This window comes from Streptomyces sp. NPDC090499, from assembly GCF_044769305.1.
Lineage (GTDB): Bacteria > Actinomycetota > Actinomycetes > Streptomycetales > Streptomycetaceae > Streptomyces.
In genome coordinates, this window is record NZ_JBIVXP010000012.1 from 1 (window position 1) to 56,143 (window position 56,143).

Genomic DNA, 56,143 nt, shown 5'->3' on the forward strand with positions numbered 1-56,143 from the left:
CCCACCCTGCGGGCAGGGAACGAAAGCCCATCGGCGCACGCCCCCCGGCGCACTCCCTGACCTTGATCGGCTACACCACGACAAGGGACGCCATCCGACCGCGCTGCCTTGACCAGCAGTGCCGCACCCCCGACACTTGATGTATGACACCTGTACTACAGGGCTAGGAAGGAGGAATGATGACCCCTGAAACCCGAGGTAAGAAAGCCAAGCCGGCCGCAGCCCACACGAAGCGAGGCGAGGCAAGCGTTACGCGGGGCAAGACCACCAAGGCCCCTGCGATCACCAAGGTTGCGAAGATCACGAAGTCTGCTCCCAAAACTGATCAGTACCGTGGCGTACTCCAGCAAGGCAGCTATTCACGTTCTACTGAAGTGGCTCAAGTCAGGCTGAGGCCTGACGAAATGGCAGACCTGCGCCTGGTCATGCAGGCCCTTAGTCTGCCGTCGGTCTCCGATGCGCTTCGAGAAGGACTCCGCTTGCTCTCGCGTGAGGCAGCTGAGGTAGCAGCTGCTGAACAGATTCGATCCTTCTACCAAGGGGAGCATGCTCCTACTCCGGCGGGTGTGCTGCCTGCCACCGCAGAAGAGTTGTCAGCAGGGGACGAAATCGAATGGTAAACCCCGGCTCTGCGTTGCGCGGTGAGGTCTGGGGGTGCATGCTTCCAAATCCTATTGGCGCGCATCCCGTAGTCATCCTCACGGTCAATCGCATTGCCGAGCCACTATCGGCGGTGACCGTTGCTGTGGTCACAGGGACGTCTGGCCCCGACGCCACTCATATCCCTATCGGTCCTGAATGCGGTGTTACCAAGTACGACGAGTCTTACGTCAACTGTTCCGACCTGCACACGGTCGATAAGTCCAGGCTCCGTAGGCGTCTCGGATTGCTCGGCCCAGCCGAGATGCGGCAAGTCGAGGACCGCGTCCGCGTGATCCTGGGGCTGTCCTAGTGCGGCCTGATCAGTCAGCCTTAATGCTGGAGGGCGGTCCGAAGAATCGGACCGCCCTCCAGCATGTGCGGCGTCGCTACATGGAGTCGCCTTCCTCCTCCAATGCCTTTGCAATCTTCGCGTTGGCCGCTTCCTCGTGACCGTCGATACACCCGTGATAGCGGCGGTGGATCACCTCGGGAGAGTTGCCAACCCGCCGGGCAACCTCAGCGATCGGTACCCCAGCGTTCAGCCACCGCGTGATGCAGGCGTGCCGCAGGTCGTACGGGCGTCCGGCCAAGGGCGAGTCGACGCGCTCAGGTGGGAGCGCGTACTCCCGCGCTTCCTCCCACACCCGCCAATAGGTGGATGAGCCGACCACGCCCCCACGTTCGTTGCCGAACACTCGCCCTTCCTTGGCCGTGCCGAACGCGTCCAGGTGCGCCCGCAGGATCGCCACCAGGACAGGCGGGATAGGCACCGGCCGGTCGCTCTTGGCCTCCCTGGCCTTCAGGCCGCGGCGGTCGTGCCGCTCGCCGGAGTCGGTCCACTGCTTACCGGAGACGGGACGTGTCTCCCGGAGCGTCAGCGTGCCCCACTCTGTGTCCGGGAGGTGGCAGTCAGACCGTCTCAGTCCGACCGCCTCAGCCGGACGCAGGCCCGCGTAGTACAGCACCGCGTAGAAGGCCATCAGGCGCCTCCCACGGCACCGATCCCACGAACCGACGTAGGAGATTGCCGCGAGCAACTGCCGGGCCTGTAGGGCGTTCACGAGGACTCGCCAGTCCACCGCGTCATTGGCGCCGACGTGCTTCCGGCGGGCGCGCTGAAGCGGGTTCTCCGAGAGGTCTCCCGCGAGCACCGCGTGTTCTAGGGCGGTGTTGAGGGCTCGCCGGCGGCGCCTGTACGTGTCGCCCGCAGCCGGGGTGCCGTCCAGCTTGTACCCGAGGCGATAGAGCACGTCTTCGAACACCGCAGCGTCTGCCACATCGGCCACCGGACGGTCCGTCGTCGTGAGCCAGTCATACGCGGCCTTGAGGTCGGGAGGCGGATCCTCGCCCGCATTCGCGGGCACGATCCCCCACCGGAAGGCCAACCGCAGTTGCTCATCCGAGGGAGCACCGTCCCCGCGCTTGACCATGGCGAGCGTCACGGCTGCAAGACCGTCTGCCATGCCCTCTCGGGTCTTGGCCGCGCTCATACGCCACCGCTCGGCGACGTACTTGCGGCAGAACTCGAACCACCGCAACAGCGGTTCTTCTTCTGAGGCTTTCGCCGCTTCCGCTGCCCCACGGACTTCGGACTCAGGCTGTCCGCTTGCGATCTCGAAAGCCTCGCCGCGGCGCATTGCCTGCCGCAGTTCCGAGCTTCGGTTTTCGGCGAGTGCCGACGTGGCGAACGTCGCGCTACTCACCTTCCCTCCTACGACCCAGCGCAGTTGATAGGGGCGCGCTTTCCGGTTGACCTTCGTGACTTTCCACAGCCGGATATCGAGGGAATACCCCGGCTTCGCCTCCCCGTGCGGCCGGAGGACAGGAGCGTTGTCATCCGTGCTCACGCAGCGTCCTCCCGCTCTGCAAGCCAACTTCGTACTCCGACCGCCGGATCCGTACGTCGCCGTTGGGGAGTTTGATGGCACAGGGTCCTTTGCCGAGTTGGCGCCACCGGTAGAACGTCGACGGCGCGACCTTCAGATCCGTGATGACCTCTTGGACGGTCATCTTTTCGTCCTGCGTACGGGCGCTCATTCCGCCTCCCCCTCGGCTTCATCCGATCCGGACAGGCCGGACAGCTCCAATTCCGACTGTCCTGGGTGTTCGTGCTACTGGCGCAGAGCACTTGTTCCGTGGGTGCGCTATTCCTGGCTGTCCTGGGCACGCGTGCACGGCTCTCGACGACTGCTTCGTGAGGGATTCACCGGCTGGGTCGACGCGGAATGTGCGAGGGCTGTGACAGCGACCAGCTCGTTTCACGGCCTTGTCACTGGCAGCAGGCAGACTGTGCGGCATGACTTCGGTGACCGCACATGACTATGCCTGGATGCGTTCCTCTCCGTTGTTCCGCTATGCGCTGGAGACCGGGTACACCCTGACCCTCGTGCGGGGCGTTGCCCCAAGGGAGGTGTTGCAGGTGATGGAGGCGGAACCCCAGGGCACGTGCACAGGGGCGGACGCGTTGATCAAGCGGCAGGACGAACTGGGCGACCCGACGGACTACTGGGACGAGTCCTTCATCGCGGGAGCATTCACCGTCCCAGGCGAAGGTGGTGACTGGACGCTCGTCCTGCACGTCGCAGACGGGGGCATGGGGATGCAGTCGCGCTTTCTGGAGGTCTTGTCGGATGGCGGGTGCGTTGTAGTGCACTCCAGCAATGGAGGTAAGCCCATGCACTTCTTCCATTGGTATGAGGACGGGGAACTCCGGACCACCTTCGAGTGGCCCACGGCCAGGGCCGGCAGCACTCCCGATGCCCTCAACTCGGTGATGCGTGAGGTTGGCTTCGCGCTGTCGGACGACGAGGGCGAGAAGGGCGAGCGTGTCGACACCAAGGCCGCGGTCTTCGCCCTCGCCGAGCGGCTGACCGGGGTTCGGGTGACGGAGGAAGTGCTCCGGGATGCCGAATACCAACTCGGGCTTGTGCCCGAGGAGCCCGCAGAGGAGTGGACCGGCATCGTCATCGACATCACCGACGCTCACGGGGAACGTCTCTACAAGGAAGTCACCCGCGACGAGGTCGAGGGCGCTTTTGTCCGCGCTCGAGACGAGGCCACAGGACCGGCTATCAACCGCGGGCCTTCATCACCCACTCCCTGACCTGCAGCAGTGCGCTATGCCTGAGCCGAGAGCGTGAGCTGGATGATTAGCCGCCGTTTCGGCGGCGCCGTGGGTGCCGGTTCGGGGTCGCTGGGCACGGAGTACAGGTGCAGGGGCGGGATCGGGTTGGCGCTCATGCCGCGACCGTCCTCGGGCGCCGTGCTCCGGCCCGCAAGCCGGAAGCGATGGTGCGCCGCGCCTCACGCTCGCCCTGCCCGACTTGGAGCGCGGCCGTGAGGAGCCAGCCGATGACGTCGGCCTCGCCCAGCTCGCCCCCGGACACGAGCTGCCCCAGGGCAACCGCGGCGACGTAGAGCGCGTTGTTGTGCTCGTGCGGGCCGGAGCCGGTGACCCTCTCCACTTCCCCGTTGATCGCGGAGCGGAGGAAGGCCGTGCGCCGACCGTGACCGGTGAGAGCGACCGTGATGGGCGTCTGCGGGGGCAGCGGCGCAGGGCGCAGAAGGTCGGCGAGCCAGCCCGGCAGGGGCGCCACGGGACGGTGGTGGGTCACCGTGTACGAGTGTCCGGCGACGGTGCTGTCGGCGCCGACCACGAGTCCGCCCCAGGCGCGGGTGTCGACCTTCCGCCCAAGGCCGCGGGCGCTGTCTCCGGCGGTGTTGCGCAGGGGCTCGCCCTCGGGTGCGAGGAAGTACAGGTGGGTGCCGCCGCTCCAGGTGCGGACGGTGTAGGTGTCGCCGGGGAAGGGCCGGCCGTGGCGCGTGCAGAGCACGGCGAGCACGTCGGCGCCGTCGGTGACTCCGTGCTGGGCCCATGCGGCCAGCGGGGTGTCGCCGGGGTGCTTGGGCTTGTCCAGGTCGATGACGATCAGGCCGGAAGGGCCGGTGGCGATACCGACGTTGAAGGCGCCGACGGACCACGCGCGGGTGATGCGCTCCGGGTCCGTGGTGGCGCGGGTCTCCCAGTCGGAGACGGCCGGGCGCTTGTCGCCGGGGATGAGGGGGAAGACGCGCCAGTCACGCGACGCTGCGTCAAGCGCGGCGGTGAGCTGGGCAGAGCCGTCCAGGTGGCAGCGTCGTGCCGGTCGGTGGCATCATCCCGCCCCATCGATCGGAGCCCCCTCAATCACGGAGAGGCCGAAGGTGTCCGCGGCCCGGTAGCGCTCGCCGTACCGGTCCACCCGAGCCAACAACTCGGCGGAGGCGACGAGCATGGTTGCCAGGGCCACCGGACGGAGCGGGTTGGCCATCGGCCGCCGGGTCGGGGCGCGCAGCCACTCGTAACGGTCGCCGCGCGGGAATGGGGCCGGGAACGACGACCGCGGAGCCGCGGCTCAGGTAGCGGTGGGCGGGTGCAGTGCCCTCTTCCTGTGCGAGGTAGCCGGGAAAGACCAGGTCACCCGCAGACAGGTAGGTCATGACGCTTCTCGCCTCTTCCTTGGCAATGGCCGTCAGGGCATCGGCGATGTCAGCCGGGCGGGTCGGTCCCCGAGAACCGTCGATCGCATAGGGCGCCCAGGCCTTCTGGGCATCAAGGACCAAGCCGTACACGTGCTCTTCAACGGAGCCCGCATCCCCGCTCTCTACCCGGCCGAAGCTGGGCGTCGAGGTCGGCACCGGCCGACGTCGACAGGCGCTCCGCCATGTGGATCTGGGTCATGGACCGTGTTCCTTGTCGTTGAGGTTCTCGGTGGGCGCCGGTCCGGGATTCCCGCCCCGTTCCGACACTGCTAATTCGATCAAGTTTTACGGCGCGGATCAAGCTATATGCGCAGGTCAGAGGTGCTTTTTACCCGGCTTCGCGACGCCGGGCAACCGGCCGGTCGGGGGGCTCCCTCCTCGGTCGGGCAGGCGCCAGCCGACCGCGGGCCGTGCCGGGGTGCCGGGCTCGCGCTTGCGCGACCGCCGCAGGCGGCTTGGCCTGGCGGCCCGGTGCGGGCTGTGGTCCCCTCCGGGGGCCCGGCCGGGGAGGGAACCCCCCCGACCCCCACCACCTGCCCCCACCCGCCCACGTCAAGATCGAAAACGGCCCCCCGCCCCCTTCGAGGGAGGGCCGGGGGGTGTGGAGGGCCCCCCGCATCACCACCGGCGGCGGGCACCTGGCCCGCACGGAGCGCCACCGCCGGCGCCGGGGCAGTGCTGCGACATCTACGTCCATCACCGGCCTTGGAACCTACGTTCCCCGCCGCGGACGACTGCGTCCCGCTGCCCGACGGCAGCGGGACGCGACCAAGGGCCTCATGTGCCGCTGGTGTCCTGAGGAGACGGCCCCGATGCTCGGACGTCAGCGCGTCATGGTGACGGGCTCACCGGCGTGGCACCGGTTGTCGCTCGTGAAGCGTCGTCCGTCGGCGATCCGCCCGGGTGTACGGGGGGCCGCGCCACGTTCTTCGGGTCCCAGGGGCCGGTTGTCGGCACCGATTCGCTCAGACCGCCCGCCGGAGTCAGTGCCAGGGCACGTCCGTATGAGGTCCCCATGCAGGGCGTGTCGGCTCTCTCGAGTGTGATCGTCGTCCTTTCGTCGACGCTGGGCGCATGTGCTCCCGGTGCGGTGATGCGCAGCCGGACGGTGACCTTGCGGGTACTCCAGTCCTTCCGGGTGCTCCAGTCGTCGGGAAGGGTGTCGTTCGCGCTCAGCAGCGAGGCGGGGTGGAAGCTGCCCTGTCGGCACTGGTCCTCGACGCAGAGCTGGTAGCGGCCCTTCGCGAGATCCGGGTAGTCGGACGCGAGCAGGAGCACGGACACGGCGGAGCCGGCCCGGGACATCGTGCAGGGAGCCTGCTGCGGCGCGCAAGCCGAGACCAGCGTGAGAACTCCGCATGCCGCCAGCAGCACACCGGTCCTGTTCGGTGCGGTCACCACTTCTTCACTCCTCCTGGAAGGGCCTTCTCGGCAAGTGCGATGTCCGTGAAATCAACCGTGCAGGGAGCGTCCCAGAGGTCACTGCAGTCGTGGTCGCTGTTGTTGCTGCTGCCGACGCTGGAGCAGTTCCCTCCTGAGATGACTCCCTTCGCGTAGACGTAGCCTGCCTGGTTCCCGGACTGCAGAACCGTGTAGACCGGCCCGCCGGAATCGCCGCTGATGACACACTTTCCGGAGTTCTTGGACCCCTCGGTGACGTTGTGGGCGACCGAACCGTTCTTGTATTTGACCCGGAGCCTGGTCTTGGTGACTTTCCAGCCGCATACCTCACCGCTCTGCCGACCGCCGGTGCAGAATTGCTCGCCGACCTGGGATCGCGTGGTCCACCGGTTCGCCACCCGGCGCAGGCCGGAGCTGGTGGAGCCGCCCTTGTAGATGCGGGCGGAAGTGGTGCCGGCGTACAGCTTGATGAGCGACAGGTCGCCCGACCAGTAGTCCTGTCCGTGGAATTTGATCGAGCCGGACGAGTTGTAGTTGTCGTAGACGGCGTACCCCACGTCGGTGGTGGTGGGGAAGTAGACGAAGTCCTTGCTCTGATCGAGGCAGTGGCCGGCACTGAGTATGTAGGGGCTGCTTCCGTTGGACCAGGCGAATCCTGTGGTGCAAACGCTGTACTTCGTGGCCCCGGAAGCCTGGGCGTAGTACTCCGCGCCACCCTTGAAGGGGCTGGCGTCGTGTGCGCGGTCCGCGGTGTTGTCCGCCGTTCCGGACCCGGGGTTGACCTCCACGGCGACGGTTTCGGTGCCGTAGCGTTCGCCGAGTTGGTCCGCCAGGGCGTCGTCCTTGGCCGGGACGGTGACGACCACACGGTTGCGCTGGGCGTCGACCCAGGCCGTGTCCATGGCTGTCGCGCCGGAGACGTCGTCCAGGGTGAGGATTTCGTCGGCGACGGAGTCGAGTTCCGACTGGCTGTGGGTGACGATCTCCGAGTCGGGGGTGACGGTCGCGTCGGTGGTCGTCACGGCATCGGCGATCCCGTCTTCGGTGGTGGTGCTGCCGTCGGCGTCCTCGGCCGAGTCGGGGACGCTGTCATCGTCGGTGCCCAGGTCGGCGGGGATGTCGGTGATCTCGATCGGGGCGACGGCGGTGCTCATGGCGCCGGCAGTCGTGACGGGGGCGACGATGTCGCCGGTGTCCTGGTCGAGGTAGGGCGGTGCGAGGGTGTCGGGCGATGCGTCGGCCCGGTCCTGGGCGCTGTCCAGCGCGGCGGACTGGACCACGGTCGGCGCGAGGAGGGCGCCGGTGTCGCCCGGATCGAGGGTTGCCACACGCCGGAGATCGACCGTCACCGCTTCCGAGGGGGCCGGCGAGTCGGGCCCGGTGAACACGGCTCTGATCTGGAGGTCGCCCTCCGCGGTGAGGGCGTCTGTGTTCCAGTTCAGCGCCGATGTCTGGCCGGCGGTCATGCCGACGGGCCAGGTGACGGGAGTCCCGTCGAAGGCGTACGTGACCGTGCTCGCGTCGATGGTGGTCCAGGCGTCCCCATCGGCACGGCGGTACTGGAAGGTCGTACCGGTCAGGTCAGCGGGGCCGGCGGCGACCAGGGTGACGATGTGGCCTTCCTCCTCGCCGCTCAGGGGGCTGGTAAGTCCGGCGGTGCCGACGTGGAAGGTGTAGGTGGTGGCTGCGGAGACGTTGCCCGCGGTGTCGGTCGCGGTCACGGAGAGGTGGTGGCTGCCGGTGGTGGCCGGCGTGAGGGTGACCGCTGTGGTGGCGCCGCTCGTGTTCCGCACGGTGGTGGTGCCGTTGTCGAGGGTGTAGCTCACCTTCGCCAGCCGTGCGTCCTTGGAGGTGATGGTGAAGGTGCCCGGCAGGTCGGAGTCTCCGGTCCAGGCGTCTGTCGGGTAGTCCGTGGACCCGACGGTCGGGGCGGCGGGGGCGGTGGTGTCGACGGTGAAGCGGTAGTGGGCGGCGGGTCCCCACACCCCGGACGCGTCCACCGCCCGCACATGCAGGTACCAGGTGCCCTCGGGTTCCGTCACGCTGCAGTTGGGGGTGGTGGTGTCCACCGTGGTGTCGGGGACGGTCTCCGTGGTGGAGTCCACCTGGTAGCTGTATCCGGCCGCGGTGCCGACGGTGCTCCAGGTGGCATTCAGGGCGCCTGCCGGGTAGGCGGCGGACTGGTCGGGGTGGGTGGTGGAGCCGATGGTGGGCAGCAGGACCGCCGAGGCGTTCACGGTGAAGGCGAAGTGGGCGGCACCGGCAGACCAGTTGCCCGCCTTGTCCTTGGTGCGGACGTGCAGGTACCAGGTGCCGTCGGCGGTGACGGTCGTGCTGTAGGAGGTGCCGGTCTGCGTGGTGGTGGTGCCGGGGATCGTGGTGCTGGACTGATCGACCGTCAGGGCGTAGGCGGCGATGCCGGAGCTGTCGTCGGGAGCGGTCCAGGTGAAGGAGGCGAGGCGGCTGGGGTAGGTGGTTCCCGGTACCGGGTGGGTGGAGGAGCTCACGGTGGGTGTGCCGGGGGCCGTGGTGTCCACGTGGAACGCGAAGGTCCTGGTGGCGGACCACAGTCCGGCCTTGTTCTTCACCGCGGCGTGGACGTACCAGGTGCCGTCTGCCCTGCCGGTCGTGGACAGGGCGGTGGAGGTCTGTGTCACCGCGGTGCCGGGGGAACCGGTCGGGCTCTGGTCGTAGCTCACCGCGTAGCCCGCGATGCCGCTGGTGTCGGTGGCGGACAGGGTGCCGGTGAAGGACCCGGTCGGGTACCAGCTCGACGGGGAGGCGTGGCTCGTGGAGGTGATGGTCGGCGCCGCGGGGGCGGAGGAGTCGACGACCAGGGTGTTCCAGACCGACCAGGCGGTGGAGGTGTCCGTGCCATCGTCGGCCTTGGCCCGCCACTTGTATGTGCCGGTAGGCAGGATCGCCGAGGTCCATGAGCCCGTGGCACCGGACAGTCCGACGCCGGAGCTGCCGCTCGACTGCAGGTTCGTCTGGGAGTTGTCCCAGACCTCGAAGGTGTAGCGGAGCTGGTCGGTGTCGGCGTCGGTCGCCTTGGCCGACAGCGTCGGCGTGGTGTCGCTGGTGGCGGTGCCGGACGCGGGCGCCACCAGGGTGGCCGTGCCCGGGTAGGAGTTGTAGTTGACCACGAGTTTCGGCGCGTATCCGCTGGTCGCATAGTTCGCGGAGCGGAATCGCCGCCAGGTCGTGGAGTTGGCCTCGTCGGCGCTGCGTACCTGGATGCCGTTGTTCGCGGCGCCGTCGGCCCAGTCCTGGACCATCCCGGTCAGTGACCAGTTCGACCAGTTGGCGGGGCAGGACGAGTCATAGCCCCAGTGGCCGGTGTTGGTGGCCATGTTGCTCGTGGTGGTCGACGGCTGGCTGCCCCAGGTGATCGTCGCCGTGTCGAGCGCGGACGTGATGCGGCGGGCCTGGGTCGGCGGCCCGGAGGTCGCGCAGGTGGAGGAGTAGTAGGAGTACAGCGACATCGTCGCGGACGTGATGTGCTTGCCCGCGAACGGTGCGACGTTGAACTTGACGTACGAGCGGGCCACATCACTGCCCGCGTCGTACGTTCCCGACTTCAGTTCCTGCGAACCCTGCTGGGAATCGGGATAGTCGGGGTTCTGCACCCAGGTGTCGGTGGTGACGGCGAGGGTCGACGAAGGGTCGATGGTGACCGGGTAGGTCAGATCCTGGGTGAAGAAGCCGGGATCAGGGGTGATCACCAGGGTGGTGCCGTCGTCGCCGGTCTCGATGCTGGTGTCGACCTCGGCCTGGTGCGCCGGATCACCGGACGCCCGGTCGAAGGAGGAGTCCCACATGCGTGGAGCCGGCGCCTCGGCGACCAGTTTCCCCGCGGTGTCCTTGAGCAGGAGATGCCGGGTCGCCTGATCCTTGGTCAGTGCCAGACCGGTGAGCGTGAGCGGGATCCGGTACGAGAGCGGGCCGGTGGGCGCCCGGTCGAGTACCACCGACTGTTCGAAGCCCTGCGCCAGGGCCTCCACCGTCAGGGATACGCCACTGCCGAGGTCGTAGGTGGCGACGTTGCCGTCGACCGTCGGTTCCGGCAGCGCGCTCTTCCATCCGATTCCGAAGGTCTTGGACCCTTCGGACACTGCCGCGAGGTGTTTGTCCCCGCCGTCGGAGACAGCTATCTCGCCCGTGGACGCTTCCGGTTGCAGACGGTCACCGACGTCGGTGAGGTCGGTGCTGATGTCCGCCCATGAACCGTCGTCCTGCTTCACCCGGACCGGTCCGGCGTAGGTCTCCGTGGTCAGCGAGCCGTCCGGATTCGCGTACGTACTCGTGTCATCCGTGCGTTCGGAGAGCGCCTCGATCCGCCGGTTCTGCGACCAGGCCATCATCCGCGCCGACGCGAGAGTCTGCGCTTCCGCGGGACCGTAGTCCGGCGTGGACATCTGGCCGGGGTCGGACGCGGCGGGTTCGTCCGCCAGGGCCCGGCCGGCCGGGCCGGCGAGGGTGACGCTCTCCACGACCAGGGCCAGCACGGCTATGGCGGCGATACGGCGAGCTCGGGTGGAACGCGCTGCGCGCCCCGGGCCCGGTCTCCGTCTTTCCTTGAACGGTCTCACGTACACCTTCTCCATCTGCACAGGGACTTCACAATCCCAAGATCGGCGAACGTACCTCTGCCCGGTGAGTGCGTCAGCTGCGATCAAGTGAATTTCCGGCCAACTAGGATGGCTAGATATCGCCCTGCGAGGGGTTAACGAGCTCCAGGCGGGCCAGTCGCTCGGGGTCGGCGAGGATGTACATCTCGGTGATCCGGCCTTCGGCAACGGTGACCGCCATGACCGACAGCGGGCGTCCCTCCTGGACCGCGTCGTCGGCCTCGGCGAGCGAGCCGAGCATCCGGTAGGCCACCGCGCGCAGTTGGCCGCGGTGCTCCTCGAAGCGCCGGGCCAGCAGTTCCGTGTTCTCGGTCATGGGGGCGCCCTACCGGGAGAGGAGTTCGAAGGCGACCGCCGGCTTGCCGCCGAAGCGGTCGCGGTCCGCGGCGGTGTGTTCGGTCAGGAAGTCGCGGATGTGCGTCTCGGGGTCCTCGTCGGTCAACACCTCGATATAGGTACGGTGTTCGAGGAGTGAGCGCACCGCCCGGTCCAGGCCGGGCGAGGCGTCGACGGCGTGCGTGGCGGCGGGTGACGCGGCCACAGCGACCCAGCGGACACCGTCCCAGGGCTCCAGGCCCTCCCAAGCTGATGTCCTGTCATCCAGGTCAGCTACGAGCTTCCCACAGCCAGCACCCGAGCGGTTTGGACTGCCGTTCGCCCGGGCTGCGGCGCTGGGGCGCCGGTCCCGGCCGAGCGGCAGACCGACGGCGAAGTGGCATAGCGCGTAGCAAGCGGCCCCGCACGTCATCCGCCGGTGGAAACAGCGACGTACGGGGCCAGCCGACCGGTCGCAGGAGCACTCTCGGACCGCAACCAGCCGGAGTTTCGGAGTCGAAGTGATCAGGCAGCGGACGGGCTTCGACGGGCTGCCATCGCCCCCTCCGCCGTCGTATCAACGTGGCTGGCCGTCTCCGCCGTGAGGCCCGACGTGATCAGGGTTGGGACGCTCCCTCGACGCCCGCCGCGGACCGGGCAAAGGCGGTTAATGACATCCGCACCACGTTGCTGCAGGGCCTGGCGGGCCTAGCTCTGCTGATCGGCGCGTTCTTCACCTGGCGCCAGCTTGACGTCAGCCGCCAAGGTCAGTTCACCCAGCGCTTCACGGCAGCAGTGGAACAGCTGGGCAGCAACAGCCCGGAGGTACGGATCGGCGCGGTCTACGCCCTCGAACGCATCGCCTGGGACTCGCCGGGCGACCGCGGGCCGATCGCGGAGGTGCTGTGCTCCTTCGTGAAACGCAATGGCCCGGCCGCGCCCCTCGGCGACCGTCCTACTCCCCACGATGTGGCGCATAAAGGCGAATTGGCCCGTACGCACGGCGGGGGCACGTCCACGACGACACGGACGAGTTCTTCCTGGTGCTCGACGGGGAGCTGCACATCTCCTTGCGCGAGCCCGAGGGTGAACGCACGGTCCTGCTGCGGCAGGGGGCGGTTCTCACCGTCCCCGCAGGTACGGAGCACAAGCCGTACGCGCCGTCCGGAGCCGCGATCCTCATGTTCGAGCCGACCGGGACACCGACCGTGGGCGACCGCCACGACGAGATCCCCGCTCACGTGGACGCGACGACCGGACACATCCTCAACGCGTGAGCGGACAGAACAGAAGTCGGGACCACCAACGGTGATCTTGCCGCAACCCAGGCATGAAGGCGGGGATTGGGACTCCTGACCAGCTCCGGATTGTCGAACTCCCAACGGGCTGATCAGGAGGCCCTTGTGACGCGTCTTGCCGTTCCGAGCCGATGCAGTCCAACCCGGCTGCACGGTCGTGTGATTGCCTTGCTCACCGGTTCGGGAATGCGGGCGACCATCCGGATCGGGAGTCGCGGCACTCCTCGGACATGAGCGACGCGAAGTGGGCAGTCGTACGGGACGCGATGCCGGTCCCACCCTGGCTGGAGGACCGGGACGGGCACCGCCAGGTCGTCGAGTCCGTCTTGTCCGCGCTGCGGATCTGCAGGCCGTAGTTGGTGGAGCCGTCCGCCCACGCCTGAGTGGTCGCCTGCAGTTTCCTGTTCGACCGGGCGGCCGGGCAGGACGACGAGTAGCCCCAGTGCCCGGTGTTGGTCGCAACCCCGTCGTGATCGTCGAGTGCTGTGCACCCCACGTGATCGACGACGAGGACCACGTCGACGTGATCCGGCGGGCCCGGGTGGCGACGCCGGAGGTGGAGCAGGTCGCCGAGTAGAAGGTCTACAGCGACATCGTCGCCGACGTGATGTGCTTACCAGCGAACTTCGACATATCGAACTTCAGGTACGAACGTGCCGTGTCCGTACCGGAGTCGTAGGTGCCCGACTTCAGCTCCTGCGAGGAGACCTGCGAGTCGGGGTAGTCCGGGTTCTGCACCCGGGTGTCCGTGGTCACCGTGAGGGTGGGGGTCGGGTCGACCGTCACCGGGTACGTCGCGGTGGCCAGGGACTCCTAGTCCGGCGTCAGCACGAGGGTCTGGAACCGTCGTCGGCGGTCTCGATCTTCGTGGAGACCTGCTCCTAGCACGCGGACTCACCCGAAGCCGGGTCCTTGGACACATTCCGCATCATCGGGGCCGGCGCCTCGGCGACCAGCTTCCCGTCGGAGTCCTTCGGCAGCCGGTGGCCCGAGTCGGCCTGCGACAACTTGAACCGTCCAGATCCAGACGGCAAAACTCCGGGCGGACAGGTTGGTCTTGGTCGACAACTCGTCTACCAGGAGCTTCACTTCGTCACGTACGGGGTGCCCCGCTGCCGTGCGACCTGACCTGGGCCGGGGGGCTTCGCATCGGTCTTCAGAGCGCAGGCTGCGCAAGCGCCACCCGCCGTCCCAGACCGAACTCCTCGGCCTCGTCGTTACTGACGATCGCAACTGCTCCTGCAGGGACCCCGGGCAGCGTGGCCACGCGGGATGCCACTGCCAGCAGATCTCTCTCACCGGCTCCGGTGACGAAGAAGACGTAGACGTCCCCGTCCTCCTCTCCCTCATCGAATACTTCCACGTCACCCTGGTCTTCGAGATCGGACAGGAAGTCCTCGACCTCCTCGATCCAGGGAAACGGGTAGGAACCGTCCGGTAGGTCGGGCGCCGGAAGCAACGGGACGTGGATCTCAACAACCGTGTTGGGCACGAAGGCATCCTGCCCTCAGAGCCTCCACCAGGCTCAACCGGGGGGGCGAGCCGCGTCAGCAGCCCTGCTGAGCTTGAAAAGGGCCCACGCTCCACCAGCGGTTGTCCCGGCAGATCCGCCACGCGGTGCGGTCGGCCATCCCGGCCCCGGCATCACGCGCTTCATCGCCCAGGAACCGGTAGCCGAACTCCGGGTAGTCGCGGTGCGCGTCGAACAGCGCGTTCGCGTGATATGCCTCCGCCAACACGGCGTCGGCAACCGGCTTGCCCAGCCCGCGGCAGTAGGGCTGTCCGGCGAGCTTCAGTACCCGGCACGCAACCCTGACGGGCACCCCGTCCCCGGCCTCGCCGCGGCCGTCCTCGCCCTGGAGCGGCAACGCTGAATGACCTCAGTGCGTGAGCGTCCGCGTCTTTCTCCCTCGTGAGCATCCAGGCCCCCGACCAGGGCGAACTTGTGCACGCAGGCTCTCCACGACACTCCGATCCCAGTTCGCCATACCGGGCGATATCGCACGATGAGTAGGGAGACCGCCTGAGCAGGTTGGGCTGATCCAGGAGCGACGGATCGGAATCGCGCGGTTCCCATCGCACCCCGTGCTGAGCCCTTCGCTATGTTCTTCCGGGCTCGTGCCAGCGGGTCCCACGCATATTCGAGGGGGAAACGTGCCTGGTGAGCGGCTTGACGCGGAGTGGGTCCGGTCTTGGTGGGAGCAGGCCGACGCGGCGCTGACGGAGCTGATGCAGTCCTTCCTCCCGACGCATGGCTTCCCGCCCGGCAACAACGCCGTGATACTCGCAACTGACGACAGCCACCAGGCGACGGACGCGCTCGTGGAGCTGACGCCGATTCCCTCCGACCTGACCACCCTCTACTGGGTGATCAGCGAGGCTTCGCTGCCCGACGTCGACAGCGGTTACTTCATCCACTCACCTGCGACGGCGGCGGAGCACTTCCGCGAGTACGGCCCTGCCCCCATTGAGGACGAATGGATCGCGGTGGTCTTCTCCAGCGACGGAGGAGGCCATCTGTTCGCGATCGGAGACAGCGGACAAGTCTGGAAGTCCACCACGGCTTCCTGGTTTGCCGACTTCAAGGTTGCCGCGTCCAGCTTGCAGGAGTTCCTCGAACAGCTTGGCCGGCGGATCGCGAACCAGCCCTGATCATCGGCCGAAGCAAACCGGCCCCCTGACCCATGGAGACCGTCTCACTCCAGGCTGGGGAATCGCCAGCAGATGTGGGGTTGCCCATGAGAAGGGGGTGGCCGATTTCAAGGTTCTGTCCGCAGTTCCGAGTTCCGTGAGCCCTGTTCAGAAGGACCGGTAGATCCCCTCGGGATCATCGTGAGCCCATGCGGCGTACTCCTCGAAGCCCAGGTTGCCGATGCTCAGGTTGGCGTGGATGTCGTGGACCCCTGCGGGGACGGTGCGGAACTCACGGCCGAACTCGGTCAGCTGCTCGTAGTCCTCGTCGTCCACGCACTCCTCCCGCGTCAGCGTGGTGACCGCCGGCAGTGTGTGGCTCTCGGCCTGCATGGTTGTCCGGTCGGCGGAGAAGACAACGGCCAGGTTCTCGTCGGCGCAGACCGCACTCAGCGCCTCGTCAACAGTCACTCCTGCCCAGGCCGGGTCGTCTATGAAGTGGACGTGCGCCTCGTACTGCCTGTCTCCCCAGGGTTCCATCAGCGCCGCTGTCACGTCCTGCCACGCCTGATCGTCGTGGTAGTCGGTCCTGACGACCAGGACGTCCAACTCATCACGGCCGGTGGCGGCGGGCAACGCTGTCATGGATCCTTCTCCTCGGTGACGATCGGTGAGCCGTGCCCGACTGCCCCACGGGCCGTCAGTTCACACGCCCGTTTGACGCTGCGTACTTCACTGCGGTGCGACGAATCGGTCGCCACCTCGGTCCACCGAGCACGGATCGCCTCGCTCAGGGCATCCCGATCGACGTGCCATCCGCCCGTATCTGCCTCGACCATGGGTTTCCGGACCTCGCTGTCGTGCTGCAGTGCCCGGCAGGCACAACCTCCGACCTTCGGCGGCTGACTGCGGAGCGGGGTGGGGTGGTGCAGCTGCCGGCCGACGGCGACGGGGACATGTCCGTGGCTGCGGCGCCGCCCTCCGTCGTGGCGCGTCCGCGGTGTCCGGGCGTGGCGATCAAGTGGTGAAGGCTTGGGAGGTGGGTCTGGGATGGGGTCTATGTCGTAGATGCGATGTATGAGAAAATGTGTGATGTGTGGCATTTGGTGCTGAAGACAGGCGAGAGGAGCGCATCATGATCGCCAAGCTGCTGGGGAAGCTGTCCTTCACCCGCCACTACGGTGCGTACGGCTCCCACGAATGGGATGCGTACGCCGGCGACGAATAGGACCGAGCGCGCGCTGCCGGCGGGTGCCCAGGGGCGCCCGCCGGGTCGCGGTCACGTGGTCGAGGGCCAGGGACGTTCTCATGGGCGGAAGGAACGAGCCGCCGCGGTTGCCCGGAGGGGGTTTCGCGGCCTGGAGTCGCGACCGGCTGGGGGTGGCGCGTCGTGGCGCCGAGGAGTGCGGGGACGTCTGGCAGCTGGAGCCGGGGGTCTACGTGGCGGCTGCGGCCGAGCCGTGTGAGGCGGTCCTGCGCCGGGCGCAGGACTTTCCCAAGGCCTCCTCGCCTCTCTTCCCGCCGCCGAAGCGGTCGAGCGGAGCACCGACACCCGAGGAGCGCGGGTACGCTCACGCCGCGCGCATGCGCGGACTGCGTGCGCAGGCCGTTGCGGCCCGGATCGGGGAGATCGCGCCCCGGACCGCCCGGTTCGCCGACCAGCTGCCCACGGACCGGGACGTCGAGATCCTGCCCCCGGTCCGGCACACCTTGGCGGAGATCGGCGTGCACTATCTCTTCGGCGAGGATGCTCCCACCCTGCTGCCCTACGCCTCCCAGCTCTTCCTGGCGCGGGAGGTGCTCGTACGCCCCTCGCGCTGGGTATGGCCACGCTGGGTTCCCACACCGGCCCGGCGGTTCCGCACCCGGCAGCAAGCCGCCTTCACCGACGCTCTGCGGCCTGTCGTCCGCCGGCGTCGTTCGTCGGGCCGGCTCGGTGACGACATGCTGGGACAGATGCTCCGGTCCTCCCCCCACTACGGCCTGCTGCCGGAAGAGGCTGTCCTCGACACTCTCCCCGGGATCACCGTCGCCACCTTCGAGACCCCTTCCCGGGCAGCCGGATGGATCCTGCTGCACCTGGCCCTGCATCCCGGGGCGGCGGACCGTGTCGCGGCCGAAGCCACCCTGCTGCCCGAGGACCCGGCCGCGACGGACAGCACCCACCTCGGCAGCCTGCGGTACACCCAGGCGCTGGTCAGCGAGGTGCTCCGGCTGTACCCGCCGAGCTGGCTGCTGACCCGGCGCACCCCGCGGCAGACTCAGCTCGCCGATTACACCATCGACGCCGGATCCACCGTTCTCGTCTGCCCGTACACCGCCCACCGCGACGCACGCGAATTCGCCGAGCCGGACGAGTTCCGGCCCGAGCGGTGGCTCGACGATTCGGGCTCGCGGGCGAAGCCCGGGGTCTTCCTCTCCTTCGGTACCGGGCCGCACGGCTGCGAGGGAACCTCCCTGGCCATGGCGATGCTGACGCTCCTGACCGCACAGACCGCCCGCTGCCACCACCTGAGTGTGCCGTCCGGACCGGAGCCCGGCTATCAGGTCACCACCCTCGAAGGTCTCGCAACTGTCGGCCTGCGCCTGCGTGCCACCTTGCGCGGCTGAGGGCAGCCCGGAAACCGGTGGACGACCGGCTCGACCGGCTCGACCGGCTCATGAGCGGCTCATGACCGGCTCGTCGTGTGCCGCCGGTCGAACTCGTCGGCGAGCATGCCCATCATGACGAGGTCCTGGTGCCGGCCGGAGAGGAAGACGTGTTCCCGCAAGCGGCCCTCCTCGGTGAAACCGAGCCGACGGAAAAGTGCCAGCGACGCCTCGTTGTGGGCGAGGACCGCTGCCAGGCACTTGTGATAGCGCCGCTCGGCGAACATGAAACGCAGCAGCAGGACTACGGCCTCTGTCGCGTAGCCCCTGCGCCGGTGGTCGGCGCCGATCGTGACCTCACACTCGAACCAGCCCGAACGGCGGCCGCTCCGCTGCGAGCCGACCGTGCCGACCAGCTCACCCGTGGCCGTCGCTTCGACCGCCAGGAGGAAACGGTCGTCATCGCACTCGGCTACGGCCTGTTCCTTCGCCCAGGCACGGTATTTCTCCGCGGACCGCGGCAGATCCAGCCGGCTCGCCGGCCGCCCGTCATCGTCGGCGAAGCGCATGAACGCGGTCCAGTCGTCGGGCTCGACGGCCCGTAGGCGGACCCGATCACCAGTCCAGGACGATGCCATGCCCTATTTGATCACGCTGCCGTGTCCGCGGGGCCGAGGCGCACACGGGTCACCGGGGCGGAAGGAATTGCCTGTCGTCCCTCTCCGTGGGGTCGCGCAGCAGCGCATGCGCTGAACTCGCGGGTATCGGTGCCGCTGTTAGGCTGATTTTCTGACCGTCCGCAGTGTGCCTCCTCCTACTTCCTTCGCCGATGTGGGCAGCGCCCCGGTCCGCCCCGGTCCTCCCGTGTTGCGCGCCGGAGTGGCGCCACACGTTCCCGGCTCCGGAGGCGCTTCGGATGCACGGTGAGGAACTGCTGATGTACGACCCGGTTCCCGACGGCGAACGACACGACCCGCACGACCCGCGCGAGCCGCACGCACCGGCGGAGGCGTCGCCGTCATGAGCGGTTGCCACAGCCCGCGTGCGTTCAGGCGTGACGGGCGCATTGTGATCGTCGGTGCGTCGCTGGCGGGGCTGCGGGCTGCGGAGTCCCTGCGTGCGGAGGGGTTCACCGGGTCGCTGACGATGATCGGCGACGAGCTGGGCGAGCCCTACGACCGTCCGCCCTTGTCCAAGCAGGTCCTGACGGGGTGGGTGCCGGCCGACGGCACCAGGCTGCCGCGGCGGCGGGACGTCGATGCGGAGTGGCTGCTGGGGGTGCCCGCGAGCGGTCTGGATCTGGCCACCGACCATGTGCGGCTGGCGGACGGGCGGGAGGTTCCCTTCGACCGGGTGCTGATCGCCACCGGGGTGCGGGCCCGGCCGTGGTTCGTGGAGGCCGAGGCGGCGCTGGAGGGGGTGTTCGTCGTCCGCACCCGTGAGCACGCCGAGGGGCTGCAGCGGGCGCTGGCCGCCGGGCCCTCCCGGGTGCTGGTCATCGGCGCGGGGTTCACCGGTTCCGAGATCGCCTCCGTCTGCCGGGAACGGGACATCCCGGTGACCGTCGCCGAACTCGCGCCGTACCCGCTGGTCGGGGCGCTCGGCGCGATGGTCGGCGAGGTGGCGGCGGAGATGCAGCGCGCCCACGGCGTCGACCTGCGGTGCGGGGTCAAGGTCACCCGGCTGGAGGGCGACGCGCAGGGGCGGCTGCGCCGCGCCCACTTCGACGACGGCAGCACGATCGACGCCGACGTGGCGGTCGTCGCACTCGGGAGCATCCGCAACACCGAGTGGCTGCAGGGGTCGGGGCTGGCGGCGGGCAGGTGGGGGATCACCTGTGACCCGGGGTGCCGCGCCCTCGACGTCAACGGCCGCGTCACCGACGACGTCTTCGTCGCGGGAGACGTGGCGCGCTGCCCGCACCCCGTCTACGAGTACCGGCTCATCGCGATGGAGCACTGGGCCAACGCCGTGGAGCAGGCCGAGATCGCCGCCCACAACATGGTCAACGGCCAGGCGGAGCAACGAACCCACCTGTCCGTCCCCCGGTTCTGGTCAATCCAGTTCGGCGTCAACATCAAGTCCGTGGGCGTGCCGACCTTCGCCGACGAGGTGATCGTCACCCAGGGATCGCTGGACGGCCTGCGTTTCGTCACCGCGTACGGCTGTCGGGGCCGCCTCACGGCCGCCGTGAGCATCGACAACGGCCAGTGGCTGGACCACTACCGGCGGTTGATCGAGGCGGGCGCCCCTTTCCCGCCGCCCTGCCCCACGCCGGACCAGCCTGCCGGCATGCGGCCGGTGCCGGTCGGCTTCCCCGGCCCCGCCCTGCTCGCCCAGGGCGCCACCGTGGTCGTCACCGGACACGACCCGGGCAGTCCAGGGGCCCCAGCCGACCCAGCCGACCCAGCCGAACGACGCGTCGCGGCCGCGCACCAGCACCAGCACCAGCACGGCGACCGGCACGGCGGCCCGTACGCAGACCGGCACCAGCACCGACAGGAAGAAGGCCGGACGGCCACGCCCGCCACACCCGTCGCACCCGCCACGCCCACCACACCCGGCACACTGCAACGGATCTTCGACTACGCCTCCCGCGCCGACCCCTACCCGCTCTACGCCGAACTGCGCGAGACACCGGTGGCCCGGCAGCACGACGGCAGCTACGTCATCAGCACGCATCGTGAGATCACGGATGTACTGAACGACCCGCGTCTGAGTTCCGACGTGCGCAATCTGTCGCGGGCGATGCCCTCCCCCGAGGCAGGGGCCACGTCGTCGTTCATCCACCGGGACTCGCCCGAGCACGACCGGCTGCGGCGGATGGCGATGCGTCAGTTCGGTCCCCCGCACACCCCGGGTCTGGTGACCGGCCTGGAACCCGCTCTGGCCGACACCGTCGGCGGGCTGCTGGACGGCGTCACGGACAAGGAGCGGATCGACATCGTCGACGACTTCGCCTTGCCGCTCCCGGTGACCGTGATCTGTCACCTGCTCGGCGTGCCGCGCGAGGACGAACCGCGGTTCCACCTCTGGGTGAACGACATCATGGACTCGGTCGACTACGAGGCCGGTGCCGATCCGAAGGAGAGACTTGACAAGGGTGTTCGGGCCCGGAACGACCTGCGCCAGAGCCTCGGCGAACTGGTGGAGCAGCGCCACGGCCGGCCGGGAGACGACCTGCTGTCCCGGCTGGCGAACGACGACGGGCCGGACGGCCGGATGACCGACGCCGACATCGTCGCCACCGCCAAAGTGCTGCTGATCGCCGGCCACGAGACCACCGTCAACCTCATCACCAACGGCATGCTGACCCTGCTGCGCCACCCGGACGTGCTGCAACGGCTGCGCGGCGAACCGGACCTGATCGTGCCCCTGGTCGAGGAACTCCTGCGCTACGAACCCCCCGTGCACATCATCCCCTGGCGGGCCGCGTACAGCGACATCACCGTCGCCGACACCGTCATCCCCCAGGGCTCGCAGATCATGCTCATGCTGGCCTCGGGCAGCCGCGACCCCCACCGCTTCCACGACCCCGACCGCTTCGACCCCGACCGGCACGACAACCAGCACCTCGGCTTCGGCAGCGGCATCCACCTCTGCTTCGGCGGCCCCCTGGCCAGACGCGAGGCCCAGATCGCCCTCACCGAACTCGTCCGCCGCCTCGACCGGCCCACCCTCGTCGCCGACCCACCGCCGTACCGGCGCAGCCCCGTACTCCGGGGTCCGATCCATCTGGACATCGAACAGGGTGGCGGTTGACGCGGCAGCCGAGGGCGGGTCCGGCTGAACCTCCGGAGCCGGCGTTGCGTATGAATTCCGCAGGGCCGGCTCCGGTCCGTGCCACGGGACGGAAGGAGGGCACCGTGTCCACACCGCCCGCGTCCGGCGCGCCGGACGACGGCACCGCGCTGGAACCCATCCGCGTGCTGCGTATGCGCAACACCGACGCACTGGCCCAGTTGCTCGACGACATACGCCAGGACAAGGACTACCGCGGCGGCACGACCGTGGCCGCCGCACCCGTGCCCCGGACGCCGACCGACGGCGAGACGGAGGAACTTCCGCCCGTCCCCGGCGGCAGGCCGCAGGAACTCCCCGCACCCTGGGGCGACACCCGCCCGCCGCGTCCCGCGGACCGTCCCCGCCTGGGGCCCGGACAGCGCCGGGCGGCCGCGGTGATCGCGGTCGCCGCGGCGGCCGTCGTCGGCTTCGGGTGCGCCCTCCTGGTGCCCGGCGCCACCGAGGCCGCCCCGACCGCTCCCTCGGCGGGCGCGTCGACGGCTCCGGCTCCGGCGACCCCCACATCGGCTGCTCCGAGTGCGACCGGGGTCGCCGGCGTCCTGGCCAACCCCGGCTTCGAGTCGGGCGGCCTCTCGCCGTGGAACTGCGCCGGGGACCCGGGCTCGATCGTCTCCTCCCCCGTCCACTCGGGGTCCAAAGCCCTCCAGGGGGCGGTGGGTTCGAGCGACACCGGGCAGTGCGAGCAGACCGTCGCGGTACGGCCGGACACGACCTACTCGCTCAGTGGCTGGGTCCGCGGCTCCAACGTCTACCTGGGCGTGAACGGCGGCGCCTCCACCTGGGCCACCTCCCCTGCCGGGTTCAGCCCGCTGACCGTCTCCTTCACCACGGGCGCCTCCCAGACCAGCGCGACGATCTACGTGCACGGCTGGTACGCGCAGGGCAACTACTACGCCGACGACATCACCCTGGACGGGCCCGGTGGCGGCGGTCACGCGTAGGGCCGTTTCGAGTACGGGGCGCTGTTCTGTACTAGACAGTAGGGGCGTACGGGTTCCCGTGGGACGCCGGGGGGGCCGCCCCACCACACCGGCGGCGGGACGGGGACCCAGTCCGGGCCGCGGTGCTGCAGCCACCACCTGCCGACGGTGTGGAACTTCTCCTCGAAGCTGCGGTCCCGGTTGAGGAACCCGGTCATCGGCGCCCGGAGACGGGTTTGGCGGCCGCCCGCCTCGTAGATCACGACGGTCCGGCTGCCGAGGACCGACTCGATCTGGATGGCCTGGACGTCGGCCCACGGGATGGTCCGGCGGCGGAAGCTGTGGACGACGGCCGTCGTCGGGGTGAGAGTGACCCCGAACCCCCGTGTGGCGATCTGCAGCAGAGGCACCAGGACGCCCCATGTCAACAGCGCCGGGAGGAGCGTGGAGTCAAACGTTCCGTCTTCCAGCCACATCAGGACCTGGAAGGGCACGACGACAACGAACCCGGGCAGCGCGGGCAGCAGCCGCTGGAACTTCGTCAACCGGTAGCGGACGTGTTCCGGCGACGTAGCCGCGACCTTCGATTCCTCCACCAGTCCCCCAGTCCCCCATTGCCCCGGTCGCCCGGTCCCCGTTGCCCCGGTCCCGGCCCGTCGCACAGTGCGGCGTGCGACCTGCACCGGCCCGTCAAACGCCAGGACAGCATGGCGGACCGGGGGAATGCTGTCCATGCAGACAACCGGAGCGCAGGGGACTGTCGGTGCCAGGGAGCCGAGTGCACGATGACGCGATGACTTCCTGGCTGAGCGCCCGGAGCACATGGCTGCTCGTACTGATCCTGTGGGCGATCACGCTGACCGCCGCCCTGCTCGGGATCGCCTTCGACCGAGCCTTACTTGAGCACCCTCCTCTCCAGCCCTTCGCCTCTCATCTCCCGATGGCAGCGGGCGGCTCCTTCTTCGTCGCCGCCGCCTGCGCCGGGAGGTTGCGTCACGGCCGACGCCGGCTGGACTGACGAGAGGCACAGCCGGGCGCCGCGGCCGGCCGGACAGGTCTCACGCCGGGGTCGGGGCCCTTGCGGTGGGGGGCTTGTGGGGGCGCCGCCCGCGGGCGCGGAGGGCCACCAGTGTGGCGAGGCCGGCTGCTGCCGCTCCGGCGAGCATGGCGGCGCGGACGCCGACCGCGGTGCTGGTGTGGCCGGTGCGGTCCACGGCGTCGGCGATGGCCGGGAGCAGCGCCGCCCCCAGGGCCGCGCCCAGTTGGCGGCTCATGTTGATCACGCCGCCGACCAGGCCCTGGTCGCGGTCCGCGACGCCGGAACTGGCGGTCACCATGCTGCCGAACGCCGTGCCGGCGGTGCCGAACCCGACCAGGACCACGGCCGCGAGCGGCGGACGGTAGCCCCCGGCCAGCGGGAGCTGGGTCAGGACCGCGAAGCCGGCGGTCGCCGCGAGGGCGGTCAGGACCAGCACGCGCTGGATCCCGAAGCGTCGCGCCAGCCGGGCACCGAGCAGCCCGGTCGCCAGGCCGACGATCCCCTGCGGGGCGATCACCAGGCCGGCCGCGAGCGGGGACAGGTGCAGGTCTTCCTGGAGGTACACGGAGAGCACCAGCATCTCCCCGCCGTTCCACAGGCCGAGCAGCAGCATCAGGGTGCCGGCGCTGCGCAGCCCGCGGGTGCGCAGCAGCGCGGGCCGGACGAGCGGATCGGCACGCCGTTGCTCGACTGCGAGGAACGCCGCGAACCCCAGGACCGACAGTCCGAGCGGAATCAGCACGTCGGCCGTGCCCACCCCGGTGGTCCCGGCCTGGGAGACGGCGTAGACCAGCGCCGCGACGGCCCCGGTGACAAGCACCGCGCCGGCCGTGTCCAGGTGCCGCCCGGCCCGGCTCAGCCTCGACTCCCGCAGGAGCCGCCGGGACAGCAGCAGGGCGGCGATCCCCACCGGGATGTTCACCAGGAACACCGAGCGCCAGCTGGAGAACTCCACCAGGATCCCGCCGAGCACCTGTCCGGCGACGAAGCCGACCGACGCCGTCGCGCCGTACAGGCCCAGCGCGCGGGTCCGCCTCGGGCCCTCGGGGAAGCCCGTGGTGATCAGGGAGAGCGCGGCGGGCGCGACCATCGCCGCGCCGCACCCCTGCACCATGCGCGACGCGATCAGGAGCAGCGGGTCCTGTGCGAGGCCGCCGGAGAGCGAGGCCGCGGTGAAGACGCCGATCCCGGCCATGAACATGCGCCGCCGCCCGTAGAGGTCGCCGGCCCGCCCGCCGAGGATCAGCAGCCCGCCGAAGGTGATCGCGTAGGCCGTGACCACCCACTGCACCGAGGCGGCCGAGATGCCGAGTTCGTGCTGGACCGACGACAGCGCGACGTTCACGATGCTGAAGTCGAGCACCACCATGAAGGCCGCGACGAGAATCAGCGCGAGTCCCAGCCGATGGTGTTCGGTGGCGGAGGCGGAGGCGTCCGCCACGGCCGTGTCCTCGTGCCGGGCCGGACCCGACACCGGGGGCGGTGGGAGCGATGGGACCGACGGGCTGGCTTGTGCGGTCATCACCGGGGTCCTCTCAGGTGCGGGGCCTGGTCAGGCGGTGGTGTGCACCGCGGCCAGATCGTCGTCGGCGTGCCGTCGGCGCGGCAGCTCGGCGGTGCGGCCGGCTCGGAACGGCGAGCGGTGCGGCCGGGGCGGTCGGCGTGGCGGGGCGCGGTGCCGTGACGCGGCGCGGTGCCGTGACGCGGCGCGGTGCCGTGACGCGGCGCGGTGCCGTGACGCGGCGCGGTGCCGTGACGCGGTGTCGCAACCGGGCGCGGTGTGCCGGCGTGCGGGCAGGTCGGTGCTCATGGCGTTGACGTTCCTTCCGGGATGGTCCCGGCGACCGTCACCGCGGTGGTCCGAGGATGCGGCCCGAAGAAACCGGATGCGGCCGGATGCGGTCCGATGCGGGTGGGCCTCGGTGACGGAGGCTCTTGATTCGACGGTCGCACCCGTGGAAAGCCGCTGGTAGTGGGCTCGGGGTTGCCGGGATACAAGCCGGGGTTGTGGCGCCGCGCTAGGACCCGCTGCCCGCCGTCGTCCCTCGCCGCCGGGTCCGTGCGCGGCGGCGTTGCCGGGTCTGGCGGCCGAGGATGTGGGCGATCAGGTCGCGTGCCGCGCCGCTGGGCGGGCTGGCGGCGCCGTCCCAGACGGCGCGCAGGGTGCGGCGCAGGTCGAGTTCCGGCGTCTGTACGGCGACGAGCCGGCCGTCCGCCAGGTCGTCGGCGACGGCGAGTTCGCTGATGACCGCGGGTGCCGCGCCGGCCAGTGCGGCGGCCCGGATCGCCGCGGTGGTGGACAGCGACAGCGCCGGCGGCGCCTGCTCGGCCCCGGGGCCGAGGACGGCGGTCAGCGCGGCCGCGAAGGTGTCCCGGGTCCCGGACCCGGCCTCCCGGCTCACCAGCGGGGTACGGGCCAGTTCGGCGGCGGCGACGGTCCGCGGGCGGCGCGCCCATGGGTGCCCCGGAGCGACGACGACGGCGAGGCGGTCGTGGCCGACGGCCCTGCCGTGCAGCCCGGGGGGCTGCTGCGGGCCCTCGGTGAAGCCGATGTCCGCGATGCCCTCGGTGACGTGCGTGATGACCGTGGCGCTGTTGGCGTAGGTCAGGACGGTCTCCGGGGCGTTGCCGCCCTCGGGGGCCTCCGCGCGGAAGGACGCCAGCCAGCCGGGCAGGAGCAGTTCGGAGATGGTCGAACTGGCGCTCACCCGCAGCCGGGTGTGCCGGCCGGTCCGCAGGGCCGCGATCCCGGCGTCCATGTCGGCCGCGACGTCCAGCAGCCGGACGGCCCACTCCGCGATCATGACGCCTTCGACGGTCAGGGTGGAGCCGTGCGGGGTCCGGTGCACGAGGGCGACCCCGGTCTGTCTCTCCATCGCGCGGATCCGCGCCGAGACGGCCTGCTGGCTCACCCCGGCCTTCCGGGCGACGCCGTTCAGGCTGCCTTCGCGGGCGACGCCGAGCAGCAGTTCCAGCGCGGCCAGGTCGGGAACATGCGTGCTGAGCACCATGCCGGCCCTCCCTGCTGCGAGCCAGGTCTGTACCCGTCCAGCGTACGACCGCCGCCATGGCCGCCCCGGCCGGTCGGCCGGCTCGCCGGTCACTTGCCGGGCGAGTCCCCGCGGGGGGCGACGATGTCCAGGACGGCCATCATGCCCATGTCCTCGTGGTTGAGGATGTGGCAGTGCAGCACGGTCCTGCCGGTGAAGTCGGTGTAGTGGATGCGGATGACCGCCTTGCCGCGCACGGGCACGTCGATGGTGTCGTACCAGCCGTGGGACGGGTCGTGGGCCTTTCCGTCGATGCTCATGAGCTGGAAGTCGTTGGTGTGGATGTGGAAGGAGTGGGTCTCGTCCGAGTCGTTGCGGACGGTCCACTCCTCGACGGTGTCGAGGGTGCCCGTGATGTCGGTCCGGTGCGGGTCGTACATCCGGCCGTTGATGTAGAACTTCGTGCCCGCCTTGTTCTCCGTGAGGACGACGGTCCTGCGGGTCGCGATCTTCGCCTGGCTCAGGTCCTCGTGCGGGGCGATGCCGGTGGGCAGGGTGGCGCGGTGCACGGGCGGGCCGCCGGTGACGACGGTGGCGAGGTCGGCCCGGGGAAACTTGTTCCCGGCCGGGCCGGTGTCGTACGGCAGGGTCTCCAGCCGTGTGACGCCGGGCGGGCCGCCCTGGACGAGGACGTCGAAGCGCGCTCCGGCCGCGATCACGATGGTGTCCTGGTCGTAGGCCTTGCGGACGGGGATGCCGTCCTGGGCGATCACGCGGAAGCGGGAGCCCTGGAGGTGGAGCTTGTAGTAGATGTTGGCGCCGATGTTCGCGAGCCGCCAGAGCTGGGTCTCCCCCGGCCGGATGCCGATCACCGGGTTCTGCTGGCCGTTGACCGTGCGGTTCGTGGGCGACCCGATCTTGAGCGGGTGCGTCTTGATCGAGTCGCCCTCGACCTGGAAGTCCTTGAACGCGATCGTGTGCTCGGTGATGCCGCGCAGGGCCGGGGGCAGGTGCTGCTGGAGGCCGTCGACGACGATGACGCCCGACTCGCCGCCGGCGACCTGCGCGGCGGACGTCATGTCCGCGTGCGAGTGGTACCAGAACGTGCCGGTCGGGTGGGTGAACGGCAGCTGGTACCGGTAGTGGTACGACTGGTTGTACTTGATGGCGATGAAGACGTCGTCGGAGGGGCTGTGCGGCGAGACGTGCAGGCCGTGCGTGTGCAGGTTGGTGTCGGCGTCGACGCGGTTGGTCATGGTGAGGTCGATGCGGTCGCCGGGCCGGACCCGCAGCGTGGGTGGCATGTACGCCCCGTTGTAGGTGGTGGCGTACAGCCGGCGGTCGCCGACCTGCACCTTCCGGCGTTCCACCACGATGGCCGCCTTCAGGAGGCCGTTACGGCTGACCAGTTCCGGCGGGTCCTGCAGCCGCGGCCCGGCCGGGGTGCTGTGGCCGGCCCGGGGTGCCGGCTGCCGGGTGCCGGAGGGGTCTGCGGCCGGTGCGAGGTTCCCGCAGCCGGCCAGCCAGCCGGCGGCGAGAAGCAGCCCGGCGAGCGGCAGGGCCGGCGCGGAACGGATGCGGGACCGGGTCACGTCTCTCCCAGGGAAACCGAGCTCAGCCGGAATGTAGGAGGAATGTAGGAGGCGGGACCCGGCCGCTCGGTGTGCCACGCGCACGGGGCGACGGCAGAACCACTCCGGGCAGCGGGGCTTCCACACGGATGGCGGCAGCGGCCGCGCGGCCCGGACATCCGGGCCGGGATGTCAGATGCTCAGCGCGATCGCGGCACCGATGCCGCCCACACCGAGCGCGACGGCGGCCGGGAGCCAGCCGCCCGAGCGCCAGGGGAAGAACCGGTCGAGGGAGAACCGGCCCGGGCCGATGGCGGTGAGGGCGAGGGCGACGACGCAGACGGAGACGCTGTACTCGACCCCGCCGTTCTGGATCCACAGGCCGTGCGCACCGCTCACGGTCACCATGGCGTTGATCATCACGCCGATGACGGCGGCGGCCGCCAGCGGGGTGAGCAGTCCGACCGCCAGGCCGAGGCCCCCGCAGATCTCGGAGAGGGCGCCGATCACGGCAAAGACCTTGCCCGGGTGGTAGCCGAGGGCGTCGAAGCTTCTGCCGGTGGCCGCCAGGCCCGGTCCCCCGAAGACGCCGAACAGCTTCTGCGCACCGTGGCCTGCCAGCAGCAGCCCGAAGGTCAGCCTGATCAGCAGCAGTCCGCCCTCAGCGGCGGACAGCCTGGGCACCGCACCGGCGGCACGCGTCCCGCCGGGCGGGCCCGAGGTGGTCCTGGCCGTCGTGTCGGCGGGCCTGCGGATCTCCGCCACGGGGGCGCGTACCTGGGTCAGTGACAGGGCGTGGGTTCGGCCGAGGGGGTGGAAATGCAGTGCACGCATGACAATGCCTTCACGAGTGGGGACAACCTGTCAGGCCGCCGTGCGGCGGGCCTCCCCCCGTCATCCAGCTTTGCGCCGCCTCGTCACCATATCCAGCGATATGCTGCAATATGCACTATTGCGAATGGCGATAACCAGGCAGGCCGCCGGGCGGGTCCGCTGCCGCACACCCGGCGGGCACGGGGTGGATCGGTGGCCGACGGGGCATGGCCGGGAGGTTCAAGTGGCTCCGGGTACCGGTGCGGTGACCACCCGTCAGCGGAGCCGAGGTCCGTGCCGGACGCGGGTCAGGCACTCCGCCGACGCGAGTACCGCGATGTCGCCGGTCGGCTGCAGGGCCTTCGTGGGCGGTCGCGCAGTTCCCCCGCACCCCTTCCGGGCGCTGCCGAACCGCGGCGGACGGACTGCGCCGGACCCGCCCGGTGACACGTGAAGCGGCACTCTCAGGCGGAGCGCCTGCGGGCCGCAGCCGTCTTCCTGGCAGTCGCCTTCTTCGCCGGCGTCTTCTTGGCCGCGGACTTCGCGGCCGAGGCGGTGGAGGCGGTGGAGGCGGTGGCCTTCGTGGCCGCCGCCGTCTCCGCCACCTTGGCCGTCCTGGCCTTCGCCGCCGTCTTGGTGGTCCCCGCCGCCCCCGCCGTCTTGGCCGTCTTGGCCGTCTTCGCCGCCCTGGCGGTCCTGGCCGTCCCCGCCGTCTTGGCCGTCGCCGTCTTCTTCGCCGTCGGCCGTTTCGCCGGCGTCCTGCCCGCCCCGGGTGCGGACTTCTTGCCCGACAGCGGCGTGACCTCCGCCGCCCCGGTTCCCGCCGCCTCCTCGACTTCCTCCCCTCTCGACTCCTTGGCCGCCCGCACGCTCTTCTCCAGGGCCGCCATCAGGTCGAGGACCTTGCCGCCCCTCGCCGGTTCGGGGGTCTCCGGCGGGGTCTCGCCGGCCGCCTTCGCGGCGAGGACCTCCTCCAGCGCCTCCCGGTACTCGTCGTGCAGGTCCTCCAGGTCGACCTCGCCGAGGGTGTCCATCAGGGCGTCCGCGAGGTCGAGTTCCTTGTCGCGGACGGTGACGTCGACGTCGGGGGCGACGCCCTCGGGCGCGCGGACCTCGTCCGGCCAGAGCAGGCCGTGCATGGCGATGGCGTCGCCGACCACCCGGAGCATGCCGAGGCGTTCGCGGCCGCGCAGGGCGTACTTCGCGATGGCCACCTTGTTGCTGCGCTTGAGCGCTTCGCGCAGGAGGGTGTACGGCTTCGCGGCCGGGGCCCCGGAGGCCGCCAGGTAGTACGCCGCGTCCATCTGGAGCGGGTCGATCCGGTCGGCCGGGACGAACGCGACGATCTCGATGGTGCGGGCGGTCGGGATGGGCAGGTGGGACAGGTCCTCGTCGGTGATCGGGACGATCGTGCCGTCGGCGTCCTCGTACCCCTTGCCGATCTCCGACTGGGTGACCTCGCGGTCCTCCAGCTCGCAGAACTTGCGGTAGCGGATGCGGCCGTTGTCCTCGGTGTGGACCTGGCGGAAGGAGATCGAGTGGCTCTCCGTGGCGTTCACCAGCTTGATCGGGATGCTGACGAGCCCGAAGGAGATCGCGCCGTTCCAGATGGATCGCACGTGCGGCTTCCCTCCGTCCGAATGCCAGGTTCTGTATGAGATTGTCATCGTATGACGCCGATCACAGAGGTGGACGGGCGAAGGGTCGCGCTCAGCAATCTGGAGAAGGTGCTGTATCCGGCGACCGGGTTCACCAAGGGCGAGCTGCTGCACTACTACGCGACGACGTCCGGGGTCCTGCTGCCGCACCTGCGGGACCGGCCGGTCTCGTTCCTCCGGTACCCGGACGGTCCTGACGGCCAGGTCTTCTTCACCAAGAACGTGCCGCCGGGTACGCCCGAGTGGGTCACGACCGCCGAGGTGCGCCGGTCGGAAGGGGCCGCCCGGATGGTGCTGGTGCAGGACCTCGCGAGCCTGATGTGGGCGGCGAACCTGGTCACCGAGTTCCACACGCACCAGTGGCTGGTGGGGACGCCGGACGAGGCCGACCGGATCGTCTTCGACCTGGACCCCGGCGCGCCGGCGACGGTGGTGCAGTGCTGCGAGGTCGCGCTGTGGCTGCGGGAGCGGCTGGCGGCGGACGGGATCGAGGCGTACGCCAAGACGGCCGGGTCGAAGGGGCTGCATCTGCTGGCGGCGGTGCGGGGGGCGTCCAGCGAGCGGGTCAGCGAGTACGCGAAGGCGCTGGCGGTGGAGGCCGAGCGGGCGCTGCCGCGGCTGGTGGTGCACCGGATGACGCGGAGCCTGCGGCCCGGGAAGGTGTTCGTGGACTGGAGCCAGAACGCGGGACGCAAGACGACGGCCACGCCGTACACCGTGCGGGCGCGGCGGGAGCCGACGGTGTCGGCGCCGGTCACGTGGGGGGAGGTCGCGGAGTGCCGGGCGGCGGGCCGGCTGGTGTTCCGGGCGGGGGACATCGCGCCGCGCGTCCAGGACCACGGGGACCTGCTGGCCCCGCTGCTGGACGCGGGGCGCGCGGCGACGCTGCCGTGAAGGCTCCTGGGGGCCTACACCCTCCCCCACGTGTTCCGGTCCCGCGCCATCGCGTGCAGGGCCTCCACGTCCGCCGGCTTGAGGACCCCGCCCAGGCGGGACAGGGTGTCCAGGTCCCGGTCGCGGAGGATGTGGACCTCGCGCGGCGGGGCGGTCAGCCTGACGTCCGCCGGTTCGGTCAGGGCCAGTACCGGGCGGACCTCGGCCGTCAGGGCGTACGAGGCCCGGTCGGCGTCCGCCCGCAGGCGGCGCAGCAGCGGCTGGGGGTCACGCCGGCCCAGTGTGATCATCGGGTCGGCGACCAGGACCTTCTGCTTGCGGGCGTACAGGGAGTGCACGCAGAACAGGCCGCCCGGCCCGATCAGCAGGTGGTGCAGGCGGTCGCCGCCGGGCAGCGGGACGGAGTGCAGGGCGTGCCAGCCGGCGCCGTCCAGGCGGTCCAGGGCGTCGCCGACGGCCTGTTCCGCGGTCAGGGCGCGGCGGCGCGGGTCGGGGCGCAGCCGGTGGGCCGGGCCGGGGTCCCGGTCGAGGGCGACCAGCAGTGCCTCGCCGGGGCGGTTGGGCGCCAGGTCGTCGTCGGGATGCAGGGTCAGCCGGGCCAGCTCGGCGGGGGTGGGCACGGGCGGCGGGCCGATCGTGACCGGGCCGGTCAGGAACGGCCGCAGGGTCTCCAGCACGTCGTCCCGCCGCTCCTCGCTGAGCAGGTTGACCCGGCCCGCCTCCCGGTCGTACCAGGCGATGTTCCTTCCGTCCGTGAGGCATACGTACAGTCGCTCCTGGCCGTGCCGCCAGGCCGGCACGACGCGCAGTCCGCTCATTGCGTCATCACCCCTCGACCATGGGAACAGGCGGGGTGCTCCAGGGGCAAGAACCCCGCTACCTTTGACAGGGGTTGGCGCGCGCAGCGGGGAGGCGCCGGGTGCGGATCCGTGGAGAGCAGTACGACGTGCCGGCTCCGGACAGTCCCTGGAGCGAGGTGCTGCCCGGGTTGTGGATGGGCGGTCACGAGTTCCGGGCGCGTTCGGGGCGGCTGGAGGCTGCCGTGGTGCGGGACGAGTTCGATCTGGTGCAGAGCCTGCTGCGGATGCCCGGTCACGGTCCGGCCGACGGGGTCGAGCACCATGTGTGGCCGATACCGGACGGGCCGCTGGACGGCACCCAGCTCGCCGGGGTGATGCGGCTCGCACGGGCGGCCAGCGAGGCGCTGGACGCGGGGCGGTCGGTGCTGGTGCGCTGCTACAGCGGGTACAACCGGTCGGGGCTGGTGGTCGCGCAGGCGCTGGTGCACCAGGGGCGCACGGCCGAGGAGGCGATCCGGCTGGTACGGGCCCGGCGCTCGCCCTGGGCGCTGCACAACGAGCTGTTCGTGGCCTACCTGCGGGCCGGCCTGTCCACCGCCCGCCTCCTGGAGGACCTCGCCGAGTAGCCTCTGCCGTGCACCGGCGGCCCCCGGGCACAAAAAGGACTTCCCTACAAATCTGCGAATAAGGTGTACGGGGCCTCCCCGCCCATGCACAAGGCCTTTCCGCCCATGGACCACCGACCCCGCCGAGCCAGGAGCAGCGTGCCAGCCCGTCGTCCCGTCCGTACCGCCGTGGCCGCGGCCGCCGTCGCCCTGCTGGCGGTGACCGCGGCCGGCTGCGGCGACTCCGGCGGGCTGCGCGGGGCCGGGGCGGCACCGACCGCGGTCAGCCCCGCGAAGCTCTGGCCCGACCTGCGGCCGGCGGCCAGCCCGGCCTGGCCCTACGACGAGGGCAGCACGGAGACCGTGAAGGGGATCACGGTGCCCGGCGACGACATCCGCCGGGTGGACCCGGTGGCGGTGGTACGGGCGGAGATCGCCGCGGACCCGGCGGACTACGGCGCCCAGGGGGCGTACCACGAGACCGCGGAGCGGATGAGGGAGTGCACGGCGGGCGGCGGCGGGGCGCGCTGCCCGCTGCTGAAGCCGTACTACCGGGACCTCACCGGGGACGGGCGGGACGAGCTGACGCTCGGCTTCCGGCTGTATCCGACCAACCAGACCGCGGTGCGCGTGTACACCGTCGAGAACCACCGGCTCCAGCAGATCCTCGACGACGACGACGCGATCACCGGCGTCGAACTGGCCGGGCGGACGGTGATCGTCCGGTCGCCGGCCGGGATCAGCGGGTACGAGTACCGGACGACCTGGGCGTGGGACCAGGAGCGGAAGGCGATGGTGTTCTCCCGGGACGAGTTCCTGCGCACCGGCAAGGGGCACCACACCCGCCGGCCGATGCCGTCGGCCTCGGCGGGCGTGCGATGAGGCTCCCGCGCTGGGCCGGGACCCTGGCGGCGAAGTCGGCCGCGTTCATCACGGTGATGTGCTGTGCGCTGGCCGCGCTGCTCGGCGTCCTGGTGCACGTGTCGGTCACCGACCAGACCGTCGCCCAGGCCCGCGACCAGGCACTGGACCGGCTCACGGAGGCGACGGGCGCGTACGAGGCGGGGGACGCGCTGCCGCGGGGCGCCCGCGTCGACCCGCGGGGGCTGCCCGCGCAGCTGCGGGCGCTGGCGCTTTCCGGGGACCGCGGCACGATGGTCGCCCGGGACGACGGCCGCCCCACGATGTGGGCGGCGGGCCCGGCCGACGGCCACCGGGCGCTCGCGGTGGCCGTCGACTACTCCCAGCAGGCCCGCACCATCGCCGGCCTGGACAGCTCCATCCTCTGGTCGTCGGCGCCGGCCATCGGGGCGACGCTGCTGGTCGGCGCGTTCGCGGTGACCCGGGTGAGCCGGCGGCTGCACGGCACCGCGCAGGTGGCCCGGCGGATCAGCGCCGGCGACCTGGACGCCCGTGTGCACGACCCCCGTACCGAGGACCCGACCCGCCCGCAGGACGAGGTGGCCGCGGTCGCCGCCGCGCTGGACGGCATGGCCGCGTCGCTGCAGAGCAAGCTGCTGAGCGAGCAGCGGTTCACGGCCGACGTGGCGCACGAGTTGCGGACGCCGCTGACCGGGCTGCACGCGGCGGCGGAACTGCTGCCGCCGGGGCGGCCGACGGAACTGGTGCGGGACCGGGTGGCGGCGCTGCGCACGCTCACCGAGGACCTCCTTGAGATCTCCCGCCTCGACGCGGGGCGGGAGCGGCTGGAGACCGACGCGGAGGCGCTGGGCGCGCTGGCCGAGCGGGTGGTGCGGGCGTCCGGGACGGAGACCGAGGTGAAGGTCGTACGGGACGTCTGGGTCGAGACCGACCGGCGGCGGCTGGAACGGGTGCTGGGCAACCTGGTCGCCAACGCGCACCGGCACGGGCGGGGGCCCGTGGTGCTGACGGTGGAGGGCAACGAGGTCACCGTGCGGGATCACGGGGACGGCTATCCCGAGTACCTGGTGGCCCACGGTCCGCAGCGGTTCCGGACGGAGGGCGGGGCCAAGGGCCACGGGCTGGGGCTGACGATCGCGGTGGGGCAGGCGGAGGTGCTCGGCGCGCGGCTGTGTTTCGCGAACGCGATCGACGGCGGGGCGGTGGCTACGCTGACGCTCCCGTAGGGGTGGGTTCGGGGGGTGCACGGCTGCGGGTGCATGGGGGTTGCTCGCGCAGTTCCCCGCGCCCCTGAAGGGGCGCACTGCAGCGGCCCCTTCTGTCAGGAGCGCGCTTTCAGGGGCGCGGGGAACTGCGCGACAAGCCCCCACCGGCCGGCACACGCCACCACTCGGCCACCACTCCGCCCCCCCCTTCGGCCCACTGCAAAGGGCAGCCCCCCGGCACCCCTCCTAGCGTGGCAGCTAGCCAGCTCTCCACCGACCGCCCGCCGGAGGCCCCATGCTCCCCCGCAGCTTCGCGATAGCCGCCACGACCACCGTCCTCCTCACCCTCTGCGGCACCGCCCCCGCCCTCGCCGACGACGGCTGGGACAGCGCCGGTGCGGCGGCCGGCCAGGTCGACGATCCCTACGACGACGGCCGCCTCGACGGCGTCGGCAACACCGAGGGCACCGGCGGCACCGGCGGCACCGGCGGGACCGCCGGCACGGACGACTTCGACTTCCTCGGCCCCGGCGGCCCGGACGACCCCGCCGGCTCCTGAGGCGCCGCCGTCGCGGGCGCGGAGGTGTACGCCACGCTGGCGCCGACCCACAGACCGCTCAACTCACACTATTTGGGTAAGTTCCGGACATGACCAAGGCCGGAACCACCCTGGCGGCGACCGCGACCCCCACCTCCGCCGTACGCCTCCCCCGGCGCCGTGGCATCGAACTCGCCCTGCTCGTGCTGGCCGTCCTGCTGTGCGTGTACGGCTACTGCGCGGTCGGCCTGGCGAAGACCGGCACCGTCCCGCCCGGTGCCGCCGGTTACGGCGCCGGCCTCGGGGTCCTCGCGCTCGTCGCCCATCTCGCCGTACGCTTCCGCGCCCCGTACGCCGACCCGCTGCCGCTGCCGATCGGTGTGCTGCTCAACGGACTCGGCCTGGTCCTGATCTACCGGCTGGACCTGCAGACCCCCGGCGACCGCGCGGCCCCCGCCCAGCTCGTCTGGTCCACCCTGGGCGTCGCCCTGTTCATCATGGTCGTGCTGATGCTCCGCGACCACCGGGTGCTCCAGCGCTACGCGTACGTCTGCGTCGCCGCCGCGCTCGTCCTGCTGCTCCTGCCGATCCTCTTCCCGGCCGTCAACGGGGCCCGGATCTGGATCCGGATCGCCGGATTCTCCATCCAGCCCAGCGAGTTCGCGAAGGTGCTGCTCGCCGTGTTCTTCGCCGCGTACCTGGCGGCCAACCGCAGCGCGCTCGCGTACGCGGGCCGCCGGCTGTGGTTCATGCAGTTCCCGACCGGCCGGGTGCTCGGCCCGATCGTCACCATCTGGCTGGTGAGCGTCGGCGTCCTGATCCTCGAACGCGACCTGGGCACCTCGCTGCTCTTCTTCGGCCTGTTCGTCGTCATGCTGTACGTGGCGACCGGGCGCACCGGATGGATCGCGGTCGGCCTGCTGCTCGCCGTGTTCGGCGCGGTCGCCGTCGGCCCGCTGGAACCGCACGTGCACGGCCGTATCGAGGACTGGCTGCACCCGTTCGCCTCGATCGACGCGGGCCAGGGGCCGAACCAACTCGCCCAGTCCCTCTTCACGTTCGCGGCCGGCGGGGTCCTGGGAACCGGGCTGGGCCTCGGCCACTCCGTCCTCATCGGCTTCGCCGCCAAGTCGGACTTCATCCTGGCCACGGCCGGCGAGGAACTCGGTCTCGCCGGCCTGTCGGCGATCTTCCTCCTCTACGGCCTGCTGGTCGAGCGCGGCTACCGGGCCGCTCTCGCCCTGCGCGACCCCTTCGGCCGGCTCCTCGCGGTCGGGCTCGCCTCGATCGTCGCGCTCCAGGTGTTCGTGATCGCGGGCGGGGTGACCGGGCTGATCCCGCTGACCGGCATGGCGATGCCGTTCCTCGCCCAGGGCGGCTCCTCGGTCGTCACCAACTGGGCGATCGTGGCCCTGCTGATCCGGGTGAGCGACTCGGCCCGCCGCCACTACGACGGACAGGTGGCCCCATGAGCACCGAGGACGGCCGCCGGCGGGCCGGCACGGCCAGGTACGTGCGGCGGGCCCGCGCCCTGTGCGCACTGCTGCTGTTCGCCCTTCTCGTCAACGCGGCCCGCGTCCAGGTGGTCCTGGCCCGGCAGTACGACGAGAACCCCGCCAACCGCCGCAACTCCATCGCCCGTTACGGTCTCCCCCGCGGCGACATCCTGGTCGGCGGCGCGCCGGTCACCGGCTCCCGGGACAGCGGGGAGCAACTGCGCTACGAACGCACCTACCCGCAGGGCCCGTTGTACGCCCCGGTCACCGGCTTCGCCTCCCAGCTGTACGGCACCACGTTCCTGGAGCACGCCGAGGACGGGGTGCTCTCCGGGACCGACCCGCTGTTGTCGCCGCTCCCGCTGTGGAACGACACCGGCCGGGCGCTGAACCCGGGCGGGAACGTCGTCACGACCCTGAACCGGTACGCCCAGGAGGCCGCCTTCCGGGGGCTCCGCTCGCGCAAGGGCGCGGTCGCCGCGATCGAACCGGCGACCGGCCGGATCCTCGCCCTGGTCTCCACCCCGTCGTACGACCCCTCCGAGCTGTCCGGCAACGGCGAGGCGGCGACCTCGGCCTGGGCGCGGCTGAACGACGACCCGGAGAAGCCGATGCTCAACCGGGCGGTACGGCAGACGTATCCGCCGGGCTCGACCTTCAAGGTGGTCACGGCGGCGGCCGCCCTGGACGCGGGGGTGGTCACCGACCTGGACGCGCCGACCGACTCCCCCGACCCCTACCGGCTGCCGGGCACCACGACCCGGCTGACCAACGAGGGCGACGGCTGTGCGGACGCCTCGCTGCGGGCGGCCTTCGAGTGGTCCTGCAACACGGTCTTCGCGAAGCTGGGCGTGGACGTGGGGGCGGCGCGGATGACGGCGACGGCACAGGCGTTCGGCTTCAACGACACCCGGGTGCGCATCCCGTTCACCGCCGCGCCGAGCACGTTCGACACGAGCGTGGACAGGGCGCAGCTGGCCCTGTCGTCGATCGGGCAGTACAACACCCGGGCCACGCCGCTGCAGATGGCGATGGTCGCGGCGGCGGTGGCGGACGGAGGGCTGGCGCGGCCGCCGTACCTGGTGGAGCGGACCGTGCGGCGGACCGGCGAGACGGTCGGCACGGGCGGCGCGGGGCCGGTGCGGCAGGTGATGAGTGCCGCGACGGCCGTGCGCATGAAGGAACTCATGGTCGACGTGGTCGAGGAGGGCACCGGCACGAACGCGGCGATCCGCGGTGCCACGGTCGGCGGCAAGACCGGCACCGCGCAGCACGGCGTGGGCAACTCCGGGGTGCCGTACGCCTGGTTCGTGTCCTGGGCGCAGGCGGACGACGACCTGGAGCCGAAGGTCGCGGTGGCGGTGGTGGTGGAGGACGCGGCGGCCGACCGCGGGGAGATCAGCGGCGGCGGGGACGCGGCGCCGATCGCCCGGTCGGTGATGCGGGCGGTGCTCGGGCTCTGAGACTCGGAGTCAGCAAGTCGTGCGCGGGGGATTGACCGGCTTGCTGACACGCGGTCTCATAAGGGTGGACGACGACGTACCCCCGGGTAACGAGGTGAGGGAGCCATGACGACCCTGACGGAAGCCGACGCGGTCGACGGACTGCGGGACGCGCTCGGCCTGCTCAAGGACCGCGAACAGGTGGCCGAACGGCTGCTGGTCTCCTCCGCGAAGCACTCCTTCGACCCGGACAAGGAGCTGGACTGGGACGCGCCCTTCGAGGAGGGCAAGTGGTTCTGGCCGCCGGAGCTGGTGTCGCTGTACGGCACGCCGATGTGGCAGCGGATGAGCGAGGAGCAGCGCATCCTGCTCTCCCAGCACGAGGCCGCCGCGCTGGCCTCGCTGGGCATCTGGTTCGAGCTGATCCTGATGCAGCTGCTGGTCCGGCACATCTACGACAAGGCGGCGACGACCGCGCACGTGCGCTACGCGCTGACCGAGATCGAGGACGAGTGCCGGCACTCGAAGATGTTCGCGCGGCTCATAGCGCGCGGTGACGCGCCCTGGTACCCGGTGAGCCGGGCCCACCAGAACCTGGGCCGCCTCTTCAAGACGATCTCCACGACGCCCGGGTCCTTCACGGCCACCCTGCTCGGCGAGGAGGTCCTCGACTGGATGCAGCGGCTGACCTTCCCGGACGAGCGGGTCCAGCCGCTGGTGCGCGGGGTCACCCGGATCCACGTGGTCGAGGAGGCCCGGCACGTGCGGTACGCCCGCGAGGAGCTGCGCCGGCAGATGGTGACGGCGCCGCGGTGGTCGCAGGAGTTCACCCGGGTCACCTCCGGTGAGTTCGCGCGGGTGTTCTCGGTCGCCTTCGTGAATCCGGAGGTCTACACGAACGTGGGTCTCGACCGGCGGGAGGCGGTGGCACAGGTGCGGGCGAGCGGGCACCGGCGGGAGGTCATGCAGACCGGCGCGAAGCGGCTGACCGACTTCCTGGACGACATCGGGGTGCTTCGGGGGGCCGGGCGGCGGTTGTGGAGGAGCTCGGGGCTGCTGGCTTGAGGGCTGGGTGCGGGTGCGTGGGGGTTGATCGCGCAGTTCCTCCCCCAGCGCCCCTAGGTGGGTGTCGGGGCTGTCGGCTGTGAAGTTCCGAAAGCCTCGTCCGAGCCGTCCGTCGCCGCCTTCGGAATTGCCGGGGGCGTGTAGCGGGCCAGGGAGGCGGCCGTCGGATCGGGGCGGACCGCGCCCAGGATCGGGTTGGCGGCGATCGGGGAGACCTTGATCCTCGCGCCGGGGCGGGGGGCCTGGACCACCCTGCCGTCGCCGAGGTAGAGGGCCACGTGGGTGGCCTCGGGGAAGTAGACGACCAGGTCGCCGGGGCGCAGGCGGTCCAGGGGGACATGGGGCAGATGGGCCCACTGCTCCTGGCTGGTGCGCGGGATGGGGGTGCCGGCGCGGTCCCAGGCCTGCGAGGTCAGGCCCGAGCAGTCGTACGACACCGGGCCCGCCGCACCCCACTGGTACGGCTTGCCCAGCTGCTGCACCGCGTAGCGCACCGCGCGGTCGCCTGCCGGGGAGGGGGGCGTCGTGGTGCTGCTCAGGGCGCCGGACGTGGTGAGTCTCCGCTGGGCGTCCGCCGTCCTCGCCTTCTCCAGGTCGGCGATCGCGGCGAGCTGGCCGGGGGTGAGGGACGCCAGCATGCGCTCCACGTCGGAGAGGCGGCTGCGGACCTCGTCGCGCTGCTTCTTCTGCTTCTCGGCGAGGGCGAGCCGGGTGTCGAGCGCCGCGCGGGCCCGGCGGGCCAGGTCGGCCTGGTCGCGCTCGTCGTCGGTCAGGCGCCCCACCGTCTTCGCCCGCTCGCGCGCCAGCTCGCCGATCACATGGCCCTCGTCGAGCGCGTGCTGCGGATCACGGGCGAGCAGCAGCCGCAGGTACGGGGAGATCGAGCCGGCGTTCTGGTACTGCAGCCGGGCCAGCCGGCCCGCCTCGGTGCGGCTGGCGTGCAGGGAGCGCCGGGCGATGGCCAGCTCGTCGTCCAGGCGGGTCACCTCGGCACGCTGCCGCTGCAGCCGTTCCGCCGTCGCGTTGTAGGTCTCGGTGGCCTGTTCGGTCTGCCGGTACGCCTGCTGGAGGTCCGTCAGCAGCGCGGCGACCGGCTGCGCGGGCTCGGGCGCGGCAAGCGCGGGCAACGGCGCGAGGACGGCCTGGGCCGCCGCCACCGCGGCCGTACAGGCCAGACGCAGGAACCTTCCTGACACGTCATCACCTCCGATGCGGGACGGTCTCTCCGTTCCGCATCGCGATGATCACGTGATTATCGGATGTGTATGTATGGTCCGCGCGGCGGGTGTGCGCCGTCCGGCCCAGTCATGTCACCCGTCGGTGCCGTCGGGCTTCCGCGCCGGGTCCCGCTTGGACCACGGCCACTTCGGCCCGCCGCCGGCCCCCTGGCCCGTCGGGTCGTACTCGTACTTCCAGCCCTGGGACAGGCCCAGGCGCCTGCCCTGCCCCCGGGACACGCGGCGGTAGACCAGGACGGTGGGCGGGCCGCCCGCCGGGTCCGGGACCGGGATGCGGTACGTCTTCGGCGGGTGGCCGGTCATGCCCAGCAGCACGGGCAGTACCCGTCCGTCCATGGGGCCGCCCTCGAAGGGGGTGTCCTGACTCTTCACGGCACCAGTTTCAGCCATCCGCCGCGAGGGCGTCGACGAGGGCCGCGGTCTGCGGGTCGCGGCGCGCGGTCACGCTGAGCACGGCGACGAACTGGTCCACCAGCCAGTCCCGCAACTCCTCGACGGGCGGCTGCTTGTCCTCGTCGAGCCAGATGAGCGAGGCCGCCTCGACGGCGGTGATCCACATCCGGACGGTCATCCGCAGCCGGGGGCCCGGGTCGGCGACGTCCAGGTGGCTGAGAATGTGCTGCGCGGCGGCCCGGCGCACGCCGTCCACGATCGCCGTCGTCCGCGAGGTCTCCACCACGCTGCCGCCCTGGAGCAGGGCGCTGAAGCCGGCGTCGTGCTGGTCGACGAAGGCGAGGTAGCGGTCGAGGGCGCGGGCGAGCCGGGGCAGGAGCCGGCCCTCACGGGGCTCGTCGAAGCAGTGTTCGAGTTCCTCGGCGGCCGATCTGAGGGCGGCCTCGTAGAGCTGCTGCTTGCCGCCGGGGAAGTACCGGTACACCAGGGGACGCGAGACCCCGGCCGCCTCCGCCACGTCGTCGAGCGACACCTCCTCCGGCGCGCGGTGCGCGAAGAGGGTGAGGGCCGCGTCGAGGAGCTGGCTGCGCCGCTCCTCGACGGACAGCCGACGGTAGGCGGGGGTGGCGGCCTGGGGGGTCATATGTGCAGGGTATGTGTTCCGTCGGGGGTGCCGCGATGGGGTGGTGGCCGGGTGCGGCGCCGTCGTGGCTGGTCGCGCAGTTCCCCGCGCCCCTGAAAGCAGAAGAAGGGGCGCTGCGGTGCGCCCCTTCAGGGGCGCGGGGAACTGCGCGACCAGCCCCCACGCGCCCGCGGCCGAAAACCGGCCCGGTCAGGCGGCGCCCGTCACCGACGCCAGGTACGCCTCGGTCTTCTCCGGCTCGTAGAAGAAGTTCTCGAAGTCGGCGGGGTCGTTGAAACCGTTGGCGAAACGGTTGGCCACCGGCGGGAGCTGGCCGGCCGCGCCGATGAGGTTGAGGATGTGCTCCGGCGGCGGCGCCAGCATGGCGTTCGTCCACTTGGTGACGTGCCGGGCCGTGTTCCAGTAGCGGTCGAACGTCTCCTGCATCCAGGTCCCGTCGAACTCCTTCTCGCCCTGTTCGAGGATCGAGGCGAGGTAGGAGGCGGCGCACTTGGAGGCCGAGTTGGAGCCCTGGCCGGTGATCGGGTCGTTGGCGACGACGACGTCCGCGACGCCGAGGACCAGGCCACCGCCGGGGAGGCGGCCGATCGGATTGCGGACGGTGGGGGCGTAGCGGCCGGCGAGGGTGCCGCCGGCGTCGGTCAGTTCGGCCTTGGTGGCCCGCGCGTGCTCCCAGGGCGTGTACCGCTCCATGAGTTCCAGGGTCAGGGAGAGGTGCTCCGAGGGGTCCTTGACGCCGTTGAAGACGTCCAGCGGGCCGCCGGGTATGCCCTCCCAGAAGAGGATGTCGGCGGGTCCTGAGGTGGTCAGCGTCGGCATGACGAAGAGCTCGCCGACGCCCGGGACCAGGTTGCAGCGGACCGCGTAGTAGTCCGGGTGCTCGGGGCGGGGGCCGAGCCCGTGGACGTAGGAGACGGCCAGCGCCCGCTGCGGCTCGCTGTACGGCGAGCGGGAGGCGTCGCGGCCGAACATCTGGACCAGTTCGCCCTTGCCGGCCGAGACCAGCACCAGGTCGTAGGTGCGGGCGAAGTAGTCGAGGTCGCCGACCGCCGCGCCGTGGATGACCAGCTGGCCGCCGCGCTGCGCGAACGTCTCCATCCAGCCGGCCATCTTCACCCGCTGGTCGACCGACTGCGCGTACCCGTCGAGCCTGCCCACCCAGTCGATCGCACGGGCCGCGGGGCCCTCGGCCCAGGAGCCGGGGGCCGCGACCGAGACGCCGAGTCCTTCGATCTTCGGGGCCTGGGACTCCCAGAAGTTCAGCTGGAGATCGCGCTCGTGCTGCAGTGCGGTGTCGAACATGCACTGCGTCGACATGACCCGGCCGGAGCGGATCTCGTCCGCGGTCCGGTTCGACATCAGGGTGACCTCGTAGCCGTGCGACTGGAGGCCGAGGGCAAGCTGGAGACCGGCCTGGCCGGCCCCCACGACGAGTATCTTCCGCATGCGGTGATGGCTCCTAGGGGTTCAGAAGAACTACTCGGGGTGCTACTCGGGGGTTTCGTCCAGCGCGTGCGCGACCAGGGACAGCAGCGTCTCGACGGCCGAGATCCGGCGGCGGGCGTCCATGATCATTACAGGGATGCGCGGCGGGATCGTCAATGCCTCACGCACGTCCTCGGGCTCGAAGCGCTCGCTGCCGTCGAAGTGGTTGACCGCGACGACGTACGGCAGTCCGCAGCTCTCGAAGTAGTCCAGCGCGGGGAAGCAGTCCTTCAGGCGCCGGGTGTCCGCGAGGACGACGGCGCCGATCGCGCCGCGCACCAGGTCGTCCCACATGAACCAGAACCGCTGCTGGCCCGGCGTGCCGAACAGGTAGAGCACCAGGTCGTCGTCGAGCGTGATGCGGCCGAAGTCCATGGCCACGGTGGTGGTGAGCTTGCCGGGCGTGGCGGTGAGGTCGTCGGTCTCCTCGCTCGCCTCGGTCATCAGCGCCTCGGTCTGCAGGGGCGTGATCTCCGAGACGGCGGTGACCAGCGTGGTCTTGCCGACGCCGAAACCGCCCGCCACGACTATCTTCGTCGCGATGGGGGCCCGGGTACGGTCCGTCTGCCAGGACCGCGGCTGCTCCTCCTCGTCGAGGAGCGGGTTGACGCCGGCGGCGTCAGAGACGGCGTAGTCCACTCAGCACCCTTTCCAGCAGAGCGCGGTCCGGGCGGCCGACGCCGTGCCCGGTACCGGTTCCGTACACACGGATCTTTCCCTGGTCCGCGAGGTCGCTGAGCAGGACCCGGACCACGCCGAGCGGCATCTTCAGCAGCGCGGCGATCTCGGCCACCGTGCGCATGCGGCGGCACAGTTCGACGATGGCCTGCATCTCGGGCATCACCCGGGTGCTGAGGGAACCATTCGTCAGTTCCCTGCGCTCCTCCGGGGCCTCGAGCGCGGCCACGAACGTCTCCACGAGGAGGACGTGGCCGAAGCGGGTACGGCCGCCGGTGAGCGAGTAGGGGCGGACGCGGGCGGGCTTGCGGTCGCCGCCGCGTACCGGGAGGTTCTGCCTGCGGTTCTTCGGCGCGCTGGTCATCGGCCGCTCCTCGTCGCATCGGCCTCTAGGGACTTGCGCAGCTCGGTGCGGAGTTCGGGGGTGAGGACGTGGCCGGCGCGGCCGACGAACAGTGCCATGTGATATGCCACCACGCTCATGTCGCACTCCGCGCTGCCGTGCACGCCCAGCAGTGAGCCGTCGCTGATCGACATCACGAAGAGGCTGCCCTCGTCCATCGCGACCATCGTGTGCTTGACCGGGCCGAAGTCCATCAGCCGGGCGGCGCCGATGGTCAGGCTGCCGATGCCGGAGACGATGGTGGCGAGGTCGGCGGAGGAGCCGCGGGGGCCCCTGCGTTTCTCCCCCTGTGCCTCGCGGGCCTCCTGGTTCCGGCTGGTGTCCGAGGAGAGCAGGAGCAGGCCGTCGGAGGAGACCACGGCGACCGACTGGATCCCGGGCACCTCCTCGACGAGGTTGCTCAGCAGCCAGTGCAGGTTGCGGGCCTCACTGCTCAGTCCGAAGGTACTGGGCGCGGTCAACTGCTTGCCTCCTCGACTGTGCCCCCCGTGGCTTCTTCGGATACGGCTGTTCCGGGTGCGGCGCGTACGGCGCTCGGCACCTGGTTCTGGCCGGTCTGCTCGGCGATCTCCGCCTCGACGTCACGTCGTCCGGCGTCGGCGCCCCGGCGGAAGCCGCCGAGCCTGCGGCGGAGGGCGTCCGCGTCGACGCCGGTGCCGCGCTGGCGGGGCGCCGGGGCGGGGGCGGTGATCCTGGGGGTGCGCTTGGGGAGGCCCTTGCTGGTGACCTCGTCGTCGTCCTCGGCGTCCCCCTGCGGGACGTACGCGCCGTCGGCGGTCGCGGGCCGCGGGCGGGTGTGCTCGTCGGCTTCGCCGAGGTCGTTCCCACCCCGACCGGCCGTGCGGCTTTCGTGGTCGGGTGCGGGTGGCACCGGCGGAGCGAGTTCGCCGTCGGCGGGTGCGGGTGGCCACGGCGGCGCGAGTTCGCCGTCGGCGGCTGCGGGCTGCGGACGGGACCGGGTCTCGGCGTCCGCCGGGTGCGTCCGCTCGGCGGCCGCGGGCGTCTCCGGCTCCAGCGGGACCAGCAGTTCCATCGTCGTCTCGGCGAACGTCTCCGCCGGTGCCTTCGGGCGGGCCGTCGGCTCGGGGCCGGCCGGCTTCGGCGGGGCCGCCTGCTCGTGGGCGGGCTGCTCGTCGGCCCGCCGTACCGCAACGGCGTCCCCGTCGGCCCGCCGCACGTCCGCGCCGTGCCCGTCCGCCGCCCGCACCGCGTTCTCCGCCAGCGTCACCAGCGGGTCGCCGGACGTCGAGCGGCCGTACAGGACGTTGGAGTTGACCTCGGCGTCCGCGCCGGGGAGGGAGAAGGCGTGGGCGCCGGCCGAGGTGGGCGCCGGGACCGTGGTCCGCGGGGCCTGGGCCAGCAGCGGCTGGGGCAGGACCACGACCGCCGCCACCCCGCCCTGCTTCTGCTCGCGGAGCTGGACGCGGACGCCGTGCCGGTGGGCGAGGCGGGCCACCACGTACAGGCCGAGCCCGAGACCGCCCTCGCCCTCCTGGTCGTAGGGCGACTCGGGGTCGAACTCGGCGAGGCGGCCGTTGAGGCGGACCATGCGGTCGGCGGTCATGCCGATGCCCTCGTCCTGGACGGAGAGCATGACCTCGCCGCTCTCCAGCAGCCAGCCGGAGATCTCGACGGGGACGTCGGGCGGGGAGGACGCGGTGGCGTTCTCCATGAGCTCGGCGAGGAGGTGGGAGAGGTCGTCGGCCGCGAACCCGGCCACGTGCGCGTGCGGGGGCAGCGCGGCGATCCGGACCCGCTCGTAGCGCTCGATCTCGCTGACCGCCGCCCGGACGACGTCCACCAGCGGGATCGGGCCCGCGTGCTGCTGGACGTGTTCGGTGCCGGCGAGGACCAGGAGGTTCTCGCTGTGGCGGCGCATGACCGTGGCGAAGTGGTCGAGCTTGAAGAGGGTCGACAGGCGGTCGGGGTCCTGTTCGCGCTCCTCCAGGGTCTCGATCACGGCGAGCTGGCGCTCCACCAGGCCGAGCGTGCGCAGCGCGAGGTTGACGAACGTGCCGCCGATGCTGGTGCGCAGCCGCTCCAGCTGGCCGGCCGCGTCGGTGACCTCGGCGCGCAGCTCCTCGCGGGCGTCGGCCATCTTCTGGCGCTGGCCGACCAGGTGCTTGCGGTCGGTCTCCAGGGTGGCGATGCGCTCGTAGAGCTCGGCGGCGTGCGCGTGCAGGGCGTTGACGGAACGGACGACCTGGGCGAACTCGTCGTTGCGGCCGGTGAAGGCGATCGGGTCCTCGGTGCGCGGGTCCTCGGCACCGGCGAGGCGGGCCGAGCCCCGGCGGAGCACGGAGAGGGGGCGGGTGAGGGAGCGCGCCATGGCCGTCGCGACGCCGACGGCGACCAGCATCAGGGCGCCGACCACCGCCACCCGGATCTCCAGCGCGTTGACGTCGTCGTCGCGGAGCGCCGCGAGGTCCTTGGTGCGGTGGTCGTAGAGGGCCGACTCCACGCCCCGCATCAGGTCGACCCGGGCGGACAGCGCCGCGTCCAGCTTCTTGGTGCCGGTGTTGAGGTCGGCGTCGGAGAAGGCCGGCTGGTCGGTGAGGGCGGCCAGGTACTTGTCCGCGTCGTTGACGTCACCGCCGGTGACCGTGGTGTCGTACGAGTCGACCGCCGCCTTGGGCGCGGTGTCGCGGAAGTCTGCGAGGGCCGCGTCGGCGCGCAGCCTGGCCTGCTGGGCGGCGGCGGTGAGCGCGTCGCGCTGCTTCCTGTCGGCGCCGGAGGTGGTGGTGCTGGTGACCGGCAGACCGGTGAGCGGGCTGATCGTGGTCTGGGTGGTGCTGGGGATGTTCAGGGCCGCCAGCAGGAGGCCCCTGGCCGCGGCGGACTGCTGGACGGCGGTGTCGAGTTCGGCGAGCGCGTAGGCGCCGGAGCCGGCCCTGGGGGGCATCTGCTCGGCCAGCTGCTCGGCGAGCCGGTGCAGCTCCGTGATGGTCGCCGAGTACGCCTGGTGCGCTTCGAGGGCGGTGCTCTTGCCGGTGAGGGCGGAGCGGCGGACGGCGGCGATGCCGTCGAGGTCGGTGCGCAGCCAGCCGGGGGCGTCGGTGTCCGCGCGCAGGTCCTCGACCTGGCGGTCGACGCGGGCGCCGCGGTCCTCGGAGGGCGCCTTGGACTTGGCGCGGCCGGCCGCGATGTAGGAGGTGACCTCGTCACGCTCGTCGGCGAGCGAGTTGGCGAGGGCCAGCGCGTCCTGGGTGCGGCCGGACAGGGTCACCAGGTCCTGGGAGTCGCTCAGCTGCCCGGAGGCGGTGAGCAGGGCGGGCGCTCCGGCGCCCGCGATCGCCGCGGCGACCACCGCCACGGCCACGATCAGCCGGGTGCGGACGTGCTTGGGGCGGCCGGTGCCGACGGGGGCCGCGGCGCCCGTTTCGGAGGCCGTCTTCTTGCCTGTGCGCCGAGGCCGCGTCTTCTGCACCGGTGCTCGCATTCCTGAACTCGTGTACCCAAGGGGCTGGGTGGCACCCCGTCATGATCCCCGGCATTCCGGTGCCAAGTGGTGCGTGCACCCGTCCTGTACGGTCCCCGACCCTCCCAGCGCCGGTGGGCAGTGGTCTCTCATCACCCGACCCGCCACCCGAAGGAGTGAACATCGGAGGGGAGTTGGCGGGCAAGTTCCGGAGGACCGTGCGGGGCCCTTTTCCGGCTGGCCGGTTGGACGCGGACGGCAGGCTTTGGCAGGATTCGCCACCGCAGCTTCCCGGAGTGCGCCATTCCAGCCCAAAACAGGCGGCTGACCTGCGGGACAGCATCAATTCCGGGGTGGTTGCCAGCCTTTGGTGAAGCCTGTGGAGGGGTCGTGCAGACTGGCCGAATGCGTACTGAAGTCGTTTCGGAACCCGGCGCTCCCGACCGCCCCAACGAGGACTTCGCCGGTGTCGGACTTCCCGCCTCGGGGCAGGGGGGTTGCGTGATCGTCCTGGACGGGGTCACCCCGCCGCGGGACGGCACCGGGTGTCTGCATTCCGTCCACTGGTTCACCGCGCGCCTGGGCGGTGCGCTGACCGAACTGACCGTTTCGCGAGGAGATCTGACTCTGCGGGAGATCCTCGAACAGGCGATCGCCCGCACGGCCGTCGCACATGGTGACACCTGTGACCTTTCTCACCCGCGCACCCCTCAGGCGACGGTCGTGCTGAGCCGCTGGTCCGCGGAGACCGTGGAGTTCCTGGTCCTGTCCGACTCGGCGCTGCTCCTGAGGTCGCCCGACGGCACGGTCACCCCGGTGCTGGACGACCGGCTCGACCGGGTGCCGCGCGCCTCGCTGGCCTCGGACGCGATCGCCGACGCCACGGTCCGCAACAAGGAGGGCGGCTTCTTCACGGCCGCCGCCGACCCCTCGGTGGCCGCCCGCGCGGTCGCCGGCACCGTGCCCCGCGCCGAGGTGCGCGCGCTGGCCGCCCTCACGGACGGGGCGACCCGCTGGACGGAGAAGTTCCGAGAGGGCGACTGGACGGCCCTCCTGGACGTCGTCCGCAAGGAGGGCGCGCGGGCGCTGGTCGGCCGGGTGCGGGAGCTGGAGGCGGCCGACCGGGAGGAGCGGGCGTTCCTGCGGCGGAGCAAGACGCACGACGACGCGACGGTGGTGTACGTCGAACTGTGAGGCCCCCGGTGGACCTCCGCCGGCCCCGGGCGGGCAGTCCGATCGAGGCTCGGCGGCGACCCCGGGGGGCGGTCCGGTGGAGGCTCGGCGGCGACCCCCGGGCGGGCGGTCCGGTGGAGGCTCGGCGGCGACCCCGCGGGGCGGGGGCTGCTACTTCTCCATGACGCCGTTCAACTGGCTCAGCAACCGGGCCAGTTCCGCGACCTCCGTGCGGTCCCAGTGGGCGAGCTGGCGGACGTAGCGGCCCCGGCGGGCCTCGCGGACCGTGCCGACCCGGCGCCGGCCCTCGTCGGTGAGGGCGACCAGCCAGGCCCGCCCGTCGGCCGGGTCGGGCTCCCGGGCGATCAGGCCGAGCTCCTCCAGGGCACGCAGCTGACGGGACATGGTGGCCTTGCCGACGCCGACATAGGCGGCCAGTTCGGTGGCACGCTGGCCGCCGCACTCGTCGAGCCGCACGAGCAGCCCGTACGCGGCGGACTCCAGGTCGGGGTGGACCTCCCGGGCCATCTCGCCCTGGCTGGCCCGTGCGCGGCGCAGCAGCACCGTCAACTCGCGTTCCAGGGCCAGGAACTCCTGGTCCGCGCCGCTCGGCGGCAACCCGGTGGCGGCGGGCCGTTCGTCGCCCTTTTCGTCCTCGTGCACGTCAGCACCCCTGATCGGTTTCGCAGTCCTGAAAGTTTCCGTCAAACCCCGTCGTCGCCGCAGCTCGCCAAGTATTCCGCAGGCGTAGACCAACGGCAGCCTCCGGACCCCCTTCCCCCGGGGTCCGTCCCGTGCGTAGCGTCTGAACCCAGGCAATTACTGGCATGCCCACGCCATTCGGTGGCGTCGTGCCGTGTGACACTGCGTCGTGTCGCGCCGCTCGGACCGACCGCCTCTGGCATATCTGGGACCCCACCTCACCCCACGGAGGCACGTCATGCCCGTGCACAGACCCGCCCCCACACTCCTCACCGGCCTGCTGGCGCTGCTGTTCGCGGCACTCGCCCCGGTCCCCGCCCACGCCGACGCGTCCGGCCCGGCCGTCCCGGCCCGCGGCTCGGCGTACATGGGCATGGGCGTCCTGGCCCACGACGGCCGCAGCGGCACGCCCAAGACCGACCTCGCCACCCAGACCGAAGGCGTCGACGTCGCCAGCTACCAGGGCGACGTCTCCTGGTCGACCCTGCTGGGCAGCGGGGTCAGATGGGCGTACTCCAAGGCGACGGAAGGCACGTACTACACGAACCCCTACTTCGCCAAGCAGTACAACGGCTCCTACGACGTGGGCATGATCCGCGGCGCCTACCACTTCGCGACCCCGGACACCGCGGGCGGCGCCGCCCAGGCCGACTACTTCGTCGACCACGGCGGCGGCTGGTCCAAGGACGGCCGGACCCTTCCCGGCGTCCTGGACATCGAGTGGAACCCGTACGGCGCATCCTGCTACGGCAAGTCCAAGAGCGGGATGGTCACCTGGATCACCGACTTCCTGAACCGGTACAAGGCCCGCACCGGCCGCGCCGCGGTCGTCTACACGGCGACCAGCTGGTGGACCGACTGCACCGGCAACTACAGCGGTTTCGGCTCCGCCAACCCGCTGTGGATCGCCCGCTACGCCTCGGAGGTGGGCACGCTGCCGGCCGGCTGGTCGACGCACACGATGTGGCAGTACACGTCGACCGGACCGACGGTCGGGGACCACGACAAGTTCAACGGGGCCGTTGACCGGGTGGTGGCACTGGCCAACGGCTGAGCGCTGCCCCGGTTGCGCGGTTCGTTCGCCGCGGGCCGGTGGGGGCTGGTCGCGTAGTTGCCCACGCCCCTTACGGGGCGCGGATGCGCAGCCGACTTCACCCGGCCGGCACCGGGCGAAGGCCCGGGCCCCCTCGCGGGGACCCGGGCCCTCTTCTGCATCCGGCAGCGTCCGTCACGCCGCTACCGGAACCTCCGGCGCCGCCCCGTTCACGGCGGGCGCGAGCGCCAGCTCCAGGACCTGTCGGACGTCGGTCACGGCGTGGACGTCGAGCTTGTCCAGCACCTCGGCCGGGACGTCGTCCAGGTCGGCCTCGTTGCGCTTCGGGATGATGACGGTCGTCACCCCGGCGCGCTGGGCGGCGAGCAGCTTCTGCTTCACACCGCCGATGGGCAGCACCCGGCCGGTCAGCGAGACCTCGCCGGTCATCGCCACGTCCGTACGGACCAGCCGCCCGGAGAGCAGCGACGCGAGGGCCGTCGTCATCGTGACGCCGGCGCTCGGGCCGTCCTTCGGGACCGCGCCCGCCGGGAAGTGGATGTGCACACCCCGGTCCTTCAGGTCGCCGACCGGGAGCTCCAGTTCGGCGCCGTGCGAGCGCAGGAAGGACAGGGCGATCTGCGCGCTCTCCTTCATCACGTCGCCCAGCTGACCGGTGAGGGTCAGACCCGCCGCGCCCGTCTCCGGGTCGGCGAGGGACGCCTCGACGAAGAGGACGTCGCCACCGGCGCCGGTAACCGCGAGGCCGGTCGCCACGCCCGGGACCGCGGTGCGGCGCTCGGCCGGGTCCTGGGCGGACTCGGGCACGTGGTGCGGCCGGCCGATCAGGGCCCGCAGGTCCTCGTCCCGGATCGTGAACGGCAGCTCGCGCTGCCCGAGTTCGTGCTGGGCCGCGACCTTGCGGAGCAGCCGGGCGATCGACCGCTCCAGGGTGCGGACACCCGCCTCGCGGGTGTACTCGCCGGCGAGCTTGCGCAGCGCGCTCTCGTCGAGGACGACCTCGTCCTTGTCGATGCCGGCCCGCTCCAGCTGGCGCGGGAGCAGGTGGTCACGGGCGATGACGACCTTCTCGTCCTCGGTGTAGCCGTCCAGGCGGACCAGCTCCATGCGGTCGAGCAGGGCCTCCGGGATCGCCTCCAGGACGTTGGCGGTGGCGAGGAAGACGACGTCGGACAGGTCGAGTTCGACTTCCAGGTAGTGGTCGCGGAAGGTGTGGTTCTGCGCCGGGTCGAGGACTTCGAGCAGGGCCGCGGCCGGGTCGCCGCGGTAGTCGGAGCCCACCTTGTCGATCTCGTCGAGCAGGACGACCGGGTTCATCGAACCGGCCTCCTTGATCGCCCGCACGATCCGGCCGGGCAGCGCGCCGACGTACGTACGGCGGTGGCCGCGGATCTCGGCCTCGTCCCGGACGCCGCCGAGGGCGACGCGGACGAACTTGCGCCCCATCGCGTGGGCGACGGACTCACCCAGGCTGGTCTTGCCGACACCGGGCGGGCCGACGAGCGCCAGCACGGCACCGCCACGGCGGCCGCCGATGACCCCGAGCCCCCGGTCGCTGCGGCGCTTGCGCACCGCCAGGTACTCGGTGATCCGCTCCTTCACGTCCTCCAGGCCGGCGTGCTCGGCGTCCAGGACCGCCTTGGCGCCCTGGATGTCGTACTGGTCCTCGGTCCGCTCGTTCCACGGCAGTTCGAGGACGGTGTCCAGCCAGGTGCGGATCCACGAGCCCTCGGGCGACTGGTCGCTGGACCGCTCCAGCTTGTCGACCTCCTTGAGGGCGGCCTCGCGGACCTTCTCCGGCAGGTCGGCGGCCTCCACGCGGGCGCGGTAGTCGTCGGACTCCTCGCCGTCCTTGGCGGCGTCGCCGTTCAGCTCGCGCAGTTCCTTGCGGACCGCCTCCAGCTGGCGGCGGAGCAGGAACTCGCGCTGCTGCTTGTCGACGCCCTCCTGGACGTCCTTGGCGATGGTCTCCGCCACGTCCTGCTCGGCGAGGTGGTCGCGCAGCTGCTGGGTGGCCAGCTTCAGGCGGGCGACCGCGTCGACGGTCTCCAGGAGCTCGATCTTCTGCTCGGTGGTCAGGAAGGGCGAGTAACCGGAGTTGTCGGCGAGCTGGGAGACGTCGTCGATGGCCTGCACCCGGTCCACGACCTGCCAGGCGCCACGCTTGCGCAGCCAGGCGGTGGCGAGGGCCTTGTACTCCTTGACCAGTTCGGTGACATGACCGGGCACCGGGTCCGGGACGTTCTCGTCGATGCGGGTGCCCTCCACCCACAGGGCGGCACCCGGGCCGGTGGTACCGGCGCCGATGCGCACCCGGTAGCGGCCGCGGATCAGCGCGCCCGGGTCGCCGTCGGCCAGGCGGCCGACCTGCTCCACGGTGCCGAGCACACCGGTGCTCGGGTAGGTCCCGTCCACCCGCGGCACCAGCAGCACCCTGGGCTTGCCGGGCTCGGTGCGAGCGGCGGCCTGCGCGGCCTCCACGGCGGCGCGTACATCAGGGTCCTTCAGGTCCAGCGGGACCACCATCCCGGGCAGCACGACCTCGCCGTCGAGAGGCAGCACAGGGAGGGTGAGTGATGCGGACGTCGAAGCCATGATCTCCCCTTCGGCAGTCAACTTGAGTTATGCCGACTCAATGTTTGCGAGCCCAGAAATGTTCCCATACATATGTTCGCTCTGAGCGATCGTGTGCTGACCTGGCCGAACACGGTTCCGCCCCGGTAAAAACAGTTGCTCGGCGCTGGCTCATTCCCCGTACGGTCGGCCGATGACCGACACCGACCTCACCGCGGCCCTGCTGGCCGCCTACGACGCCCAGATGCGCGCCGTCCAGCCCGTCCCCGCGCCCGGGGTCAGCTACGAGCACGACGGCCCCGCCCTCCGGGTGGTGGGCCAGCACCGCGGCTTCGTGACCGGGCCGCGCGACTGGGGCGGTGTGCGCGGCGCCGGACTGGACGCGCTGATCGCCCGGCAGCGGGACTTCTTCGCGGCGCGCGGCGAGGCGGTGGAGTGGAAGACGCGCGGGCACGACGACCCGGCGGACCTCCCCGACCGGCTGCGCGCGGCGGGCTTTGTACCCGAGCCGCGGGAGACGGTCGTGGCCGCCCTGGTCGAGGACCTGGCCGTGGCCGCACCCGCCCTGCCCCCGGGCGTGACCCTGCGCCGGGTCACCGCGGACGCGGACCTGGACCGGATCGCCGCGCTGGAGACCACGGTGTGGGGTCAGGACATGGCGTGGGTCGCCGACTATCTGAGGGGCCGGCTCGCGGTCACCCCCGACGACTACGAGATCTACGTCGCCGAGGCCGCCGGAGAGGTCGTCTCGGCGGCCTGGGTGGCCTTCCGCCACGGATCGGACTTCGCCGTACTGCTGGGCGGCTCCACCCTGGCCGAGTGGCGCGGCAAGGGCATCTACCGCGCGCTGGTCGCCCTGCGGGCGACCCGAGCGGCCGCCCGCAACGCCCCCTACCTCCTCGTGGAGGCCTCGTCCGACAGCGCCCCGATCCTCAAGCGCCTGGGCTTCACAGCGCTCACGACCACCACGCCGTACATCTGGACCCCGGCCACCTGACCGCCGCCCACATCAGCGCCCCGCCAGGGGCGCTGGGGAAGGAACTGCGCGAGCAGCCACGACACCGCCGCGCCCGGCAACCGACCGCCGTACACAACGGCGCATCGCCCCGCCCGTCCGGCACCGCCGGACAACGCCGTCGAGGCTGAGCACCCTTGCGGCGGGAAAAGAGACCGGCCGTCGCCACACCACCGCAACACAACTCACAGGTAAAGACCTGAAACTGCCGGCGGACGCACAGCGAATGGCCGCACACGACGGGGCCCGGGGGACACATGGACGAGAAACAGCCGGCGGCCGAGCGGCCGGCACGGCGTGCCGTGCTGACCGGCGCAGCCGTCGTCGCGGCCGGCGCCGCCGTCCCGTTGGCCCTGCGCGCCGTCGGCGACGACGGCGCCGGCACGCCCGCTCCCGCCCGCACCGCCCCCGCGGCACCCGCCGCAAGCCGCCCCCCGGCCTCCCCCCTCCCCCGCACCGACCCGCGCCCGAACATCCTGCTCGTCCTCACCGACGACCAGCCCGGGGAGACGGACTGGGCGGTCCGCCGTACCGCCGACTGGCTGGGCGGGCAGGGCGTCACCTTCGCGCGGGCGCATGCCAACACCCCGCTCTGCGCACCCTCCCGGGCCTCGATCATGTCGGGGCGGTACGCGCACCACCACGGCGTCCTGGACACCGTCCACCCGTACCACCTCGACCAGCACACGACCATGCAGCGCCAGTTGCACGAGGCCGGCTACCGCACCGGTCTGTTCGGCAAGTACCTCAACTACTGGCACACCGGCGACAACCCGCCGCACTTCGACGAGTGGCTCCTCCAGGAACCGGTGGCGTACCACGACGGCCACTACAACGACAACGGCACGGTCCGGAACATCCCCGGCTACAACACCCACGTCATCAGGGACCGCGCCCTCGCCTTCATCGACAGGTCGCGCACCGACACCCGGCCCTGGTTCGCGTACGTCGCGACCCGCAGCGCGCACGAGCTCAACATCCCGGAGCGCAGGTACGCGCACGCGCGCGTGCCGGAGTGGCCCGGCCGGCCCTCCGTGTTCGAGGGCGACAAGAGCGACAAGCCGCCGTTCCTGCGGCAGGCGAAGCACACCTACGACCAGGGGAAGGCGCTGCGCGGGCGCCAGTTGCGCACCCTGCTGTCGGTGGACGACGCGATGCGGGACTTCCGGGACGAGCTGCGTGCGCTGGGGCAGCTGGAGAACACGCTCGTGCTCTTCACCAGCGACCACGGGCTGTGCTGGGCGGACCACGGCTGGCTGCGCAAGTCGGTGCCGTACCGGCCGAGCCTGGAGGTGCCGTTCTGGCTGTCCTGGCCCGCGCGGGGGCTGGGCGAGGGCACCGTCGACGACCGGCTCACCGGCCATGTCGACATCGCGCCGACCCTCCTGAACGCGGCCGGCATCACCCCGGACACCCCGCACGACGGCCACTCGCTCCTCGACACCCGCAACGACCGCGACCGGCTGCTCGCCGAGTGGTGGTGGAACCGGCAGGACCAGGAGCCGATCCACACCTGGGCCACCCACGTCGGCAGGTCCACGCAGTACACGGAGTACTACCGCGTCCGCCTCGACCGCCAGGGCCGGCCCACCCAGGGCGACGGCGCGGTCGTCTTCC

General features: G+C 71.3%; 51 protein-coding genes and 5 pseudogenes (1 of these 56 cut by a window edge). 24 read left to right on the forward strand and 32 right to left on the reverse strand.

The genetic code is table 11. The features are described from left to right. Positions 1–179 precede the first annotated feature (179 nt). Together ACIQVL_RS34830 and ACIQVL_RS34835 are read left to right on the forward strand one after the other, a co-directional pair. Entirely contained in the window at positions 180–620 is a 441-nt protein-coding gene (locus ACIQVL_RS34830) for a hypothetical protein (RefSeq protein WP_403477333.1), read from the forward strand. Then, positions 614–952, forward strand: coding sequence for a type II toxin-antitoxin system PemK/MazF family toxin (locus tag ACIQVL_RS34835; protein WP_403477334.1), 339 nt, complete (start codon positions 614–616; stop codon positions 950–952). Before ACIQVL_RS34830 ends, ACIQVL_RS34835 begins: the two co-directional genes overlap by 7 nt. Before the next feature lie 76 nt (positions 953–1,028). Here ACIQVL_RS34835 and ACIQVL_RS34840 read toward each other — a convergent pair whose 3' ends face one another. Continuing rightward, the gene (locus tag ACIQVL_RS34840) at positions 1,029–2,489 is read right to left on the reverse strand and encodes a tyrosine-type recombinase/integrase (RefSeq protein WP_403477335.1); all 1,461 of its coding nucleotides are present in this window, start codon (positions 2,487–2,489) and stop codon (positions 1,029–1,031) included. Further along, positions 2,486–2,679 (reverse strand): annotated as a pseudogene (locus tag ACIQVL_RS34845) (helix-turn-helix transcriptional regulator). The gene ACIQVL_RS34840 and the pseudogene ACIQVL_RS34845 overlap by 4 nt, the downstream one beginning before the upstream one ends. Before the next feature lie 259 nt (positions 2,680–2,938). Between ACIQVL_RS34845 and ACIQVL_RS34850 the strand changes: the two are divergent. Further along, a complete protein-coding gene (locus ACIQVL_RS34850; RefSeq protein ID WP_403477336.1) occupies positions 2,939–3,745 on the forward strand; it encodes a DUF6461 domain-containing protein in 807 nt (268 codons plus the stop codon). Positions 3,746–3,759: 14 nt separating this feature from the next. Here ACIQVL_RS34850 and ACIQVL_RS34855 read toward each other — a convergent pair whose 3' ends face one another. The 7 genes and pseudogenes from ACIQVL_RS34855 to ACIQVL_RS34885 all read right to left on the reverse strand — a co-directional run. Next, a complete protein-coding gene (locus ACIQVL_RS34855) occupies positions 3,760–3,882 on the reverse strand; it encodes a hypothetical protein (protein WP_403477337.1) in 123 nt (40 codons plus the stop codon). Beyond that, on the reverse strand, positions 3,879–4,769 hold the full coding sequence (locus ACIQVL_RS34860; protein WP_403477441.1) for a bifunctional DNA primase/polymerase: 891 nt from the start codon (positions 4,767–4,769) through the stop codon (positions 3,879–3,881). Before ACIQVL_RS34860 ends, ACIQVL_RS34855 begins: the two co-directional genes overlap by 4 nt. Before the next feature lie 27 nt (positions 4,770–4,796). Then, positions 4,797–4,952, reverse strand: coding sequence for a hypothetical protein (locus ACIQVL_RS34865; RefSeq protein ID WP_403477338.1), 156 nt, complete (start codon positions 4,950–4,952; stop codon positions 4,797–4,799). Between the two features lie 1,042 nt (positions 4,953–5,994). Continuing rightward, entirely contained in the window at positions 5,995–6,561 is a 567-nt protein-coding gene (locus ACIQVL_RS34870) for a hypothetical protein (RefSeq protein WP_403444575.1), read from the reverse strand. Further along, positions 6,558–11,072, reverse strand: a complete 4,515-nt coding sequence (locus ACIQVL_RS34875; protein ID WP_403477339.1) for a DNRLRE domain-containing protein — start codon at positions 11,070–11,072, stop codon at positions 6,558–6,560. Before ACIQVL_RS34875 ends, ACIQVL_RS34870 begins: the two co-directional genes overlap by 4 nt. A gap of 322 nt (positions 11,073–11,394) precedes the next feature. Further along, positions 11,395–11,511: pseudogene (locus tag ACIQVL_RS34880) on the reverse strand (sigma factor); the annotation flags it as partial. Between the two features lie 9 nt (positions 11,512–11,520). After that, a pseudogene (locus ACIQVL_RS34885) lies at positions 11,521–11,775 on the reverse strand (PIG-L family deacetylase); the annotation flags it as partial. Positions 11,776–12,496: 721 nt separating this feature from the next. Between ACIQVL_RS34885 and ACIQVL_RS34890 the strand changes: the two are divergent. The 3 genes from ACIQVL_RS34890 (at position 12,497) to ACIQVL_RS34900 (ending at position 13,385) form a co-directional block, all read left to right on the forward strand. After that, positions 12,497–12,787: a cupin domain-containing protein gene (locus ACIQVL_RS34890; RefSeq protein ID WP_403444607.1), complete on the forward strand. Its 291-nt coding sequence runs from the start codon at positions 12,497–12,499 to the stop codon at positions 12,785–12,787. A 251-nt stretch (positions 12,788–13,038) separates the two neighbouring features. Further along, positions 13,039–13,164, forward strand: a complete 126-nt coding sequence (locus tag ACIQVL_RS34895; RefSeq protein WP_403444580.1) for a hypothetical protein — start codon at positions 13,039–13,041, stop codon at positions 13,162–13,164. Between the two features lie 86 nt (positions 13,165–13,250). After that, positions 13,251–13,385: a hypothetical protein gene (locus ACIQVL_RS34900; protein ID WP_403444582.1), complete on the forward strand. Its 135-nt coding sequence runs from the start codon at positions 13,251–13,253 to the stop codon at positions 13,383–13,385. A 5-nt stretch (positions 13,386–13,390) separates the two neighbouring features. Here ACIQVL_RS34900 and ACIQVL_RS34905 read toward each other — a convergent pair whose 3' ends face one another. From ACIQVL_RS34905 to ACIQVL_RS34915, 3 genes are all read right to left on the reverse strand, one after another. Then, complete coding sequence (locus tag ACIQVL_RS34905) at positions 13,391–13,594, reverse strand: DNRLRE domain-containing protein (protein ID WP_403477340.1); 204 nt, start codon at positions 13,592–13,594, stop codon at positions 13,391–13,393. A 370-nt stretch (positions 13,595–13,964) separates the two neighbouring features. Further along, positions 13,965–14,300 (reverse strand): hypothetical protein, encoded by a 336-nt coding sequence (locus tag ACIQVL_RS34910; RefSeq protein ID WP_403444588.1) that lies wholly within the window; start codon positions 14,298–14,300, stop codon positions 13,965–13,967. A gap of 55 nt (positions 14,301–14,355) precedes the next feature. Continuing rightward, positions 14,356–14,676 carry a hypothetical protein gene (locus ACIQVL_RS34915; protein ID WP_403444590.1) on the reverse strand — a complete coding sequence of 107 codons (321 nt, stop codon included), beginning with the start codon at positions 14,674–14,676 and terminating at the stop codon, positions 14,356–14,358. Positions 14,677–14,962: 286 nt separating this feature from the next. Here ACIQVL_RS34915 and ACIQVL_RS34920 point away from each other — a divergent pair, with 286 nt between their 5' ends. Then, on the forward strand, positions 14,963–15,460 hold the full coding sequence (locus ACIQVL_RS34920) for a hypothetical protein (RefSeq protein WP_403444593.1): 498 nt from the start codon (positions 14,963–14,965) through the stop codon (positions 15,458–15,460). Between the two features lie 147 nt (positions 15,461–15,607). On the opposite strand, the gene ACIQVL_RS34925 is transcribed toward ACIQVL_RS34920, so the two are convergent. Continuing rightward, on the reverse strand, positions 15,608–16,084 hold the full coding sequence (locus tag ACIQVL_RS34925) for a DUF6924 domain-containing protein (RefSeq protein ID WP_403477341.1): 477 nt from the start codon (positions 16,082–16,084) through the stop codon (positions 15,608–15,610). 663 nt (positions 16,085–16,747) lie between these two features. Between ACIQVL_RS34925 and ACIQVL_RS34930 the strand changes: the two genes are divergently transcribed. Beyond that, positions 16,748–18,049, forward strand: a complete 1,302-nt coding sequence (locus tag ACIQVL_RS34930) for a cytochrome P450 (protein ID WP_403444599.1) — start codon at positions 16,748–16,750, stop codon at positions 18,047–18,049. 59 nt (positions 18,050–18,108) lie between these two features. On the opposite strand, the gene ACIQVL_RS34935 is transcribed toward ACIQVL_RS34930, so the two are convergent. Continuing rightward, positions 18,109–18,666: a GNAT family N-acetyltransferase gene (locus tag ACIQVL_RS34935; protein WP_403444602.1), complete on the reverse strand. Its 558-nt coding sequence runs from the start codon at positions 18,664–18,666 to the stop codon at positions 18,109–18,111. 382 nt (positions 18,667–19,048) lie between these two features. Between ACIQVL_RS34935 and ACIQVL_RS34940 the strand changes: the two are divergent. The 3 genes and pseudogenes from ACIQVL_RS34940 to ACIQVL_RS34950 all read left to right on the forward strand — a co-directional run. Beyond that, positions 19,049–20,431: pseudogene (locus ACIQVL_RS34940) on the forward strand (NAD(P)/FAD-dependent oxidoreductase); the annotation flags it as partial. A gap of 174 nt (positions 20,432–20,605) precedes the next feature. Continuing rightward, positions 20,606–21,790 carry a cytochrome P450 gene (locus ACIQVL_RS34945; RefSeq protein ID WP_403477442.1) on the forward strand — a complete coding sequence of 395 codons (1,185 nt, stop codon included), beginning with the start codon at positions 20,606–20,608 and terminating at the stop codon, positions 21,788–21,790. 386 nt (positions 21,791–22,176) lie between these two features. Then, a pseudogene (locus ACIQVL_RS34950) lies at positions 22,177–22,764 on the forward strand (carbohydrate binding domain-containing protein); the annotation flags it as partial. On the opposite strand, the gene ACIQVL_RS34955 reads toward ACIQVL_RS34950, so the two are convergent. Beyond that, a complete protein-coding gene (locus ACIQVL_RS34955) occupies positions 22,764–23,348 on the reverse strand; it encodes a hypothetical protein (protein WP_403477342.1) in 585 nt (194 codons plus the stop codon). The pseudogene ACIQVL_RS34950 and the gene ACIQVL_RS34955 overlap by 1 nt on opposite strands. A 197-nt stretch (positions 23,349–23,545) precedes the next feature. Between ACIQVL_RS34955 and ACIQVL_RS34960 the strand changes: the two genes are divergently transcribed. Further along, positions 23,546–23,770: a hypothetical protein gene (locus tag ACIQVL_RS34960; RefSeq protein ID WP_403477343.1), complete on the forward strand. Its 225-nt coding sequence runs from the start codon at positions 23,546–23,548 to the stop codon at positions 23,768–23,770. Between the two features lie 40 nt (positions 23,771–23,810). On the opposite strand, the gene ACIQVL_RS34965 is transcribed toward ACIQVL_RS34960, so the two are convergent. The 6 genes from ACIQVL_RS34965 to ACIQVL_RS34990 form a co-directional block, all read right to left on the reverse strand. Then, the gene (locus ACIQVL_RS34965; RefSeq protein ID WP_403477344.1) at positions 23,811–25,232 is read right to left on the reverse strand and encodes an MFS transporter; all 1,422 of its coding nucleotides are present in this window, start codon (positions 25,230–25,232) and stop codon (positions 23,811–23,813) included. A gap of 111 nt (positions 25,233–25,343) precedes the next feature. Next, a complete protein-coding gene (locus ACIQVL_RS34970) occupies positions 25,344–25,601 on the reverse strand; it encodes a hypothetical protein (protein WP_403477345.1) in 258 nt (85 codons plus the stop codon). 208 nt (positions 25,602–25,809) lie between these two features. Continuing rightward, the gene (locus ACIQVL_RS34975) at positions 25,810–26,802 is read right to left on the reverse strand and encodes a LysR family transcriptional regulator (protein ID WP_403477346.1); all 993 of its coding nucleotides are present in this window, start codon (positions 26,800–26,802) and stop codon (positions 25,810–25,812) included. Positions 26,803–26,891: 89 nt separating this feature from the next. Beyond that, on the reverse strand, positions 26,892–28,373 hold the full coding sequence (locus ACIQVL_RS34980) for a multicopper oxidase family protein (protein ID WP_403477347.1): 1,482 nt from the start codon (positions 28,371–28,373) through the stop codon (positions 26,892–26,894). Between the two features lie 171 nt (positions 28,374–28,544). Continuing rightward, the gene (locus ACIQVL_RS34985; protein ID WP_403439201.1) at positions 28,545–29,036 is read right to left on the reverse strand and encodes a DoxX family protein; all 492 of its coding nucleotides are present in this window, start codon (positions 29,034–29,036) and stop codon (positions 28,545–28,547) included. Positions 29,037–29,629: 593 nt separating this feature from the next. Then, positions 29,630–30,784 (reverse strand): Ku protein, encoded by a 1,155-nt coding sequence (locus ACIQVL_RS34990; RefSeq protein ID WP_403477348.1) that lies wholly within the window; start codon positions 30,782–30,784, stop codon positions 29,630–29,632. A 51-nt stretch (positions 30,785–30,835) separates the two neighbouring features. Here ACIQVL_RS34990 and ligD point away from each other — a divergent pair, with 51 nt between their 5' ends. Continuing rightward, entirely contained in the window at positions 30,836–31,717 is an 882-nt protein-coding gene (gene ligD, locus ACIQVL_RS34995) for a non-homologous end-joining DNA ligase (protein WP_403438946.1), read from the forward strand. Between the two features lie 14 nt (positions 31,718–31,731). Here ligD and ACIQVL_RS35000 read toward each other — a convergent pair whose 3' ends face one another. Then, positions 31,732–32,535 (reverse strand): nuclease-related domain-containing protein, encoded by an 804-nt coding sequence (locus ACIQVL_RS35000; RefSeq protein WP_403438948.1) that lies wholly within the window; start codon positions 32,533–32,535, stop codon positions 31,732–31,734. 101 nt (positions 32,536–32,636) lie between these two features. Between ACIQVL_RS35000 and ACIQVL_RS35005 the strand changes: the two genes are divergently transcribed. From ACIQVL_RS35005 to ACIQVL_RS35035, 7 genes are all read left to right on the forward strand, one after another. Continuing rightward, positions 32,637–33,143, forward strand: coding sequence for a protein phosphatase (locus ACIQVL_RS35005; protein ID WP_366358579.1), 507 nt, complete (start codon positions 32,637–32,639; stop codon positions 33,141–33,143). Between the two features lie 105 nt (positions 33,144–33,248). After that, a complete protein-coding gene (locus ACIQVL_RS35010) occupies positions 33,249–34,004 on the forward strand; it encodes a hypothetical protein (RefSeq protein WP_403477349.1) in 756 nt (251 codons plus the stop codon). Next, positions 34,001–35,230: an ATP-binding protein gene (locus ACIQVL_RS35015; RefSeq protein WP_403477350.1), complete on the forward strand. Its 1,230-nt coding sequence runs from the start codon at positions 34,001–34,003 to the stop codon at positions 35,228–35,230. Before ACIQVL_RS35010 ends, ACIQVL_RS35015 begins: the two co-directional genes overlap by 4 nt. A 274-nt stretch (positions 35,231–35,504) precedes the next feature. Continuing rightward, positions 35,505–35,768 carry a hypothetical protein gene (locus ACIQVL_RS35020; RefSeq protein ID WP_403438953.1) on the forward strand — a complete coding sequence of 88 codons (264 nt, stop codon included), beginning with the start codon at positions 35,505–35,507 and terminating at the stop codon, positions 35,766–35,768. A gap of 89 nt (positions 35,769–35,857) precedes the next feature. Then, positions 35,858–37,219 (forward strand): FtsW/RodA/SpoVE family cell cycle protein, encoded by a 1,362-nt coding sequence (locus tag ACIQVL_RS35025; RefSeq protein ID WP_403438955.1) that lies wholly within the window; start codon positions 35,858–35,860, stop codon positions 37,217–37,219. After that, on the forward strand, positions 37,216–38,706 hold the full coding sequence (locus ACIQVL_RS35030; RefSeq protein WP_403438956.1) for a penicillin-binding transpeptidase domain-containing protein: 1,491 nt from the start codon (positions 37,216–37,218) through the stop codon (positions 38,704–38,706). Before ACIQVL_RS35025 ends, ACIQVL_RS35030 begins: the two co-directional genes overlap by 4 nt. A gap of 105 nt (positions 38,707–38,811) precedes the next feature. Next, entirely contained in the window at positions 38,812–39,750 is a 939-nt protein-coding gene (locus ACIQVL_RS35035) for a diiron oxygenase (protein ID WP_403438958.1), read from the forward strand. Positions 39,751–39,803: 53 nt separating this feature from the next. Here ACIQVL_RS35035 and ACIQVL_RS35040 read toward each other — a convergent pair whose 3' ends face one another. From ACIQVL_RS35040 to ACIQVL_RS35075, 8 genes are all read right to left on the reverse strand, one after another. Next, positions 39,804–40,946 (reverse strand): NlpC/P60 family protein, encoded by a 1,143-nt coding sequence (locus ACIQVL_RS35040; RefSeq protein WP_403477351.1) that lies wholly within the window; start codon positions 40,944–40,946, stop codon positions 39,804–39,806. Between the two features lie 114 nt (positions 40,947–41,060). After that, the gene (locus ACIQVL_RS35045) at positions 41,061–41,360 is read right to left on the reverse strand and encodes a hypothetical protein (RefSeq protein WP_403438962.1); all 300 of its coding nucleotides are present in this window, start codon (positions 41,358–41,360) and stop codon (positions 41,061–41,063) included. A 10-nt stretch (positions 41,361–41,370) separates the two neighbouring features. Continuing rightward, on the reverse strand, positions 41,371–42,024 hold the full coding sequence (locus ACIQVL_RS35050; RefSeq protein ID WP_403477352.1) for a TetR/AcrR family transcriptional regulator: 654 nt from the start codon (positions 42,022–42,024) through the stop codon (positions 41,371–41,373). Positions 42,025–42,213: 189 nt separating this feature from the next. Beyond that, entirely contained in the window at positions 42,214–43,470 is a 1,257-nt protein-coding gene (locus tag ACIQVL_RS35055) for a styrene monooxygenase/indole monooxygenase family protein (RefSeq protein ID WP_403477353.1), read from the reverse strand. Between the two features lie 42 nt (positions 43,471–43,512). After that, positions 43,513–44,148, reverse strand: a complete 636-nt coding sequence (locus ACIQVL_RS35060) for a GTP-binding protein (RefSeq protein ID WP_403438967.1) — start codon at positions 44,146–44,148, stop codon at positions 43,513–43,515. Continuing rightward, positions 44,129–44,551 (reverse strand): DUF742 domain-containing protein, encoded by a 423-nt coding sequence (locus ACIQVL_RS35065; protein ID WP_403438969.1) that lies wholly within the window; start codon positions 44,549–44,551, stop codon positions 44,129–44,131. Before ACIQVL_RS35065 ends, ACIQVL_RS35060 begins: the two co-directional genes overlap by 20 nt. Beyond that, complete coding sequence (locus ACIQVL_RS35070) at positions 44,548–45,051, reverse strand: roadblock/LC7 domain-containing protein (RefSeq protein ID WP_403438970.1); 504 nt, start codon at positions 45,049–45,051, stop codon at positions 44,548–44,550. The genes ACIQVL_RS35065 and ACIQVL_RS35070 overlap by 4 nt, the downstream gene beginning before the upstream one ends. Continuing rightward, a complete protein-coding gene (locus ACIQVL_RS35075) occupies positions 45,048–48,017 on the reverse strand; it encodes a nitrate- and nitrite sensing domain-containing protein (protein ID WP_403477354.1) in 2,970 nt (989 codons plus the stop codon). The genes ACIQVL_RS35070 and ACIQVL_RS35075 overlap by 4 nt, the downstream gene beginning before the upstream one ends. 396 nt (positions 48,018–48,413) lie before the next feature. Here ACIQVL_RS35075 and ACIQVL_RS35080 point away from each other — a divergent pair, with 396 nt between their 5' ends. Beyond that, a complete protein-coding gene (locus ACIQVL_RS35080) occupies positions 48,414–49,202 on the forward strand; it encodes a protein phosphatase 2C domain-containing protein (protein WP_403438974.1) in 789 nt (262 codons plus the stop codon). Between the two features lie 150 nt (positions 49,203–49,352). On the opposite strand, the gene ACIQVL_RS35085 is transcribed toward ACIQVL_RS35080, so the two are convergent. Continuing rightward, positions 49,353–49,844: a MarR family winged helix-turn-helix transcriptional regulator gene (locus tag ACIQVL_RS35085; protein WP_403438976.1), complete on the reverse strand. Its 492-nt coding sequence runs from the start codon at positions 49,842–49,844 to the stop codon at positions 49,353–49,355. Positions 49,845–50,121: 277 nt separating this feature from the next. Here ACIQVL_RS35085 and ACIQVL_RS35090 point away from each other — a divergent pair, with 277 nt between their 5' ends. Beyond that, entirely contained in the window at positions 50,122–50,937 is an 816-nt protein-coding gene (locus tag ACIQVL_RS35090; protein ID WP_403438978.1) for a lysozyme, read from the forward strand. Between the two features lie 174 nt (positions 50,938–51,111). Here the strand turns inward: ACIQVL_RS35090 and lon are convergent, their stop codons facing one another. After that, on the reverse strand, positions 51,112–53,532 hold the full coding sequence (gene lon / locus ACIQVL_RS35095) for an endopeptidase La (protein WP_403438980.1): 2,421 nt from the start codon (positions 53,530–53,532) through the stop codon (positions 51,112–51,114). Positions 53,533–53,704: 172 nt separating this feature from the next. Between lon and ACIQVL_RS35100 the strand changes: the two genes are divergently transcribed. Next, positions 53,705–54,508: a GNAT family N-acetyltransferase gene (locus ACIQVL_RS35100; protein ID WP_403477355.1), complete on the forward strand. Its 804-nt coding sequence runs from the start codon at positions 53,705–53,707 to the stop codon at positions 54,506–54,508. A gap of 275 nt (positions 54,509–54,783) precedes the next feature. Continuing rightward, positions 54,784–56,143, forward strand: the 5' portion of a protein-coding gene (locus ACIQVL_RS35105; protein WP_403477356.1) for a sulfatase. 131 nt of this gene lie beyond the right edge of the window; the window shows 1,360 of its 1,491 coding nt (coding positions 1–1,360); the start codon lies at positions 54,784–54,786; its stop codon lies beyond the right edge, outside the window.

Excerpts from the sequence above, each read along its gene's own strand:
- ACIQVL_RS34830 (WP_403477333.1), top strand. The coding sequence starts at position 180 with ATGACCCCTGAAACCCGAGGTAAGAAAGCCAAGCCGGCCGCAGCCCAC.
- ACIQVL_RS35090 (WP_403438978.1), top strand. The coding sequence starts at position 50,122 with ATGCCCGTGCACAGACCCGCCCCCACACTCCTCACCGGCCTGCTGGCG.
- ACIQVL_RS34855 (WP_403477337.1), bottom strand. The coding sequence starts at position 3,882 with ATGAGCGCCAACCCGATCCCGCCCCTGCACCTGTACTCCGTGCCCAGC.
- ACIQVL_RS35030 (WP_403438956.1), top strand. The coding sequence starts at position 37,216 with ATGAGCACCGAGGACGGCCGCCGGCGGGCCGGCACGGCCAGGTACGTG.
- lon (WP_403438980.1), bottom strand. The coding sequence starts at position 53,532 with ATGGCTTCGACGTCCGCATCACTCACCCTCCCTGTGCTGCCTCTCGAC.
- ACIQVL_RS35010 (WP_403477349.1), top strand. The coding sequence starts at position 33,249 with ATGGACCACCGACCCCGCCGAGCCAGGAGCAGCGTGCCAGCCCGTCGT.
- ACIQVL_RS35065 (WP_403438969.1), bottom strand. The coding sequence starts at position 44,551 with ATGACCAGCGCGCCGAAGAACCGCAGGCAGAACCTCCCGGTACGCGGC.
- ACIQVL_RS34925 (WP_403477341.1), bottom strand. The coding sequence starts at position 16,084 with ATGACAGCGTTGCCCGCCGCCACCGGCCGTGATGAGTTGGACGTCCTG.
- ACIQVL_RS34930 (WP_403444599.1), top strand. The coding sequence starts at position 16,748 with ATGGGCGGAAGGAACGAGCCGCCGCGGTTGCCCGGAGGGGGTTTCGCG.
- ACIQVL_RS34960 (WP_403477343.1), top strand. The coding sequence starts at position 23,546 with ATGACTTCCTGGCTGAGCGCCCGGAGCACATGGCTGCTCGTACTGATC.
- ACIQVL_RS35050 (WP_403477352.1), bottom strand. The coding sequence starts at position 42,024 with ATGACCCCCCAGGCCGCCACCCCCGCCTACCGTCGGCTGTCCGTCGAG.
- ACIQVL_RS35100 (WP_403477355.1), top strand. The coding sequence starts at position 53,705 with ATGACCGACACCGACCTCACCGCGGCCCTGCTGGCCGCCTACGACGCC.
- ligD (WP_403438946.1), top strand. The coding sequence starts at position 30,836 with ATGACGCCGATCACAGAGGTGGACGGGCGAAGGGTCGCGCTCAGCAAT.
- ACIQVL_RS35015 (WP_403477350.1), top strand. The coding sequence starts at position 34,001 with ATGAGGCTCCCGCGCTGGGCCGGGACCCTGGCGGCGAAGTCGGCCGCG.
- ACIQVL_RS35035 (WP_403438958.1), top strand. The coding sequence starts at position 38,812 with ATGACGACCCTGACGGAAGCCGACGCGGTCGACGGACTGCGGGACGCG.
- ACIQVL_RS35080 (WP_403438974.1), top strand. The coding sequence starts at position 48,414 with ATGCGTACTGAAGTCGTTTCGGAACCCGGCGCTCCCGACCGCCCCAAC.
- ACIQVL_RS34850 (WP_403477336.1), top strand. The coding sequence starts at position 2,939 with ATGACTTCGGTGACCGCACATGACTATGCCTGGATGCGTTCCTCTCCG.
- ACIQVL_RS34865 (WP_403477338.1), bottom strand. The coding sequence starts at position 4,952 with ATGGCCAACCCGCTCCGTCCGGTGGCCCTGGCAACCATGCTCGTCGCC.
- ACIQVL_RS35000 (WP_403438948.1), bottom strand. The coding sequence starts at position 32,535 with ATGAGCGGACTGCGCGTCGTGCCGGCCTGGCGGCACGGCCAGGAGCGA.
- ACIQVL_RS34835 (WP_403477334.1), top strand. The coding sequence starts at position 614 with ATGGTAAACCCCGGCTCTGCGTTGCGCGGTGAGGTCTGGGGGTGCATG.
- ACIQVL_RS34975 (WP_403477346.1), bottom strand. The coding sequence starts at position 26,802 with ATGGTGCTCAGCACGCATGTTCCCGACCTGGCCGCGCTGGAACTGCTG.
- ACIQVL_RS34935 (WP_403444602.1), bottom strand. The coding sequence starts at position 18,666 with ATGGCATCGTCCTGGACTGGTGATCGGGTCCGCCTACGGGCCGTCGAG.
- ACIQVL_RS35025 (WP_403438955.1), top strand. The coding sequence starts at position 35,858 with ATGACCAAGGCCGGAACCACCCTGGCGGCGACCGCGACCCCCACCTCC.
- ACIQVL_RS35020 (WP_403438953.1), top strand. The coding sequence starts at position 35,505 with ATGCTCCCCCGCAGCTTCGCGATAGCCGCCACGACCACCGTCCTCCTC.
- ACIQVL_RS35055 (WP_403477353.1), bottom strand. The coding sequence starts at position 43,470 with ATGCGGAAGATACTCGTCGTGGGGGCCGGCCAGGCCGGTCTCCAGCTT.
- ACIQVL_RS34895 (WP_403444580.1), top strand. The coding sequence starts at position 13,039 with ATGAGCGACGCGAAGTGGGCAGTCGTACGGGACGCGATGCCGGTCCCA.
- ACIQVL_RS34970 (WP_403477345.1), bottom strand. The coding sequence starts at position 25,601 with ATGAGCACCGACCTGCCCGCACGCCGGCACACCGCGCCCGGTTGCGAC.